We start from the raw sequence: 41,300 nt of genomic DNA, 5'->3' as shown, positions 1-41,300 counted from the left end.
CTTCTCTGGCATCCCGTTCGGGCACTAGTTTGGTTAACTAGTTAACCCTTTCTTGCTTTGGCATCCCGTTCGGGCACTAGTTTGGTTAACTAGTTAACCTTTTCTTTCTCTGACAGCTCGTTCGATACGAAATTCATTTTAATCGTTCGCCTTTAAAGCCTGGTCAACAAGGTCCTCTCCAATTTCTGGAACATATTTATCATAAACTGATTGAGCTGCTTCTCTGAAAACCTGTTTTTGTTCAGGTGTCAATTCATTTACTTTTGTACCCTCTTCTTTAATCTTTCCTAGAAATTCCTCATCTTGTTTATGAGCAAGCTCTCTCTGCTCTGTTCGATATTCCATGGAAGCTTCGTCTATTACCTTCTGTAAACCCGCAGGCAATTCGTTGTAAAAATCATTATTCATCACTAAAATGGTCGCCGCATATACATGTCCGCTTAGCGTTAAATAATCTTGGACTTCATAAAATTTATTTGTGTAAAATAACGAGATTGGGTTTTCCATCGCGTCATATGTTTTTTGCTGAAGAGCTGTATACAGTTCTCCAAAGGCAAACGGTGAAGCATTTGCGCCAAACGCCTTAAATGTATCTGTGTGAACTGGATTTTCCAACGTACGGAACTTTATTCCTTTTAAATCCTCTGGTGCTTCTACAGGTCCATCATTGTTGGAAATATTCCTGAAGCCATTCTCCGCAAACACTAATCCTTTTAAATCATTGTTCGCTAAATCATCTAATAATGATTGACCCAATTCGCCATCGAGCGCTTTGTATGCTGCTTCGTCTGTGTTAAAAAGGTATGGAAGATCAAATACCATGAATTTTTTATTGAATGAAGCAAGCGGTGCTACTGCCGGTATGGTCATTTCAATGTTTCCTAGCTGTACAGCTTCAATAGCTTCCCGGTCTGAAGCATATAATGACCCGTTCGGATACAGTTGAACTTCAATTTGACCATCAGAATCCTCTTCTACTTTTTTCTTAAAGTTTAATGCTGCAATATGAGTTGACTGTTCTTCCGGTACTAGATATGCAATGCGGAGTGTATATTTTTCCGATTCTCCCTCACTGGTTGTCCCGTCACCGCCTGATGGTCTGCCACATGCACTGATTAGTAGGATAGCTACTAGCAATAAAATTCCTGCTGCTCTTTGTTTCATATTCATCAACTCTCCCCTATTTAATTAAATACGCTTGCCAACATTTTTTAAGTGATTCTCCATTCTGACTTTAGCCGTTTGAATATCTTTATTTTTTAATGCATTGACAATGGATGTATGTTCCTCGATTGCTCCTTGTACACTAAACGGTAAAGTTTTTGATAAAATGATAAATGCTCTGCTTACTTGGCTGTTTAACTGTACTATCAGGTTAGCCAGCGTCTTATTTCTGCTTTTATCAGCAAGAAGCAGGTGAAATTCATGATCTAAATCATTAAATGCTTGATAGTCCTGATTTTCCATCGTTGCTTCTTGAAGTCTTATATGATTTTCAAGCTGATTGATCCATTCTGCATCAATGTTCGAAGCCAGCATATCCAAATTACTTGTTTCTAAAATACTCCGTACCTCCAGCAGCTCCAATGCCTCTTCATAGGTAAATGATGCCACTATTGCCGGCTTTCCTTTTTCTAAAATCACAAGCCCTTCGGTAGAGAGAAGCTGAAGTGCTTCACGCAGCGGAGTGCGGCTAATTCCTAAATTAGTTGCAACCTTCTCCTCGTGTAGCCAGTCACCAGGACTGAGATCTCCAGAAATAATTGCCTGCTTGATAATGGAGTACGCTTGTACGCCTAATGATTCCCCTCTCGCAATCTTTTTCACTTCTCATCTCCTCCCAGTCATCTGTATACTGTATACAAATTATAATAATGTTTGATAATATAGAAGTAAATGAATTTTTAAATAATTTATAAAAATATTCCGAGGTGTATATTTATGTATAAACAACTTATCCAATTATTAGGTGAGGACAAGGTAAGCAAAAGTGAGACACAGCTCTTTCATCATAGTAAGGATGAATCCTATCATCCAGCTGTAGAGCCAGATGTTGTCGTTTTTCCTTCATGTAAAGAAGATGTAGTTGCAATCGTTCAGTTTGCTAACCAACAAACAATCCCGATTATTCCTTTCGGTGCAGGGTCGGGACTGGAAGGTCAAGCTATCCCTGTGAAGAAAGGAATAAGCATCAGCTTTCAAAATATGAACCAAATTGTATCCTTTCAGCCTGACGACATGCTTGTGACCGTTCAGCCTGGCGTAACACGTCTACAACTGAATGAAGCCGTTAATCGTAAAGGGCTGTTTTTCCCTGTTGACCCAGGTGCAGATGCAACAATTGGCGGAATGGCAGCGACGAACGCAAGTGGTACAGCTGCGGTACGCTATGGTACGATGCGGGATCAAGTCTTACAGTTAGAAGTTGTCCTGCCAAATGGGAAAATCATTCAAGCTGGCAGTCTCGCCAAAAAGTCTTCATCAGGCTATCATTTGAATGGCTTATTCATCGGATCAGAAGGAACGCTCGGTGTTTTCACAGAAATCACTTTAAAGCTGCAAGGAATTCCTGAAGCCGTTTTAGCAGCTCGATGCTCTTTCTCAAATATAGAAGCCTCTGTAAAAGCTGCTCAAGCCGTTCTACATGCAGGGATTCCTGTTGGGAGAATGGAGTTAGTCGATGATGTCAGTATAAGAAAAGTCAATGAATATAGCGGTACTTCATACCCTGAACAACCTTCCTTATTTTTCGAATTCCACGGTAACGAAAGTGGCATTAAAGAAGACGCCGCATTAGCGGAGATGATTGCTAGAGAAGCTGGCAGTATAGATTGGCTAGCAGAAACAGATTCAAAAGCACGCGCGACCCTTTGGAAAGCCAGGCATGAACTGGCTTACGCTTTCCGCCATCAAAATCCAAAATTAAAAGCTGGGGGCACGGATGTGTGTGTGCCGATTTCCAAGCTGGGTGAAGTTGTCTCTTACGCGCGAAATATCATTGATCAATATGGGATTGAGGGCGGTGTCCTAGGCCATATTGGCGATGGGAACTTCCACACGATTTATATGTATGACCCTGACAATCCTGATGAAATTCGCACGATGAACGAAATCGATGGTCATATCGTGAAGCTCGCATTGTCGTATGGAGGAACTTGCACAGGGGAGCATGGCGTCGGTCTCGGAAAAATAAAATATCAGCAAGCAGAGCATGGAGCGTCATTAGAGCTCATGCAGGATATCAAGCAATTGATTGATCCGAAACAGATTATGAATCCAGGAAAGGTCCTGCCTAGAGTCACGCACAACACTTTATAATGATTGCTTTTCAAAAAAAGATGTCCTATTGCCAAAATAGGACATCTTTAATCTTTATACAGTCATAGCGGGTATAGAAGCAAAAAACTCATTATAGAGTGCTTTCACCGCTCGTTTTTCGTCTACTTCTTTTACAGCGAACATCATGCTCACTTCTGAAGAACCTTGATTAATCATTTCAATATTTACTTCAGCCTGTGCGAGCGCATTGGCTGCCCTGGCCATCGTTCCAACATTATGGCGCATGCCTTCACCTACAACCATAATTAAAGCCAGGCTATGCTGAATGTTTACTTCATCCGCTTGCAGCTCTGATTCTATTTGTTTAACCATTTCTTCTTCATTTTGATTTTCCATTTGCTGCTCTCTTAATATGACAGTTACATCATCGATGCCTGATGGTGTATGCTCATAGCTGATGCCATTTTGTTCTAAAATAGAAAAGAGTTTGCGGCCAAAGCCGATTTCTCTATTCAGCAAATATTTGCTGACATATATGCTGCAAAATCCGCCAGCACTGGCAATTCCTACGACAGGGCCGTTTGTGTTATCCCGCGCATTCACGATTCTCGTACCTTTTGCTTCAGGATTATTTGTATTCTTTATTTGCACTGGGATTCCAGCTTTAATTGCAGGAATGAGCGCTTCCTCATGCAATACGGTAAAACCTGCATAGGATAATTCACGCATCTCGCGATAAGTAAGCTCCTTAATTTCTTTTGGGTGTTCAACAAAGCTCGGATTGACGGAAAAGACAGCATCCACATCTGTATAATTTTCATACAAATCTGCTTTTACCGCATGAGCCAAAATCGCCCCAGTTACATCTGAACCGCTTCTTGAAAAAGTGAAGACTTCTCCCTCCTGACTGTAACCAAAGAAGCCTGGAAAAATGACAATTCCCTCAAACTCGGCCAATAATGCCAACCTCATATAAGCTTCAGGCAGCACTTGGGCATTCCCATGCTCATGGCTAACAATTAATCCAGCATCTTTTGGATTTACATAGTTTGCTGCCAAGCCTCTCATTTGAAAATAACACGCGACCAATTTCGCATTATTATCTTCTCCGCTCGCTTTTAATACATCTAAATATTGTTCAGGATCACTATGATCCCCTTCTACTCTTGCCATTAAGTCTTGCTTAATCGTCTCAATAATGGTTGGCGGCATATTAAGATCTTTTGCAATATCACGATACCGTTTTAACACTTGATTAATAAACGGCAATGGATCTTCTCCATTGATTGCATGAAGTCCACTTGCAATTAATAAATCTGTTACCTTTTCATCCTCCTGGTCACGTTTCCCTGGTGCGGAAACAACCACGATTTTTCGGTCCATATCAGATGTAACAATGTCAAAAACCTTTTCTAGTTGTGCTCCTGTAGCCAGTGAAGAACCGCCAAACTTTACGACTTTCATCAAGACATCTCCCAATCTCATTACTATTTTATAGATTAAGTTTACTACTGTTCAGAAAATAATCAAGGATTTCTTCTCCCTGGTAAGCACAAATGTTTTTCTAGGAAGAACAACGAAATGGTGAATGAGGTGCTGGGACTTAGGTGACATTCATTAAATCTTAGGTATTTATTCGTTGGGATACGCCAACTTTGAGGGTATTTTGCTGGGATAACTTGTCTGCCTTGTTGTTGAATGAGGATTTTGCACGATTGCCTTTCGTTTGGATTGGGACTAAAGTTCTTTTTCTATTTGAAGGGCTTTTATTTGGCTTTCACTTTTACGGAACGAAGGGTATTTATTCTTCATTTTTTCGCCCTCCCACGTCCTTTTTCCCAACTCGAAGGGCTGAATATCTCTTTCCATAAAAAGCATAAAAAAAGAAGGCTATAAAGCCTCCCTCTTCCTTTAACTATATTGTTTCACCCGATCATCAATATTCGTCATCCACTCGTATTGTTTCAGCTTCAATTCGAACATTGTTAATGGGTCTTTATAAACCTCTGGATTCTTTTTCATATCATCAAGTGATAGATTGTTATCAGCGATGATTGTATAGGATTCTTCCACAGTTGCGTTTAACGCTGCAAATGGGTACTGGAAGAACATTTTAATATCGCGGTCTAATGCTTTTTCAAACAGTTCAAATTGCTGTATGAAACTTTCGGTGATTTTGTTGGCAATTTCACTGTAATCTTCGTTTTCCACAAACTGCTTGTATTTATTGTGAAGCATCGTTTTATTTTGCGGTATGAGACCAAATATTTTCCCGGCACTCTTAAGCAATATTTGAGTTGGGGTATACCTTAATAAAATATTGGCTTTCTCCAATTGAATACTTCCGTGTGTAAGACGATCAGCATCTCTTTTCCAATCATCGAGCACTCGGAAATCACTGCTTAAGGTCAGCTTATTATAGCCAAACAATTCGTTAAAGCCATCGCCCATTTCATGCAGATATGCTTGACTTTCCTGGAATTCCTGCTCGCTTACTGAGATCCAATCTTGAATGGACATACGGAAGGCTGGAAGCACCTGCTGTTCAATATGCTTATAAATCCGTCGGTTCATCTCGTCATTCAACTGAATATGAAGTTTGCTGAAGTCACTGTCCTCTTTAATAAGCTCAGCACTATTTCGCAATATATCCGGGATAGAGTCAGAAAGGGTTCTCTCCATCTCTTTTTTAATGTCACTATAACTGCGTTTTATCGTTTTGATCTTATCTTCTTCTATATCCTCAAGCTGGTGAATCGCTCCATTCAGCTTCGTCACCATTTCCTCATTCCAGTTGATATCATCGATTAAGCCATTTTCCTTCTCGACTCGTTTATCGAGTAAAAATTTAATAGATTTTCGAATATAATGAAGCATTTTGCCTGTACGCTCTTCTTCCATATTCCGTCCTTCCATGATGGATTGAAGGAAGATAGAGAAATCACTCAGCTGTTCACGATGATCGTATTGTGATGAAAAGGCAAATATCTTCGCTTTCGGGAAATAGGTGGAAACACGAGAGATTGTTGCATCCATTAATTCAACAGCTTCCTGTTCGTTGCTAATGGTATCCAAGTGATTTAACAGGAAATGGACGGGTAACGCTGAAGCTTGTTCACGCACCTTCACAATAATATCCAATTCTCTATCTGTTAGTGGATGATCTGCATTCAAGACAAAAATTAAGCTATCAGCAAAATGCAAGTATTGGAATACATCATTTTTATATTTATTACTGCTGGATAATCCAGGCGTGTCCATAAGCGCAAGTCCATTTTTCTCTAAATAAGCAAAAGGCATTTTGCAATCGATAAAAACTTGTTCACGGCGTTCTGTACCCACTTTCACTTCAGAAAAATCATTGATTGGACGGATAGCTTCATCAGTTACTTCAGTAATTTTGATTTCATCATTATTCTTATACATTACAACTCCAGGAGATTCCTCACCAGATGCACCATCCCCTAGAACCGATTGAATGAAATCTGATTTCCCGCTGCCAGCCATTCCAGCAACTAATACATGCTGGGCATTCAAATCCAATAATTCATTTACAAGCCACTCAAACCGCTCTCCCATTAACACATTATTATCTTCTGCCCATTTCATGATGGAATCGAAAAGCGTAAAGCATTCTTCCAATCCGTTATCCAAGGTACCAGATTGGCTGATGACTCTTTCTGCTTCACTAATTGCATCCGCTTCAATATTGGATGGAAAAACCTCACTCCACGCAAGAACGGATGCAGAAGCCACTAGCGCGTAAGAAGGAGATGTGATTCTAACCCAATTCTTCAAATGAATCGGTATCAGATGTGAAAGATCCCGTATCAAGCGCTTGCCATTAATCAAGTCTAAATACGTTTCATAATATAGCTGGGACAGCTCATCCCAAGTATGAGAACGTTCAGCGCCATTAGTAAGCATTAGATGATTGAATTCCTTCAGCCATGCAAAATACAACTCTTTATCTTGATAGCTCTTCCACAGAGCTGACGAAAGGCCTTCGAATTGGCGTAAATCAATTTTATATAGGACCAACAAAGCCTCACTAAAGTAATTAGGCTCAATTTTTGCCGTTTTCCCTTTCTTGACGTATGACTTTAGTACATCAAACCATGCAAGTGATTCTGTCCGTATCGATTCGTTGACAGCAAGCTCGACAGCGTTTTGCCAATCTTGGTGATCCTCAAAGAATACACGTGCAATATTCGTGACATCCGGATAGTCAGGGTCCAAATAAACGGCATTCTTAATTGAGTCAACTGCACGTTCAAGCTTCCCTTTTTGTATGTATAAGGAAAAGAGCTGTAAGAGCACTTCTATCTTTAACACATCCGAATCAGTCTGAATTCCTTTATAAATATCTTCAGCAGTTGAAAGCAGTTCTAGCTCAAGGTATGCATCTGCGACATTTTTCTTCGCCCATGGCTCAAACTCATTATCAATATTTTCCCATTTAAAAATGGCAGCTTCATAATCCTTATGATGAAAATAGATTTCACCTTGGGCAAATCGAATCATCGTTAAATCAGATGTTTCTTTGTTGTTCTCAGCCAAATAAGCTTCACCCAATACTCTAACTGGATGAACATTTTCTCTTTCCAGCATATATGTTTCATAAAAATTTTTATTAATTAATTGTTTTTCTAATGTCATAATCGTTCCCCCGCTTTGCATGTTAGTATGCAAGCCCATTCTTGCTACTGTTTCTTCCTTGTTATTCTATCAGATTTTTTTCTGCAAACAATTTCATTTACCTATCATTTTTGATACATAAATGTTGAAGTCTGTAATATTTTTAATAGGAAAAAATTCGGTGCTATTCATACTATTCGATCCTTCCTCGTTTTTTTTGCTGGTAGTTTAGTATAAAATGAGCTATGAATATATTTATGAAACTTTTTCCACCGTTATACGTCTATACTCTTAGTGGATATAAAAACTTAAGGAGACCATTCATATGAAAAAAACATTTAGGATATGGTGTGCTGCGTTTGCTGCGATTGCGCTTGTGTTTAGCATCCAAACTTTCGTGCAAGCATCTTCTGGTGATAAAAATAATGAGGATAGCATCGATGAAAAATATGGTTTGCCCATTGTTGTTTTTGGTGAAGCTTTAACGTCAGCTCAAAAAGAAGAAACACGAAAAATACTTGGCGTGAAAGATACAAAGATGGTTGAAGAAATCACAGTGACTGCTGATGACATCGTTTATTATATTAAAGGTGATCCCCGCTCCAACATGTATTCCTCTGCAAAAATTACGAGGAAGGATACTGGCCAAGGTGTCATCATCAATCAATTAACTCCAGAGAATATTACGGAAGTAACAGATGAAATGTATGCCAACGCTTTATTGACTGCTGGGATTGAAGAAGCCGTCATCGATATCGCTTCACCGGTAAAAGTAAGCGGGCATTCAGCTCTCGTCGGTATTTACAAAGCATATGACCAAGGCGAAGGCACTGAACTGGACAAAGATCGTACTGAAGTAGCCAATGACGAACTGAGCTTGGCAACGAATTTAGCAAAAAAAGAAGGACTTGACCAAGATAAAGTAACTGAGCTTCTAACTGAAATTAAGAAAGAAATCGCAGATCAAAACCCTGCAACTAAAGAAGACATTGAACAAATCATCGACGAAAAGCTGAAAACGCTTGAACTCAAATTAAGTGACGAGGATAGACAACTCCTCATTAACCTTTTCGAAAGAATGCGAGAGCTTAACATTAACTTCGATAATGTGAAATCTCAGCTGAATGATCTGGCTAAAGATGTACAAAATAAAATTTCTGAAGCAGTTGGTGACGAAGGCTTTCTGCAAGCTGTCTCTAATTTCTTTAAAAATCTGATTGATTCTATTAAAGGAATCTTTTCATAATTCCTTTGCACTTGAGCCATTTATATAGCTTAATACAATTACCCGCTTCAAAGCCTTTTTAACCGCGCTATTTTTGTATATAATAGATAAAATCGAATGACACTTTATTTATCTTAGAAATATCTTTAAAATAGGGATAATACTTATATACAGAAAGGCTGATATCGGATTGGAACAATCAAATTTTATTCGGACAATAATTAAAGAGGATTTAGAAACGGGCAAGCGTGATAAAGTCATCACTCGCTTTCCTCCAGAACCGAACGGCTACCTTCATATCGGTCATGCAAAATCAATTATCATTAATTTCGGCGTAGCAGATGATTTTAATGGACAAACTCACCTGCGCTTCGATGATACAAATCCACTTAAAGAGGATCAAGAATACGTCGATGCCATTAAGGAAGATGTAAAGTGGTTAGGCTATGACTGGGAAGAGCTTCGTTACGCATCTGATTACTTTGAAGAGATGTATAACCGCGCCGTTCTTTTAATCAAAAAAGGAAAGGCGTACGTAGACGATCTCAATCAAGAGGAGATTCGCGCCTATCGAGGAACATTAACTGAACCAGGAAAGGATAGTCCTTACCGTGATCGTTCGGTTGAAGAGAATCTTAATTTATTTGATCGCATGCGTAAAGGCGAATTTGAAAACGGCAGCAAGGTGCTTCGTGCCAAAATCGATATGTCTTCACCTAATTTAAATTTTCGCGACCCTGTTATTTACCGCATCTCCCATTCTACTCACCACAACACTGGTGACAGTTGGTGCATTTATCCGATGTATGCCTTTGCACATCCGCTAGAAGATGCAATTGAAAATGTTACACATTCACTTTGTACGACTGAGTTTGAGGATCAACGACCACTATACAATTGGATCGTGCAAGAATGTGAAATGGAGAGCCAACCACAGCAAATCGAGTTTGGCCGATTAAATATTACTAACACCGTAATGAGTAAACGCAAGCTTAAGCAGCTAGTGGAGGAAGGCATTGTCGATGGCTGGGATGATCCCAGAATACCTACTTTATCCGGATTAAGAAGAAAAGGCTATACACCGGGGGCCATCCGTGAGTTTGTCCAAGAAACAGGTGTTTCTAAAGGAAACGGAGCAGTAGACGAGGCGATGCTGGAGCATTATGTACGTGAGGATTTAAAATTAACCGCTCCTCGTACAATGGGCATCCTGCGTCCATTAAAGATTGTCATTACAAACTATCCTGAAGACCAATCAGAACTGCTTGAAGCGGAAAATAATCCAGAGAACGAGGAAATGGGCACACGTAAGATTCCATTTTCAAGAGAGATTTACGTCGAGCAAGATGACTTCATGGAAGATCCGCCAAAGAAATATTTCCGTCTCTTCCCTGGAAACGAAGTTCGTCTAAAACACGCATACTTCATTAAATGTAATGAGGTCATTAAGGATGACGAAGGCAATGTTGTAGAGCTTCATTGCACCTACGATCCTGAAACAAAGAGCGGTTCAGGCTTTACTGGCCGAAAGGTGAAAGGAACATTGCACTGGGTTGATGCTAAAAGCGCCATCCCAGCAGAATTCCGTCTCTATGAACCACTTGTTCTTGATGAACAAATGGCGAGTGATGAATCTGAGGATAAAAACTTCCTTGATCATATTAATCCGAATTCACTTGAAATCGTTCAAGGCTTTATTGAACCCAATATGAAGGATGCAAAACCACAGGATAAGTTCCAATTTTTCCGCCACGGGTATTTCAATGTCGATACGAAATACTCAACAGCTGAGAAGCCAGTATATAACCGAATCGTTTCATTGAAAAGCTCTTTTAAAATAAACAAATAAAGAAATGAGAGGGGAATCCATATTGGGTTCTCCTTTTTTCAAATAAGGAGAAATGAATATGGCTCACCAGATCTTTTTAATCAATGCTTTTACGAGAGAAAAATTTAAGGGAAATCCCGCAGCCGTCATTTTAATGAGCAATAAACGATCTGATGACTGGATGCAATCATTAGCAAATGAAATCAACCAGCCAATAACTGCCTTTGTTACGCAAACAGAACAAAATAGATACAATCTTAGATGGTTTACACCTATAGAAGAGATTGATTTATGTGGCCACGGTACGTTAGGTGCCGCTCATATTTTATGGAGTGAGGGCTTAACAGCAACAACGTCTCCTATTATTTTTGAAACTCAATCGGGAACGCTTCAAACAGAACGATCTGCTGAACAAATTATCCTCAGATTCCCAATCAAGCAAACCAAAAACATTGAAGTGACTGATTATTTAGAGGCTGTAGTTGACTCCCCCATCGTAAATGCGGCCTGGGCGGAGGATCGCTATATTTTAGAATTAGAAGACGCAAAAACCATCCATAATGTAACCCCTTGCTTGGAAGCAATAAGGAAACTGGATGGTCCAGGGGTCATCCTCACTAGCCGCGGATCCAATCAATACGACTTTGTATCGCGATATTTCGCTCCCAAAATCGGGATTAACGAAGATTTCGTCACTGGCTCAGCACATTGTGCCTTGGCTTCCTATTGGGGGAAGGTTTTGGCTAAAAAGCAATTTACGGCCTTCCAAGATTCAGCACGCGGCGGGGAAATCCATTTAAAAATAGCCGGAGAGAACGTTGAATTGATTGGAGATTGCCTTACTTTAATTAGTGGACAAATGATTAATTGACACGAATTTTCTATCCTGTAAATACCTATCATTCCATCATATTTTCATGTATAGTAACAATCATCGTAGAAGGAGTGTGATGAAGTTGTTTTATAAATTTTCAAAAGAGCAACAGCAAATCATGATTGACCAAATTCAAATTTTCTTCTCACAAGAAAGAGATGAAGAACTTTCTGAATTTGCAGCAGAAAGAGTATTGGATTTTGTGAAGGAATCGCTTGCCCCACATTTTTATAATGCGGGAGTTAACGATGTAAAGTCGATGATGGAAGAGCAATTCTCAGCAATAGAGGAAGAAATTCTGACATTGGAAAGACCGATTAAGCGCTAGTTACGTCTAGAAAAAGATTGGAATTGAAATCCCGGTTTTAGAACATGATTTTGCTGATTATCGCCTGGGTTTTGTTCTAATCGTGGGATATTGGGACACGGTTTTATTGATTAGCGCCTGGGTTTTGTTCTAATCTCGATTTCAGAACATGATTTTGCTGTTTTGCGCCTGGGTTTTGTTCTAATCGTGGGATTAGAACACGATTTTATTGATTAGCGCCTGGGTTTTGTTCTAATCTCGGTTTTAGAACATGATTTTGCTGTTTTGCGCTAATCATGGGATTAGAACAAAATTTTATTAATAAGCATAAGCCGATGTTGTAATCGCTTGATTGGAACCGCATCTCATTCTTAGGGTCATCAAGAACGCTCCTTGACGACCCTTCATCATTCCTCTACTTTTCCAAAGGTAAATCCGGATAATCTGTCATAATGACCTCTGCTCCTGCTTCAAACAGCACCTTAAATTTACTCGCTTCATTTACTGTATAAATCCTTAATGGAAATCCGGCGCTAATGGCTTCCTTACCATACTGCGACAGGGCAAATGCTTCTTCACAGTGGATGGCGTTGGCACCGATGTTTTCAGCTATTTTTACCGCATTTTTATGAATGCCTAATATTAAATAGCCTATTTTCATATTGGCATCGAGTTCACGCAGTCTTTTCACACTTTCGGGATTGAAAGAAGAGAGAATCACGCGATCTTGGAGACGATATCTATATAGCAGCGATAATACCTTTTCCTCCAGCCCCTCATAACGGATTACATCATTCTTCAATTCCACATTGATTATGAGCTGATTGCCATCCTTTGTTGCCCACTTAAAAACCTCTTCCAAAGTAGGAATATACTGATTTGCAAACACTGGGTTAAACCAACTGCCTGCATCAAACTGCCTAAGTTCCGCGTAAGAAAAATCCTTTACATAGCCTGTGCCATCAGTCGTTCGATTAATTTTTTCATCATGTATGATGACCATTTGACCATCCTTCGATAATTGTACATCCAGTTCGATTCCTTGTGCCCCAGCTTCTAGTGCTGCTTGAAAGGCGTCCATCGTATTCTCTGGATAGCGGCCACTCAAACCGCGGTGTGCGTAAATTGAAATAGATTGATGCATTTCAATCTCCCCTTTCACTGGTATATACCCTTTATTTTACATGAACGTTTAATTTACTGTATGAAAAAAAGATTAATTTTTGTTAAAGAATGTCTTTCATAATAAATGTTGAGTCCGATTAAACAAAGGATTTGCGGGTATACTCAAATAAACAGTCTTTCTCTTTTTAAGCCAATTATTTGATTTTTATTATAGAAAGGGAGTATTCATTATGAAAGAGAACCATTCGTCCAATCACTATATGCCGATGACCTCCACAACTAGCGGAATGGTCGTTAATTCAGCCCAAGGAATTCACTACTTAACCATCCAAATTGTCAATGTATGCTTTGTTTCTGTATCTGAGAATGAATGGGTGCTAGTAGATGCTGGTATGCCAAAATCAGCAGATAAAATCATTGATACCGCAGAAGAATTATACGGCAAAGGCACCAGGCCCTCAGCCATCATACTCACTCATGGTCACTTCGATCATATCGGAGCCATTTTTGAATTAGTGGAGAATTGGCAAGTACCTGTTTATACCCATCCACTGGAGCTTCCATATTTAACAGGGAAAATGGATTATCCTGAGCCAGATTCGACTGTTGAAGGCGGTCTGATTGCTAAATTTTCTTCCATGTTCCCTAATGAGGGCATCAACTTAGCCGAGCATGTTCATCCGCTTCTTAGCGATGGAAGTATTTTAGAAATGCCAGGCTGGAAATGGATCCACACTCCGGGACATACACCAGGACATATTTCTCTTTTTCGGGAAAGCGATGCGACATTAATTGCTGGCGATGCCTTTGTAACTGTTAAACAAGAATCTCTTTATAAAGTATTAACGCAAGAACAGGAAATTAGCGGACCCCCTCGTTATCTCACAACTGATTGGGAAGCAGCTCGCAGCTCAGTACGTACACTAGAAGCCTTAAAACCAGCACTAGCTATTACTGGTCATGGCATTCCGATGGCAGCCGATACGCTCGAACAAAGCTTAATGACACTTGTTCGTGACTTCGACGACATCGCTATTCCAGAATACGGGAAATATGTGGATGGTGAAAAATAATCTAAAAATACTAATGTCTCATCCATACAACTTCTTCATTCATTTGCTATGATAAGATTATCAATAGGATAAAGATATGGAGGATTAGCAAATGACAAAGAGAAAAATCGTGATTACCTTGGACCTTGAACAGCGACTTATTGATCAAGTGAAAAACGCAGCACCGGATTGGGAACTGATTGTCGGCAAGGACCCCTCAATATGGGAGGATGAAGCAAAGGATGCGGAGATTATTCTTTCTTGGAAGCGTCTATTAAATGACTCCTTTGCAGACAATCCGAACCTCCGTTGGATACAAGCATGGAGCGCGGGCATCAATTATTTGCCGCTTGAAAAATTCGAAGAAAAGGATATCATTCTCACCTGTGCAAAAGGTGTTCATGCCTACCCTATTTCAGAAACAATCTTCGCTTTCATGCTGGCATTCACACGTAAAATTGATACATATGTAAAAAACCAAAAGGATAAGAAGTGGAATCCTAGCGATATAAAACATGAGATTCATGGAAAAACAGTGGGTATTGTTGGGGTTGGTACAATCGGACAAGAGACGGCACGAATTGCGAAAGCATTTGGCATGCATGTCATTGGGGTTCGCCACTCTGGAAACCCGCTGGAGTATGTGGATAAAATGGTGACATCACTTGAACTTGACTCGATATTGCCAAAATGTGATTTTATCGTCGTTACCTTACCACTAACAAAAGACACTCATCATCTATTCAGCAAGAAGCAATTTGAACTGATGAAGTCCTCAGCCTATTTTATAAATATTGGCCGTGGTGAAATTACTGATGAACAAGCATTATATACAGCCTTAAAGGATGGACAAATCGCTGGTGCAGGACTTGATGTATTCGAGACAGAGCCGCTTCCGACTGAAAGCCCACTTTGGGATCTGGAGAATGTCATCATCACCCCGCATACTTCTGGATCCACTGAGCATTATGAAGAACGGGTCATCGAGCAAATTTTCTTGCCAAACTTTAAGCAATACCTTGAAGGAAACACCCCTGATATCAATCTGATAGATTATAAAAAAGGCTATTAGACCTTTACTAAACAATAATACGAAAAGGAGTCTTTCAATTGAAAGACTCCTTTTTTTGATTCAATTAACCGATTTATCCCAAACGAAGGTCAAAACAGCAAGAGATGGTAGAAAAAACACCATAATCACCCCAAACGAAGGTCAAAACGGTAAGAGAAGGTAGAAAAAACACCATTATCACCCCAAACGAAGGTCAAAACGGTAAGAGATGGTAGAAAAAACACCATTATCACCCCAAAGTAAGGTCAAAACAGCAAGAGATGGTAGAAAAACACCATAATTATCCCAAACGAAGGTCAAAACGGCAAGAGATGGTAGAAAAAACACCATAATCATCCCAAACGAAGGTCAAAACGGCAAGAGATGGTAAAAAAAACACCATTATCACCCCAAAGTAAGGTTAAAACGGTAAGAGATGGTAGAAAAAACACCATTATCACCCCAAACGAAGGTCAAAACAGCAAGAGATGGTAGAAAAAACACCATTATCACCCCAAACGAAGGTCGAAACGGCAAGAGATGGTAGAAAAAACACCATTAATTGACTTTCCTTCGCCGTCTTCTCAGCATCTCTTCAACTGCTCCTGACCCAAACAATACACCTGGGATAATGAGCAACAAACCAATTAGATGAAACACAGTAATGGTTTCATTTAACAATAACGCCGATCCTACAAGGGCGAAAAACGTATTTAAGTTAAGAAAAACCGAAGCTTCTGCCGGTCCAATCTTACTGATGGCATAATTGTAGCCCATTTGGCCAATTGCGGTGGCTAATACTGCCGATGCTAAGAATATCCACCATGTATAGGCAGGTGCCGATGAAAGCTGTCCAATGCCGCCTGGCTCGGTCCATAAGCTTATCAGGAATAAAATCGCTCCGCCCGATAGCAGCATATAGCCTGTCAATAATCGTGAATCAATGGTTCGCGCTGCCTTGCTGATTAAGATAAAGCTAAAAGCTTGCGACAAGATTGATAAAAACACATACAGATCGCCAAGAGATAAACCGGATATCCCCTCGTTACCGACGAGAACGATAAAGATGACACCTGCGATCCCAAGTAAAAATCCAATCATTTGTATCAATGACGGCATCGTCTTAAGTACTGCAGCTGACAAAATCGCTGTTAAAATCGGTCCGGTTCCTAATATAAGCCCACCATTGGCAGCCGTTGTTTCTATTAATCCGTTAGATAAGAAATAATGATGGCCGACAATGCTAAACATCCCTCCAAAAAAGATGTACAAAGCCTCTTTTGAAGTCGGTTTTCTCACTTTCCGCATAAAGCCCAAAATAATAAATACTACCACGCCCGCAGTTAAAATTCTTAAACCCGTAATGGTAATCGGGGGAAATTCAGTGACTAGTATTTTAATCGTTGGTACATTAAATCCCCAAATTGCCATTAAGATCGTCATAAACAACAGGGTCCAAAGATTTTTCATGCGTATGTCCTTCTTTCAGCTAGTTAATGAAATTGATTTTATCATAATTTAGGGTTCCGAAGGAGTTTTTTCAAAAAAAACAGTCTTCACCATTTATATGGTAAGGACTGTTCTCTTATCCTCTTACTTTATATTTTGTTCTTGGAACAGCTGTGGTTCAACTTCTTGAGGTTTCATCTTAGGCTTCAAGAATTTACGATCAATTTGCGCTTGTTGATACACGGCGCTTCCAACAATCTTCGCAACGTCTTTCAGCTTATCCTTGCTGATTTTATCAATCGTATCATCAGGTGTGTGATACCAAGGCTCAGACGGACTATGAATAAATAATGCAGCAGATATACCAGCTTCAGCGAAAGGAACATGGTCGCTTCTGCCACCTTGCGCGATTGGAGTAGCTTGTCCATTCAATCTTGTACTGGAAGCCTGAGCTAGATCTGTGACTAGATTAGGTTGACCATCCAAAGTAGTCAGCACTAAATCGCCAGCATCCTTGCTACCAACCATATCCAAATTAAAGTTCGCTACCATTCTGCTTTTCTCATCATCTGACAAACTGTTCACATAATGAGTGGACCCTAATAATCCAAGCTCTTCCGCTCCAAATGTAACAAAGCGAATTTCTGTATCAGTTGGTAAAAGCTTAAAAATCCGAGCCAATTCTAAAGTCATTGCTGTTCCTGAGGCATCATCATTTGCTCCTGGTGCACCTGCAACTGAGTCATGATGTGCACCAATCACAATAATTTCTTTTGTATCTCTTAATTTAGTCGTTGGCTTCTTCGTAGCAACAACGTTATGGGAGACGCTCTCACCGGTTCTAGCACCTTCCACTTTCAGTGAAGCCGTTAAAGTACCCTTCTCTTCTAATGAACCTAACAGTGCTTCACCTTCAGCTTTTGTAAGAGCAACAGCTGGTACATAATCATCGCTTGCTTCTCCAAGTGTTCCATTCATTGCACCGGAAGCATTGTTATATATAATGACTCCCGCCGCACCGGCAGCAGCCGCATTTAATACCTTTTCACCGAAGCTTAATTCGCCTCGTTTAATTAGAACAATTTTGCCTGTCAGATCAAGCGCAGCTAATTCCTCTGGTTTGCCTAAACCGCCATACACAAGGTCGCCTGACACATTACCGCTAACGGAATAAGTAAATGAAGCAGGTTTTAGTGCACCTTCATAACCATCTACATTCAGCTCAATTGTATGTGGAGCCGTATAACCGTAGAAAGTAAATGGCTGAACTTCGGCTTTATAGCCGTATTTTTTAAATTGCTGCTTAATAAATTCTACCGCTTGATCTTCCGCCTCAGTTCCAGCTACCCGCGGATTTTGAGCAAGATGGTCAATATTGCGATACATATAATTGGCATTAATCGCTTTCGTGACGATTTGATCGAAGAAAAAGTTTTGTTGAAACTGCGAAGCTTCCACTGGCTTCGCCATTACTGCTTGTGTGCCCAATGCACCAAATGAGAGAGAGGCAGCCAATGTTAGTTTGATTAATGGTTTTTTCATAGAATTCCTCCTAGTAAAATATAACTTTTTAAAAGTTTAAGATATTTAATTAATTAGGATAAGAGTACTGTTCACTATATTTAATAGGAAGAAGTTTCTATTTTTATATCATTCTTACAATTTAGGTACTTTGTAAACTGGTCTAAAGCATTAAAAAAACAGATAAACCCCATCGGATTTATCTGTTTTTATTTCTCTTATGCTTTTAACATATCGTGATCAACGTAGCGTTCGCCATTGATTTCACTAAGGACATTCACTGCAACACGTGCTCCATCACCAGCTGTAATAATCGTATGTACGCTTACTCCTGCTGTAGTGCCCGCAGCCCAGATACCTTCAACATTTGATTTACCGAACGCATCAACATCGACAATTGTTTTCACACGAGGCTCTGTTCCTGGCTTTGTTTTTACGCCAGCTTTTTCAGCTAAGTCGGCCATGAATCCAGTTGCAAGAATAATATGCTTAGCTTCGTATGATTGTCCATCAGCCTGGATGCTTAGACCTGCATCTGTTTTTTCGATTGCTTCCACAGTCGCATTCACAATTTCAGCACCGAACTTAACCGCTTGTTTCTTGCCTGTCTCAACTAAGTCAGGTCCAGCAACTTCCATTACACCATAATGATTTTCTACCCATGCTCTTTTAGTTACACCTTTGTCATTATCTAAAACTAGCACTTTCTTACCTGCTTTTGCAGAAAATAAAGCAGCGCTTGCCCCTGAAGGACCTGCACCTACTATAATAATATCGTACATTCTAACTCCTCCTCATTGGTTACTCATTATTAGAATAGCCAAAATTATTTTAATTGTAAAATAAATAGATTTCAATCTTCATCCTTTATATCTCTGTCTTCCGGCAGCGGTTCATTTAAAATTTCCTCTACAAGGGCTTTATAATTTTCCACTTGCTTCATATGCGTATTAAATTGTTCCTTATTAATTAAATATTGTTCTCCATCAAAAACCGCTCGAATCCGTCTCTGTTGAATTAATTTTTTCACTGCATGCTCTGAGCTAGAGAGCAATTCTGCTGTTTCCTTTATTGTCATGTACATTCTCATCATCCTTATTATAAATTAATAAAAAGTAAATCCATTATGGAAGTATTCCAAAGAATCCTTTAATATTGAATAATAGTTGTAGTATCAGCCACCAATGATGTCTATATTATACAACATCATTGGTTGATCAATAGAATAGGGGTCCTTTTGATGACGAAAAAGAAATTTTTAATCTTATATTTTCTTGGAAGTATTGTGTGGATATTTAGTACGAACTACCTTTTAGAGCAATATGCACCTTCTTCTTATCTTCATCTGCTGACAAGGATGAAGGAAGTCATGTACATCGGGATAACTGCTTTTTTATTCTATTACTTTATTAATAAAATAGAAGAATTGAATACTTCAAAAGAGGATAAGGAACGATTATTAACGTTAATCAATTCCATGGTGGACTTTATTAATTTCAAAGATGGTAAAGGGAGATGGATTGAAGCAAATGAAGTGGCTTTGGAACTCTTTGGCCTCGATAAAAATAGTTTTCGTGGAAAGACAGATATGGAATTGTCTGAAACAGAAGACTTCTATAAGAATTCCTTTTTATATTGCATCACCTCTGATGAAGAAACGTGGAAAAAGGGAGAAATTAGCCGGATTGAAGAATATATCCCGTTGAAGAATGGTTCCTTTAAGACATTTGATACGATCAAAGTTCCATTATTTCATGAGAATGGCAGCCGTAAAGGGATGGTTATCATTGGAAGAGACATAACAGAGAAAAAAGAAATCGATCGTTTATTGAAGGAAAGCCAGCAGCAATATAAATCATTATTTCTATACAGTCAAGATATCATCTTCATGATGGATTTAGAGGGCGGGATTACAAATGTTAATCCACAATTTAATACGGTCACAGGTTTCGATGCGGAAGAAATCATAGAGAGGAATATTACCGAGATCTTTCCTGAACGGTTTAAAGAAAGCATCATTCATGACATGGCTGAAATCCGCCATAAACAAACCCATAAGCATTGTGAGATGGAAGTTTTCCACAAAAAAGGCCATACACTTACGCTAGAATGCACAGCGGTACCAATGATTATCAATGATCAAACAGCCGGAATCATTTGTTACGGTAAGGATGTTACCAAACTAAGGCTTGCTGAAGAAAAGCTTAGAAGAACCGAGAAATTATCGGTTGTCGGTGAGCTGTCTGCAAGTATCGCTCATGAGATTAGAAATCCGCTTACTTCGTTAAAGGGATTTGTCCAAGTACTAGAGACAGACGATCCGAAGCATCAATTTTACTATCGAATTATGGAGGAAGAATTAGATCGCATTAACCATATTGTGAGTGAACTCTTATTATTGGCCAAACCGCAGGAAGTAAAATTTATCGAGGCTAATATGGAGAAGCTTCTATATAATGTGATTTCTCTTTTGAAAACGGAAGCGTCCTTGCATAACATAGCGATTGACTTTACTTCAACAACTAACAAGGTAGCAATTCTTTGTGAACCGAACCAATTGAAACAATTATTTATTAATATTATCAAAAATGCGATTGAAGCCTCCGCCGACGGAGATGGCATCATTTCTGTGGACCTTCAACATGAAAATCATTTTGCCGTTATAGTCGTTAAGGATAATGGAATAGGTATATCCAATAAGCTCCTTGAACGGCTCGGTGAACCCTTCTATTCATCAAAGGAAAAAGGGACTGGACTTGGCTTAACGGTTAGCTTTAAAATCGTACAATCACATGGCGGGACCATACATTTCGCTAGTGAGCAAAATAAAGGAACAGTGGTAACAATTAAGCTTCCGATTAAAAGAAGCTAGCTTGGCAGCAAAGATGATTGCCCCTAATAAAAGAGGCGCTCAAATGAAATTGAGCGCCTCTTTCCTATGACATTATTTATCCTTGATTTCTAATAGCTTCATTCTTAAGTCATTTTCCATATTAGCCAAGTCGGATTCAGCCTGTCTCCGTTTACTGCGTCCTTCTTCTTGGATACGAAGGGTTTCTTCAAGTGTAGAAATTAAGTTCTCTTGCGTTTTCTTTAATGTCTCTATATCCACGAGACCGCGTTCATTTTCTCTAGCGGTTTCAATTGTGTTCATTTTTAACATTTCTGCATTTTTTAAAAGCAAGTCATTCGTTGTTTTAGATACTTGCTTTTGCGCTTCTACTGCATGGCGCTGTCTGATTAATGTAAGTGCAATGGCCACTTGATTTTTCCAAAGTGGTATCGCAGTCATAATGGATGATTGAATTTTTTCCACTAACGCTTGATTTGTATTCTGGATAAGACGGATTTGCGGCGCACTCTGTATCGTAATTTCACGGCTAAGCTTCAAATCATACAGCCTTTTATCCAGACGGTCAGCAAATTGAATCATATCATTCACTTCTTGGAACTTCATTTGATCATTAGAAGTTTTGGCTGCTGTTTTCAGTTCAGGAATGGTTTGTTCGTGCATTTGCTCAAGCTTCAGCTCACCAGCTGCAATATATACATTTAATGCGTGGAAGTATTCTTTATTGCTTTCATAAAGCTTATCCAGCATGACGATATCTGTCAGTAATAGGTTTTTGCTGCGCTCAAGCTTCACACTAATTCGATCGATTTGTGCACCTGTTTTTTGGTACTGTGACATCACTTCTTGAATGGAACTGGATAGCTTGCCAAACATCCGGGAAAAGAAGCCAGGTTTTTCAGCCTTCAAATCATCAGGGTTTACATCATTAAATTTCTGCATAAGCTCGCCGATGATGGACCCTATTTCTCCAACATCTTTCTTCTGCACATGCTCAAGCATCGTATGGGAGAAAGATAATAACTTTGATTGGGCAGGTGTACCATATGAAATCATCGCCTGATGATTTTTCGGATCGATTTGGTCTGCCAGCTGATAGGCCTTTGCCCGGTTCTCTTCAGGAATGACATCAATGAGTTTAACCGGCTTATCTGTCGGGATATGCTCTTCCTTTTGCAGTGTTTGCGGATCTCCGAATGGATCGGCAAGTAAGTCATCTAGTAAGTTTGCTTCAGTCGGTTGTTTGGACAAGGAAGGGTTGTTTTCCGTCACTTTAATCGCCTGCTTTCGTCATTCATTCTAGAATCTTTTATTTTTTTAATCGAATGCTTTGCCACATCAATTTCAAAGTGAAGCTGATCAATATCATTCGCGATGACGTCATGTAAGTCTTTTTCTACATTGACTGTCAGCTCTTTTAATGTCTTACGTGTTTCATTCAGAGAATTTTCCAAATCCCTTGTTTTGCTTGGCTGTGAAGATAGAAATACATATCTTTCTGCCAATTCTACCGCTGAATCAAGATGGGAGAAGTAGAATTGTTCGGCCTGATAAAAACGCCTTGGCTCTTTTTTTGTAAGCCTGTAAATTCTTCTCGTTACCTTGATGAATTCCATTCTTTGCCTAAGTGATGGCAGATGACGAATGGAGATGAGCGCCTTATGCAAACGATCCAGCTTCCGCTTCGCTTCATCAAGGTTTTTCTCTATATAAAGGTATTCCTTTCGCTTCATTCCATGACTTTTTATAAAGCGATGCTTCATCACAACACCTGACATCCAATAAGTAACTAAACCTGCTCCTACGCCGATTGCACCAGAAAGAATGAAAGTTTGATCAAACGCAAAATAGCTAAACAGCCACACAGTCACCGAGACCGGCACAGAGATGAGCATGCGTAAAAAGAACAATAAAAACGGATTCAAATTAATCGACTCCTGACATAAACGCCTTAATTTCTATACGTTAGAAACAGCAGTAAAGTTTCATTTATCATGAAGGAAATATAACTTCCCTCACTCAAACCCTCACAACTATTCCCTTCCCTTTATAGAATACACCAAACCCCCACCCCATTTCCATGGACCACAACCGTAAAAACCCCTCCGACCTCCGACCGATACGAGGATGAAAGTTAGGTGCCTGTCACCTACAAATTTCGACAATAATAAAAATGCATCTGTTGGGGTAACAGGTGCATTTTCTTTATGTAACATCCATGTTAGAGGTTGCAGGTGCTGTTAACATGAATACCCTAGTTCAATGGTGATGGTTGTGCCGATTCCGTACTTGCTGTCGATTTTCATTGAGCCGTTATGTTCCTGGATGATTTTATTGCTAACGGTTAAGCCTAAGCCGATACCCTTATCTTTTGTAGTGTAAAATGGCGTTCCTAAGTAATGAAGAACATCCGAACTTATGCCTATTCCTTCATCTTTGAACTGAATGGTCACTCTTTTATTCTCCAAGGTTTCCACAAGGATATGAACCTCCCCGCCATCAGGCATGGCTTCAATTGCGTTTTTCAAGAAATTCACAAATACCTGTTTCAGTTGATTCGAATTACATAATAGCTCTATCGTATCTCTCGGAATATTTAAATAAATTTGCACATTGTTCATGACCGCTTGCGGATGAAGAAAATTGATTGTGCTTTCTAAAATAGTCTTCAGATTATATTGGTCATAATCCACAGCTTGCGGCTTCGCCAACGACATAAACTCATTCACGATCCCATCAATTCGTTCTAATTCATGGGAAATGATCGATAAATACTCAGTCTGCTTGTCCTTCTCATCGATATGCTGAAGAAGCTTTGAAAAGCCTTTCAACGACGTCAGCGGATTTCTAATTTCATGAGCCACACTAGCTGCTAATTGCCCAATGATGGATAACCGATCCAAATTTCTTAAGGCATCATCATTTTTTATACGGTCGGTCACATTTCTTCCTACTGAAACGTAAAATTCAATTCGGTTTGACTCATTATATATTGGGGAGATATTGGATTCGATATATATCGTCTCTCCTTCCGCATCTTTCATCTTCGATTGAATAATCTGCGGTTCTCCCGTATCCTGAATTCGTTGGAAAATAATTTCAAAATAATCTCGTTCCTCTTGATTTAAAGTGTCAAAAATATGCTGTCCTATCATTCCATCAATCGCTTGACCTGATATCACCTCATGAGAAGGAGAAGCATATATAATCCGCTTATCTCTTCCATAAACCAATATCATATCAGAGGTATTTTCTGTGATTAACTGATATAACCCACGGGTCTTCTTCAATTCCCTTTCCATTTCCTTCCTTCCGGTAATATCCCGAAAAATGACGATGACTCCAATCACTTCTTTATTGGCATTTCGAAAAGGTGAATAAGAGACATCAATATCAAGTATCTTTCCATCTTTATGATAGCCTTGACTAGCCCTATTGGATATTTCCTTGCCTAATTTCGTTTCGCCCACATATTCTGCCATTCTGTCACACTCAAGAAATTCAGTAAAACGCTTTCCGATCATCTCTGACTCACTATAGCCAAAAATCCGTGTATACTTTTCACTTACTCTAATAAAACAATCGTCCATACCAATAATAACAAAGCCGCCTGTGGCAGTCTTATAAAATAGATCAATCAACTCGTCTGGGTATGATAAAGCCGGACCTTCGTGGTTATGAAAAATCGGAAAATTCTTTGACATAGAAACCTCCAAGCATTCAGCTAACCCCTTATTTTTTTTACATATATCCCTTAAATGATGTCTACTTAGACAAACTGATATTCCATCAATTTAATTTTTTGATACAGTTCATTATTTATTGGCGGAACGGAAAGGCCATGCTTTCTGTATAATTCTAACACCGTCCCAGAAAATAATTCCACTTCGCTTTGTCTTCCGGCGTCCATATCCTGAACCATCGATGGCTTACCTTCTGAGTTAAGACCATCTAATACACCCAACCAATAGCTTAGATCATCCTCACTCAAATCCAATCTTTCATATTTAGATAGATGAATCACTTCACGCATCGCAGCAATCATCGTTTCTCTGGCTTCACCTTCAACTTGAATACCACCATAGTTTGTTTTATAAACAGCTGCCGTTTGATTTACTCCGACATTCAGCATGAATTTTCCCCATTGCTGCTTAATCATGCTCGTATTTACCTCGTAAGGCAATTCAATATTTCCAAAAAAGTCAACCAAGGCCTTTACCCTGGATGAGACGTATCCTGGTGCACTATCTCCGACACTTAGCATCCCCATATGATGGTAAGACATTTGGTTCCCGACCTTCACTGCATCCATCCCTTGCGCTACACAATAAACGACCTTCTCCATCCCAAGGACTTTTCCTATCCTTGCTTCACTTGTAATTCCGTTTAACACGGAAAGTATGATTGTATCAACACCCACTAGATGTTTAACTGCTTGAATGGCTTCTGGCAAACTATTATATTTAACAGCAATAAGGATTAAATCAGCTGGATGACTTAATTGATCTGGTGTAGCATAGTCGAAATCACACAGCTCTCCATTGCAATATACTCCTTCCCTCTTATATTTTTTAATACGATCCTCATCTGCAATTATTTTCAATGTCCCATTAGGCATTTTCTTAGACAGATGATATCCGAACAAGACTCCTAATGCGCCAAGCCCAATTATTGAAACTGTTTGAATCTTCATTTCGTGAAGTTCCTTTCTTACTTGTTATGAAGATTTTATCACAAAATTCCGAAAAAATTTAGAGGCTAAGGTGCTTAATAAATATAGATTTTTTCATAGTGGTCATAGATTTAATATTTTTTGAGACAGAAAGTTACTCTTATTCAAATTTTCCCCTTTTTAAATAAAAAGGGAGAATAAAGCATTTGAGGTGCCTTATCTACTTGAGGGTGTGCGGCTATTATTCAAAAAACACTTCCTATAATGAGTAAAATTTTCAATGAGGTAATTATTTAAATGAGTAAAATATTTAGCGAGTAAGTATCTTTACGCAATGCCCCTACCTTCCTTTTGTAAAAAAAGTGTTTATAAAAAAAGGCTCTTTTCTAAAAGATTGTTGTTTTTTCATAGGTTTTGATAAGACAAACCAATGATAACAAAGTTGTTTGGAGCGGATGTGCGTGAATCCTGCGGGAGCAGCGGGATAGGTGAGACCCCGCAGGAGTGAAGTGACCCAACTGTAGACTGAGACCGGTATTGTACTGGACTCAGTCCTTTTAGTTTTATTTTAATCCGTTATGCTCTTCACTTTCAAATTCTCTTAAGTAGCGAATTTCCGATTTTAGTATCCCAAAGAAATTCTCCATGACGGCATTGTCATAACAGTTCCCTTTGCGTGACATGCTTTGTATAATGCCTCGTTCCTTTAACCTATCGCGATAGTGTTTCATTTGATAATGCCATCCTTAATCTGAATGCATCATAAGCGTAGGATGACCTTTTGGTAAACGCTCAAAGGCTTTCTCTAACATTTCAGATACCAATGAATAGGTAGGTCTAGAGGCAAGGGTGTAGGTGATGATTTCACCATTAAATAAATCGAGTACAGGTGATAAATACAGCTTTTCTCCTAATAGGTTACACTGAGTGATATCCGTCACCCATTTTTCATTTGGGTGACTCGCTATAAATTGACGATTTAACATATGAGGCGCTATTTTCCCAACTCCCCCTTTAAAAGACTTATATTTCTTTATACGGACTATGCTTTTTAAACCTCTCTTGCATGATACGTTGTACTTTATTGTGATTAACTTTTATTCCTCGATTCCGTAATTCACCTTGACTACAGCGATAACCATAACGGCCCTGATGCTCGTTATCTATTGCTTTTATTTCCGCCTTTAAGCTCGCATCTGGATCCGGACGATTCATTTGCTTCAATATGTAATAATAAGTACTATGTGCAATCCCAGCTAATTTTAGTAATGAAGTCACCGGAAATTCATGCCTTAATTCATAGACTACTGGTGCTTTGTCCCTTTTGGTGATTTTTCCTTGTTTTGAACTAAGGCATTCACCTTTTTTAAATACGCATTTTCCATACGTAAACGTTCTAATTCTGCTTGTAGTTCTCCTAATTTTTCTTCTTCTGTTTTCGCTTTTTTAGTCATAGTGGTTTGTCCTTCCTTTTGGGAAACAAAGGCTTCTCCACCTGTTTTTTTAAACTGCTCATCCCAATCACCGATTTCCTGTCTATCCCTATAAATGCGGCAACCTCATGATAAGAAAACTTTCCCAATAAATAGAGTTGAACCGCTAACTTTTTTGTCTTGTTCATCAAAGCACCCTAATTATTTGAGTGTCCAATGATTGGGGTGCAGTTCACCCGCCCCGCGGAAAGCAAGCCCTTGGAGAGGAAATCAACGATTATTGTGAATAGCAACAAAGTATACCAAAACATCCTAAAGAAAATAACTCATGTAACTTAGTTCTAAACTCCTGGATAAATCATATAGCACTTAAAAAATTAAATCAATATAAGATATTTACTTATTTTAACAATCATTATATACAAAAAAGCCTATCTCACCAAAAAGATAGACTTACATTCTATTAGAAGCGAAAAAGTGTTACTTCACTCGTTCGCCATAAATAATATATCTCTCTGGCGCATCTCCAATAAAGCTGAACGGATAGCAGGTTGTCAGGATTAATTCTTCTTCAGAATCTTGCAGTGTGATAATGCTTGTATCGTTTTTATCGACTATTTTTGTATGTGTGATGCGATATTGATACTTTCCATATGGCACATGAACATCAAGTGTATCGCCAATTTCAAGCTCCCCCACTCCTCGGAATACGGTATCGCGATGACCAGAGAGCACAATTTGCCCATTCTCATCAGGATAAAAGCTCCCGCGATAATGGCCCACACCTTTCTCTAGTTCATCCGGATCAGCACCCTCAATAATAGGCAGCTCTGCATTTAGTTTCGGGATAGCAAGTACACCGACGGCCTCACCTATTTCAGGCTTAAAATGCCCCTCTTTCCCCTGCTCAACTCCTACAATCGCCTTAGCAGTTTGTAAGGATTTCGTCTCTTTCATATTACTGCTAATAATTTCCCATGCCCCAAAGCCAATTACGATTAACCCTGCAACCATGATTAGTAACGCAAGCTTTTTCATCATCTCACTCTCTCTTCGGACAACTTTATATAATATAATTTACCATAATTAGGTGTTGTCTGCCTATTATTTCTTAAAGAGATTCAATGAGAATAAACCCATACCATTTGGATGGTCTTTTTAAAGCAAAAAAAGCAAGAGGATACCCTCTTGCTTTTCGTTCATATTTATTTCGTGTTTTGCAATGCTTGTTCTAGTGTAGCATATACTTTCACACCGCTGAAGTTGATGCCTAATTGTACCGCCGTTTGCGCAATTTCAGGACGGATGCCAGTCAGACTGGCTACTGTTCCAATTAGCTTTAGGCCATCGATAACTTGGAAGATCTGGGCTGCGACCATCGTATCAATAATCACTACACCAGATAAATCAATGACTAATTCTTCTATTTGAAATTCGTTACAATGTGATAAGGTTTTATCAAAGATGACCTGGGCGCGATGAGTATCGATATCTCCAACTAAAGGCAAAATCGCCACATCTTGTTTAATCTTGATAACTGGCGAGCTCAACTCAACAATCATCTCTTGCTGCGCTTGTAATAGTTTCTCAGATTCATCGATATTTCTTTTGCTAAACTCACGAATTAATTTACTAAATGAAGCAGTGATTAAGTTATTCCATTGATATACCTCATCATGTGTAGATGTATAATCTAACGAGATAACATAATCCTGAACCAGCCTATAATATTGCTCCTGCACGGTTAAAAACTCACCAATAATCTGGTCGAGTGGAGTATTCAGATGCCCTTGGTCCCTGGCTACAGCATCCAGCCAGTTATCAAATCTCTCCTCCGTTTCCGAGCTATCCGCATTGAATAGTTCACAGAAGATAACATGAAACTCGTGATTCTGGTTCTTTAAACTCTGAATTTGTACATAGTCAGTCGTTCCGTATACACCGTCTTTTGACTTGTCCAGGTCTGCATACCATTGTTCTGTGATGCTCCAAGTTCTCTCTTTAATAAACTCATAAAGATTCTTCATCCCATATTCTCCTAATCGATAATAGTCTACTATTATAATTGATTAAATAGACGAATTTTGCAAGTTCATAAGTAAAAAATTATAAGAATAAGTTTGTTATTCCAACAATCTCTATTACCCAATACTGTTAAACTATAAACCTATTCTTATAAGAAAAGCGCGGGGAGCCTTGCTCACCCCCGACAAGCATAAGCCGAGGGGGTAGGCACTGGAGCTAGACATTTTTCTAACTTGAAAAAATTTATTCTTTCTTATCTTTTAAAAACTGTCCTCTATTTTTCAACGATAGAAAACAGCCTTTTTATCATTGTACAGGACGTGCTTGCAAGGCATTTTTTAGCCAATTCTTCCCTTCAACCATACGGCTCACCATCATCGCAGAAACCGTATTTCCAGTAGAATTCAGCAATGTTGCAGGGGCATCAATGATTGTACTGATGACAGCAATAATCGGCAACACCTCTGGTGGAAAGCCAAATACACTTAGAATCAGCATTTCGCCAATCAATCCACCGCTCGGAATTGCTCCCATAACGGCTCCTACTAGGAAAGAAACGGCAATGATGCTTAAAATGCTCTTCATGCTTGTCATATCATATCCAAACAAACTAAATAAGAAGACAATTTTAATCACGCCGCCAAAGACTGAACCATCCTTATGCGTATTGGCTCCAAGAGGAATCACTGTTTCAGCAATATCCTTTGGCACACCCATCTTTCTTGTAGCATCAAGGTTCACAGGAATACTTGCTGCACTTGAACAAGTGGCAATCGCTGTAACTGAAGGAGGAACGGCATTTTTCCAAAATACCTTTATGCCTTGTTTTCCGCCTGCAACATAGGCATATAAAGTGAAAAATCCAAAATAATAAACTAGCGTAATAGCAAGATATAATACAAATACACGTACATATCCACCTAAAATCTGTGGACCCAACTCACCAATAATCGTGGCAAAATAACAGCCAAGTCCAATAGGTGCATAATACATAACGATCTTCACAATTTTCATCATGATTTCTGTGCCTGATAAAAGCAGGTTAGCCATCGGTTTTCCTTTTTCACCAACAAGGGCAGTCGCTAAACCAAACAAAATGGCAAAAACGATAAGCTGCAGCATATTGCTCTTAGAAAAGAGCAGAGAAAAGTCTGTAACCGTTACCGTTTCAACAAGCTTAGCTAATAGAGAAACCTCTGCAGCCTCTGTCTCCACTTCCGCATTTGACATCATATTTGTAATCGCTGTCGTATCTGTGTTTTTCAAAGGATCAAAGGCAGTTGTTCCAGCAAATCCAAGTAACGCAGAAACGGCTGCCGTTATAAAGAAGACGAGGAACGTACTTCCCATGATTTTCCCTAATCGTTTCATCCCACTAATATTGGCAATTGCTGATGCAATGCTAAAAAAGACGAGTGGAACGATAATCATAAACATTAAATTTATAAACAAATCGCCAAAAGGCTTCACAACTGCTGTTTTCGGCCCAAAAACAACACCGGCTATCCCGCCAATAATGATCGCGCCCAGCAAGAATATTGTTGATTTATAATTTGAGAATATCTTTCTCACTTTCGTTTCTCCTCCACATTCTTATTTCCACATAATAAAACGGCCAAGAATCATCTAGGCCGCTTAGTGTATTGTATCGTAATTTACAACTTGATTCCACATATTAATTAATGGCAATAAGCCGTCACTCATTCTCTAAAATATGCTCCATTGAAACCAAAGCTTCATCAGTGATTTGTTGATCTTCAATATCCATTCCATAAAAAACCAAATAAGACATCACATACAATGCCCTAAATCTCGCAAGATAAAGCGTATCTTCATCGACTGCACCATAATTCTCAAAAAAAATCTTTCTTCCTTCCAGCGGGAAAAAGCTAAACGCTATCGCAAGATCAACAGCTGGATTGCCAATATGTAAATCTCCCCAATCAATGATGCCAGCTAAACCTCCATGCTCTCCCACTAAGAAATTCCGGAAGTATAAATCGCCATGAACAAAGGTTTGCTGTGTTTCTTGTGCAGCTCTAGCTTCATCAATCATTTGCAAGTAGGGGGCAGCATCCTTTATCATTCCGTTTTTCTCAAGCATCGTTAATTCTTTTTCTAGCTTTGGTCCTCTTGTTTGCAAGTCAAGCCTCGCAATTGTATCTTGTCCGACTCCCCAATCTTGCAGGCGACTATTAGGGATAGCATGCAGTTTTTTCAAGAAGGATGCCATTGGTTTGGCGATATCGATGCGCTGTTCTTTCGTTACATTCTGTTCAGCTGCGGTTCTACCCTCTATTGCATGATAGCCTGAGAATGGATAAGGAAACTGCTCGCTCTGCTTTCCTAAAAAGATTGGCGTAGAAATTGGTACCTCTCCTTCTAAACTCAAAGCAACTTTCGGCAGCACATGATTCTCTGTCTCGATTAACGGGACTGCCACTTTTCTCCGCGGAAAACGAAACATATACACATGATTTACACGAAAAACAGCATTATCCCAGCCCGAAGCAATATATTCCACCTTAGCTGGCGATAGTGATGGAAATTGTTCTTCAATTAGCGCTTGGGCCAGATTTGTGGAAATTTCAAATTCACTATTCCATTGATTACTCATCCTAGACGCCTCCCTCTGTAAGCATCATAAAAAATTGACTCTGAAAGAATCAGAGTCAATGACTATCCTTATTGTACCTTATCAAGCAAATCTCTGTAATGGTCCAAAACTTCTTGATATGGAACACCTTTATCATCATTATTATCAATCCATGTTTCAATGAAGTCAGTGGCAGCTTCATCCCACTGCTGCTGTTCCTCACCTGTTAATTCGATAATATCGCCGCCTTCTTTTTCAAATAACTCATTAAATCGGATTGTTTCTTCATCATAGTTTACTCCGGATTCTTCAAGAATATCCTCTACTGCTTGCTTCATCGCTTGCTGCACATCTTCAGGAAGGCGATTCCATATCCGCTCATTAACGACTAATGAATGAATCGCTGTACCGATATGAGGAAAAGTCGCATGCCCCAATAAATCCTTTGTGCCTGAAGCCTCCACACCTACACTCGAATAATTCGCCGCGTCAATGATTCCTTTCTCGAGCGCTTCATATGTTTCGGTATGGGATATCGTCACAGGCACCGCGGAGAAATGGCTGAAGTATTCATTCGTAATTCCTCCAGCTGTCCGGATTTTAATGCCTCTAAGATCACCAGGCACTCTGATTTCCTTATCTATTGCCCAAACATCATAAGTAGGTGAGACATGCCCCATCAATGGCACCATCCGATTGTTGACAAAGTCTCTTTGAATTAACTCATCATCACTTTTTAATAGCTCATTATAAGCCATTGTCCCCTGATAGGATGAAGTATTTAAGCTAGGAAAACCAGTCAATGCACTTGTTATCGGCATATATTCCGGAAAATAGTTCGCTGGAAAAAGTCCGATATCAATGACTCCATCCCTTGTGAGCTTTAGCATATCATGTGCTTTACCCAATTGTTCACCTGGAAACGTATTAAATTCCACTTTTCCATTCGTCAGCTCGACCACCCGTTCCATCCAAGGCTCTGCTACATACTTATAGACTGGTGAAGTCACCGGAACATAGGTGGCGAACCGAACTCTTACTTCATCTTCATCGATTACTGTTGAAGTTGAGCTGCATCCGCTGATCACAATCGCAAGGAGGAAGAACATACTTACTATCCCCGTACGTTTTATTCGTTTCATAAACCTCACCTCTCATTACATATTATTTGGCAGATATAAAGCCAGATCCGGGAAGACCACAATCAGTAAGACTAAGAATAGAAGCAGGAAGATAAACGGTATCGACCCGTAAAATACCTTTTCAACCGGAATTTTCGAATACTTGCTCGTAATAAATAGATTGATGCCCACGGGGGGCGTAACAAGACCAATTTCCAGCAATAAAACAACTAATACACCGAACCAAACTGGATCAAAGCCCAGGCTGAGGATTATCGGGAATACCAATGGCAAAGTTAGGATCATTGAACCGATTAAATCCATAAACAAGCCAAGAATGAGATAAAACAAGATAATCAAGAATAGAATCGTCCATTTAGAAAGACCGCTTTCTGAAATCGCAGTGATCATACTTTGACCCACACCTGATAAAGTAAAGAAATAGGCAAATATGTATCCACCAATGACGATTGTAAAAATCATCGCTGTCTGCTGCAGTGCGTCTTTAAACGCTTCAACAACTGCACTCTTATTCAATCTTTTTAAAAGCCAGCCAATGACCAAGGCACCAAGCGCACCGAATGCAGCCGCCTCTGTCGAAGTCGCAATACCGAAATAAATGATGACTAGAACAATTGCTACAAGCACAATCATTGGCCAAATAAACTTTAAAGACTGGAATCTTTCTGTCCAGGTTGCTTTCTCAATCACTGTATTTTTATTGAGTGAACTCAAGACAATAAAGGCAGTTAATAATAAAGCTAAAACAATCCCTGGAACAATTCCTGCAATTAATAGCTTACCAATAGAAGTTTCTGTTTGGACCGCATACAAGATGAGCGGCACACTCGGCGGGATCAGCACTGCCAGCGTACCAGTTGAAGACGCGACTAGCCCTGCTGAGAAAGTGGGCTTATAATTCGCCCGCACCATTTCCGGTATGCAAATCTTTGACATAATGGAGGTTGCCGCAATACTGGAACCGGATAGTGTTCCAAACCCTGCACTGGCAAAGACTGTCGATACGCCTACACCACCCGGAATATGACCAATCCATTTCAAAATACAATTATATAAATCTTTCGCTATATTACTCTTCGCAATAAAATTCGCCATTAAGATGAATAAAGGAATCGTTGTTAACGTAAAGCTATTCACACTGCGGTAAGCTGTAGATGATAGAATGCCAAGAAATGCATCGATCCCACCGACAATCACAATCCCTAAAGAGCCGACGAAAATTAAAGCAAAACCGATAGGCATACCAATAAACAGCAAGACTAGCAGCAAAATAATGATGAATGTAGCAGCCATACTATCCCTCCCTTTTCTTTCTGTTACTACATTGTTTCGCTTTCTGAAATTGAGCTTTGAATCGGTGCTTTTCTTTCAGTTACAATTACCGTCATGTTGATGAATAATCTAATAGAAAGTATGAGTGACCCTAAGGAGATGAGGAGTAAGGCAGGTGCAAGCGGATAACCTAATATCCCAACTGACTTAATATCGTATTGAAGATAAACTAGAAATTCATTAAAATTCAATACGCTTATGAATAGAAATGAGATGGTAGCAAGAAGGCTCGTGATGAAGTCTGAACGCATTTTCCATTTTTCACTGAACTTATCATATAAAAAAACAACTTTTACATGTCCATCCTGACGGAGTGTATAACTCAGTCCTAAATAAACGATTAAAACCATTAAATACTCGCCTGTTAACTCAACCGTACCTGGAATCGGCTGATTAAAAATGGTTCTAAACAAAACATCGAGAAATATCCAAATCATCATAACGCCCAGCACAACCGAGCCAATATTAAAGATGATTCTCTCAACAAACTCAAAACCGGCTTTAAACTTTTGCAAATGAACCCCTCCCATTATATTTATAAGAAAAGCGCAAACGCCTTGCTCACCCTCAGGCTTAGACCATAGAGGAGGTAGGCGCTGGAGCTAGACATTTTCCTAACTTATAAAATTTATACTTTCTTATCTTTCTAAGAAAGGACGCTTTTTAACGACTTTAGAAAGATTGAATTTAAGCGCTTTCACTTTATTGAAAATTGAAAAAATTCTGAGGGAAAAATGACAATTTCGTTGGTATTTTACTAGTATGGAGATTCTCGGAGGACTTACTTTTTAATTTTATACAGAAAAATAATTTTCGTCAATGAAATTTTCAATGTTTTTGAGGGATGAAAAGAACATTGAAAATGGTTTCGTTTAGTTAGACTGGCTTTGGAAGATATCGGAAAGTTTTTGGAGTTTTACTTCTCTATATAATTCACTTTTGAGGTAAGGTTTGGCAGTATTCGAGCTTTACTTCCCTATCTCCTCTACTTTTGATGCGAGGTTGAGTATTCAGCCTACACATCACTTGCCCATTAAAATCCCCTATCACAACAGGCATACTATTGTAGTAATCAGGCAAAAAGTTATATTAATTCATTAATAATCGTTTACGGAACGTTTCATCGAATGAGGTATCCTATATATATATCAGCAATAAACTATTTCATAGATCTTGCTCCTCTTTTGTATACAGTCCGAAAGTGCATGGTACAACTCTTTCGATCAGTGGTGTTTCCTCCATCCCAAGTTCGGTAAGAGATAATTTAATATGAAGGAATCAAGAAAATATCCATACGAGATCAATATCAAAAAACCGGTTTACCATTTCTGGTAAACCGGTTAGTAAAATCCACTATTATTAATCTACAATGTCTCCTTCACTACTTCACCCAGGATCTGAACACCCTTTTCTATCTCACGCTCATCCGCATAACTAAATGACAATCGCAGATATTCTGTGCCCTCTTCCTGATTCATGAAAAAGTACTGCCCCGGCACATAAGCCACACCCGCATTTAAAGCATATGGCAGCATGTTTGTTGTATTAACCCCAGGGATCTTAACCCAAACAAAATAGCCACCCTCAGGGACATACCAAGATGCTTGATCAGACAGATATTGTTCAAGTGCATTAATTAATCTCGTACATTTCTCGCTGTATTTATCTTTTAATTGTTTCGTCCGCTGCTCAAGGTTCACCTGCTCTAAGTAAGCAGCCATTATGGACTGCACAAATGGGTGGTCCAAATCTTTTTTGAACCATGCCAATGATGGAATGAACTGACTACTGCCTGCAATCCAGCCTATTCGCATGCCCGGAGCTACAACTTTTGATAACGATCCTACGTGCAATACGCGGTCATCCGTATCCATCGCCTTTAATGTTTGCGGAATTTCTCCAAAGGATAATTCCCCATAGGCATCATCCTCTAAAATAAGGAAATCATACGTTTTGGAAAGCGCTAATAAATGCTCTCGGCGGTCTGATGACATCGTCGTGCCTGTAGGATTTTGGAAGTTTGGTATCGTATATACAAGGCGCGGGAGTGTAAGACCGTTCTTCTTTCTCTCCGCTAATACTGTTTCTAATTGCTCAGTTTCGAGTCCCTTATCGTCTATCGGGATACTGATAATCTGACTTGTATAGTTTTGAAAAACCTCCAACGCTTCCATATAGGTTGGGGCTTCCACAGCAACCACTGCTTGTGCATCAAGGAGAATACGGGCAATTAAGTCTATCGCCTGACAAGCGCCTGCTGTAATTAACAGCTCATCACTCTCGGCATGCATCCCGCGGCTCCCAAGCCTTTCTTGAATCTGCTCTTTCAGCTTATCGATTCGCGGGCTTCCTAAATAATGCAGCGGCAGATCCTTCTCTTCATCAAGAAGGCGTGCGGAGGCTGATTTTATTTCGGCAGCAGGAACGAGCCCTGTGGCTGGATAGCCGGAATTTAAACGGATACAGCCATCTGGCACTGCTGACATCCATGCGCCTGGCGGGTTCTTTTCTAATGCCGTTTTAATGTCTTTTGGAAAAAAGGATTCAATGTTCATTTAGACCATGCACCTTCCTATCAATAGAGACTTTTATATCGATTTTAAACTTTCTTCCCTAATCAATGAAAGCAATTCTTCTTTATATTGAGCAAATTCTGGTGTACCTTTGACACTAAAATCTCTCGGACGATCCAAGGCGATCGGAACATTTCTCTTTAAACGTCCAGGTCTCGCGGTCATAACATGGACGGAATCTGCTAGAAAAATAGATTCATCGACATCATGTGTAATAAATAGAATGGTCTTTTTCGATTTTTCCCATGCCTTTAAGAGCACTTCCTGCATTATATTTCGTGTTTGCGCGTCCAATGCACCAAAGGGTTCGTCCATCAATAACACTTTCGGATCATTTGCAAGGGCGCGTGCAATGGCAACACGCTGCTTCATTCCGCCTGATAATTGAACGGGATAATGCTTCTCAAATCCCTCAAGGCCAATCAGCTGGAGGTAATACTGTGCTAAATCATCGCGCTCCTTTTGCGATGAACCTTTTAACTTTAATCCAAACGTGATATTTTCTTTTACGGTTAACCAGGGGTACAGTGTATACGATTGAAATACCATTCCGCGATCAGGACCTGGTCCATCAATCGGCTGGCCATCAAGAAGCACCTGCCCTGAAGTTGCTTCTTCAAGCCCTGCGACAATACGAAGAACAGTTGATTTCCCGCAACCAGATGGTCCTAGGATGGTGACAAACTCACCATCCTTGATCGTAAAGGAGGTCTTTTCCAAAGCAGTTGTTTCACCGCTCTTTGTTTTAAAGATTTTACCTACGTCTTTAATCTCCAGCTTTGGCGTCTCCATCTTACATCCCATCCTTTCTCATCCATGAAAATGACTTGCGGTAAATTGCTTTGAACAGCATATCTGTCATAAGTCCAAGTAAGCCGATAATCAGAATACCCACGATAATTTTATCCGGCTGCAGGAATCGAGAAGCCTGCATAATCATATAACCGATCCCGCTGGAGGCACCAACGATTTCTGCCACAACTAAATACGTCCAAGCCCATCCGAAAGTAATGCGAAGCGTATCAACAATACCCGGCATAGAAGCTGGGAGAATGACTCTCGTAAAGACTTGAACCTTCGAAGCACCTAATGTATAAGAAACATCGATTAAATCGTTCTGAACATTCTTCGTTACATCCATAATCATAAGCGTCAGCTGAAAAAACGTTCCGAGAAAAATAACGCTCATTTTCTGTGTTTCGCCAAGTCCAATCCATAAGATCAATAGCGGGATAAAAGCAGAAGCAGGCATATAACGAATAAAACCAATAATCGGCTCAAACGCTCCTTGCATGATTTTCAACGATCCCATCAAGATCCCCAGAGGCACACCAATCGCAGCGGCAATTAGGAAACCAACGAGTACCCTTGAAAAACTAATGCCAATATCCGAAAGCAGATTCCCGTTCACAAACAAATCGATCCCCGTTGACAATACTGCAGTAGGAGTCGGCAAGAATAACGCATTAACAAACCCGCCGTATGTAAGGATGGACCAAATCGCTAATACTAAAATAAATGTAATAATACCAACTGAACTATAAAGCTTTTTCGATATCTCTTTTTTTGGAGTAAATAATTTTCCCAGCATTCCACTCACCCAATTCTATCATTCTTTAAAATGCTCGCCGTCTGAAAGCGAAGTTGCCTAAAAAAAGCCTAAGCCTAACGCATGAGAAAGAAAATCTTCTCATATGTTAGGCTTTCAAGTACATCCTTCATCCCCGTTTATTTCAAAAAGCTTGAGTTGATAATGTCTTCCGCTTTTGGTTCTTTATCAATAATCTCTTGCTCTTTATAGAACTTAATTGCATTTTCGGTTGATTCATAAATCGAGCCTTTGCTGTCCTCTGTGCCAAATAGCTCTTTGTTATCCTCATTAGCAAGGAACTTCAAGCCCTCTGCTGTTGCCACGAATTCTTCCGTATCAATCTTCAAGCCCTTCGCCATGATTTCATTGGCTTCATCTTCATTCTCTTTCCAATAATCCATCGCTTCGCCCATTGCTTTAACAAATGCTTCTACATCTTCTGGACGATCTTGGATGACTTTCTCTGTAAAGCTGACTGTATCAACGATGATCCCTGGAAGATCTTTTGTTGTTAACAATACCTTGCCGTTAGCTTCTGATCCTTTTGATAACCAAGGCTCCCAAGTAACAGCCGCATCCACCTTGCCAGCTGCGAACGCTGCACCCGCATCGCCTGCAGACATCGGTACAACCTCTACATCTTCCTCAGTTAACCCGCCGTCCTGCAGTGCAGTCAAAGCAAGCATGTGACTAGTAGACCCAACTTCAAAGGCAATTGTTTTTCCCTTTAGATCTTTAATATCGTTGATGTTATCTTTCACAAGAATCCCATCGCCGCCAAACGAATCATCCAACAACCAAACCACACTAAGCGGAATGTCTGAAGCGGCCAAAGAAACCTGGACATCTAACGCTGTTGCCATACCATCGATTTTCCCGCTAGCCAACGCTTGCTTGCGTTCGCCTAAACCTTCAACAATCGAAAGCTCAACATCGATGCCATTTTCCTCAAAAAATCCTTTTTCTTTCGCTAAAAATAACGGGCCGTAGCCAGTCCAAGTTGGTAAAGTAACCTTTAGCGGTTCTTTCTTTCCATCTGAACCACCTGATGAACCTTCATTGCCTCCGCATGCAGCCAATGTTAAAACTAACGCAAATGCACAAATCATGACCATCCACTTTTTCATCGTCATTTCCCCCAATATATATTCCTATCTATTTAACTAACATTTCATTTCCTATACTGTCTGCCTTGCTCACTGCCTTTACCACCATCTCAGGTGTCACATCAAATGGCATATTTGCCATATCTTCAATCGTTACAGACACCTCGCCAAGCTCTTGCCATTGCGCTTCCGTCAGCCTGGCGATATTCATCTGCTTCAAGGTATAAGGAAGGCTGACCTCTTGGTAATAGCGAATCAGTTCCCTAATCTCCTGCTCGTCCTCACCCTCCATGCAAAGCATAGCCAAAATTCCGAAAGCGACGATTTCACCATGGTAAGTCTCATGCACCTCTGGGAAAATCGTCAATCCAGAATAAATCGCATGTGCTCCGGCAGTACGGCAATCATCGCCGCCATAACCACTTACGCTACCGCTAATAAGGATTACTGCATCGATCATATCCTCAAGCTCTGGCGTCATCTTCTCTTCTTCTATAGATGTGACCGCTTGCTTCCCTATATTCAGCATCGTTTGATAAAGCTGACCAGCAATTGCAATTGCCGTTTGGTTGCGTGCATTTGGTATAGCCTTCTTCGCAGAAGTCTTTGTCTCGAACCATTTAGCTAAAGTGTCACCGATGCCTGCGATTAAGTAGCGAACGGGCGCATGAAGAATGACATCTGAATCTACTAAAACCATTTCCGGCACCTTTGATTCTCTGCTAATCTCAAGGAATTCTCCTTCGTCGCTATAGATAATGCAGATTGGTGTAGTAGCTGCACAAGTCGCTGCGATCGTTGGTATAGCGACTAAGGGCTTATTCACGCGATGCGCTACTGCCTTTACTGTATCAATCGCTTTCCCGCCGCCAGCTGCGATGATGACATCGTAATCAAGCGTGTCGAGCTTTTCTACAAGAAGGTCGACGTTAGTAATGGAGGCTTCTCCACCGTACCAAAGTGATTGTTCGAGTGTCATTCCATGTTTTGTGAGGCTTTCTATTAGTGGGGCTTCTACTGTTTCTCTACTTATGATGCCGCCAATTAAGACCGCCTTTTTGCCGAACTTTTCTATATATAAACCAATTTCTGATAATAATCCCGATTCTCGTATGTACTGAGCTGGTCCTACTGTAACTTTCAAGAGGAGACTTCCTTTCTCTCTGTGAATATAGATGCATAAATATAAATGTTATTCTATTAATATAGATGTTTGAATATTTTATGTCAATATATCTTTTAAAATGTATTGTTAATATATTTATTTTCTATTTGATATCTATATTTATAATAGAAGAACAACGGAGAGTATCGAAGAGAAATATAGGCTTAAAACACTATTTTTCTAACTGGAGAGTGAAATGAAATAACTATAGATAAGAATGAGGGTTCTTAACTTATATTTTTTAGCTGAATGAAAAATATATACTTGTATAAAAAAAAGTTCCTATTAAATCCAGAATGTTATTTTAATAAGCATTTCAGATTTCACAGGAACTTTGTATTTCTAAATTAATGAAAACTATTATTAACCACTTAATACATTTCAGAAGTTGTCTTTGCTTGCATGTGCAGCATAATGTAGTCTGGACCGCCCGCTTTAGAGTCAGTACCTGACATGTTGAATCCG

33 protein-coding genes and 1 pseudogene are annotated in these 41,300 nt (G+C 39.6%); 8 read left to right on the top strand and 26 right to left on the bottom strand.

Going from position 1 to position 41,300, the window contains the following annotated elements:
- Positions 1–138 precede the first annotated feature (138 nt).
- Both J2S17_RS26065 and J2S17_RS26060 read right to left on the bottom strand, forming a co-directional pair.
- Positions 139–1,170: a TRAP transporter substrate-binding protein gene (locus J2S17_RS26065; protein ID WP_307479634.1), complete on the bottom strand. Its 1,032-nt coding sequence runs from the start codon at positions 1,168–1,170 to the stop codon at positions 139–141.
- A gap of 18 nt (positions 1,171–1,188) precedes the next feature.
- A complete protein-coding gene (locus tag J2S17_RS26060) occupies positions 1,189–1,827 on the bottom strand; it encodes a GntR family transcriptional regulator (RefSeq protein WP_307479632.1) in 639 nt (212 codons plus the stop codon).
- Between the two features lie 114 nt (positions 1,828–1,941).
- Between J2S17_RS26060 and J2S17_RS26055 the strand changes: the two genes are divergently transcribed.
- Positions 1,942–3,318 carry an FAD-binding oxidoreductase gene (locus tag J2S17_RS26055; RefSeq protein ID WP_307479629.1) on the top strand — a complete coding sequence of 459 codons (1,377 nt, stop codon included), beginning with the start codon at positions 1,942–1,944 and terminating at the stop codon, positions 3,316–3,318.
- A 54-nt stretch (positions 3,319–3,372) separates the two neighbouring features.
- Here J2S17_RS26055 and J2S17_RS26050 read toward each other — a convergent pair whose 3' ends face one another.
- Together J2S17_RS26050 and J2S17_RS26045 are read right to left on the bottom strand one after the other, a co-directional pair.
- The gene (locus J2S17_RS26050) at positions 3,373–4,743 is read right to left on the bottom strand and encodes an aspartate kinase (RefSeq protein WP_307479626.1); all 1,371 of its coding nucleotides are present in this window, start codon (positions 4,741–4,743) and stop codon (positions 3,373–3,375) included.
- Between the two features lie 447 nt (positions 4,744–5,190).
- Positions 5,191–7,938, bottom strand: coding sequence for a dynamin family protein (locus tag J2S17_RS26045; protein WP_307479623.1), 2,748 nt, complete (start codon positions 7,936–7,938; stop codon positions 5,191–5,193).
- 304 nt (positions 7,939–8,242) lie between these two features.
- Between J2S17_RS26045 and J2S17_RS26040 the strand changes: the two genes are divergently transcribed.
- From J2S17_RS26040 to J2S17_RS26025, 4 genes are all read left to right on the top strand, one after another.
- Positions 8,243–9,163: a DUF1002 domain-containing protein gene (locus J2S17_RS26040; RefSeq protein WP_307479621.1), complete on the top strand. Its 921-nt coding sequence runs from the start codon at positions 8,243–8,245 to the stop codon at positions 9,161–9,163.
- A 169-nt stretch (positions 9,164–9,332) separates the two neighbouring features.
- Positions 9,333–10,991 (top strand): glutamine--tRNA ligase/YqeY domain fusion protein, encoded by a 1,659-nt coding sequence (locus J2S17_RS26035; RefSeq protein ID WP_307479618.1) that lies wholly within the window; start codon positions 9,333–9,335, stop codon positions 10,989–10,991.
- Positions 10,992–11,049: 58 nt separating this feature from the next.
- Positions 11,050–11,841, top strand: a complete 792-nt coding sequence (locus J2S17_RS26030) for a PhzF family phenazine biosynthesis protein (RefSeq protein ID WP_307479615.1) — start codon at positions 11,050–11,052, stop codon at positions 11,839–11,841.
- 85 nt (positions 11,842–11,926) lie between these two features.
- Positions 11,927–12,172 carry a DUF2164 domain-containing protein gene (locus tag J2S17_RS26025; protein WP_307479613.1) on the top strand — a complete coding sequence of 82 codons (246 nt, stop codon included), beginning with the start codon at positions 11,927–11,929 and terminating at the stop codon, positions 12,170–12,172.
- A gap of 394 nt (positions 12,173–12,566) precedes the next feature.
- Here J2S17_RS26025 and J2S17_RS26020 read toward each other — a convergent pair whose 3' ends face one another.
- Positions 12,567–13,295, bottom strand: coding sequence for a glycerophosphodiester phosphodiesterase (locus J2S17_RS26020; RefSeq protein ID WP_307479611.1), 729 nt, complete (start codon positions 13,293–13,295; stop codon positions 12,567–12,569).
- 211 nt (positions 13,296–13,506) lie between these two features.
- On the opposite strand from J2S17_RS26020, the gene J2S17_RS26015 reads away from it, so the two are divergent.
- Entirely contained in the window at positions 13,507–14,349 is an 843-nt protein-coding gene (locus J2S17_RS26015; RefSeq protein WP_307479608.1) for an MBL fold metallo-hydrolase, read from the top strand.
- A gap of 91 nt (positions 14,350–14,440) precedes the next feature.
- A complete protein-coding gene (locus tag J2S17_RS26010) occupies positions 14,441–15,400 on the top strand; it encodes a D-2-hydroxyacid dehydrogenase (protein WP_307479606.1) in 960 nt (319 codons plus the stop codon).
- A 537-nt stretch (positions 15,401–15,937) separates the two neighbouring features.
- Here J2S17_RS26010 and J2S17_RS26005 read toward each other — a convergent pair.
- The 4 genes from J2S17_RS26005 to J2S17_RS25990 form a co-directional block, all read right to left on the bottom strand.
- Positions 15,938–16,849, bottom strand: coding sequence for a DMT family transporter (locus J2S17_RS26005; RefSeq protein ID WP_307479603.1), 912 nt, complete (start codon positions 16,847–16,849; stop codon positions 15,938–15,940).
- A gap of 123 nt (positions 16,850–16,972) precedes the next feature.
- Entirely contained in the window at positions 16,973–18,370 is a 1,398-nt protein-coding gene (locus J2S17_RS26000; protein WP_307479601.1) for a M28 family peptidase, read from the bottom strand.
- A 197-nt stretch (positions 18,371–18,567) separates the two neighbouring features.
- Positions 18,568–19,131 carry an NAD(P)/FAD-dependent oxidoreductase gene (locus J2S17_RS25995; protein ID WP_307479598.1) on the bottom strand — a complete coding sequence of 188 codons (564 nt, stop codon included), beginning with the start codon at positions 19,129–19,131 and terminating at the stop codon, positions 18,568–18,570.
- A gap of 71 nt (positions 19,132–19,202) precedes the next feature.
- A complete protein-coding gene (locus J2S17_RS25990; RefSeq protein WP_307479595.1) occupies positions 19,203–19,433 on the bottom strand; it encodes an excisionase family DNA-binding protein in 231 nt (76 codons plus the stop codon).
- A gap of 156 nt (positions 19,434–19,589) precedes the next feature.
- Between J2S17_RS25990 and J2S17_RS25985 the strand changes: the two genes are divergently transcribed.
- Positions 19,590–21,221 carry a PAS domain-containing sensor histidine kinase gene (locus J2S17_RS25985; protein ID WP_307479592.1) on the top strand — a complete coding sequence of 544 codons (1,632 nt, stop codon included), beginning with the start codon at positions 19,590–19,592 and terminating at the stop codon, positions 21,219–21,221.
- A 72-nt stretch (positions 21,222–21,293) separates the two neighbouring features.
- On the opposite strand, the gene J2S17_RS25980 is transcribed toward J2S17_RS25985, so the two are convergent.
- The 17 genes and pseudogenes from J2S17_RS25980 to J2S17_RS25900 all read right to left on the bottom strand — a co-directional run bounded on the left by J2S17_RS25980 (position 21,294) and on the right by J2S17_RS25900 (position 40,814).
- Positions 21,294–22,472 (bottom strand): toxic anion resistance protein, encoded by a 1,179-nt coding sequence (locus tag J2S17_RS25980; RefSeq protein WP_307479590.1) that lies wholly within the window; start codon positions 22,470–22,472, stop codon positions 21,294–21,296.
- A complete protein-coding gene (locus J2S17_RS25975; protein WP_307479587.1) occupies positions 22,469–23,125 on the bottom strand; it encodes a 5-bromo-4-chloroindolyl phosphate hydrolysis family protein in 657 nt (218 codons plus the stop codon). Before J2S17_RS25975 ends, J2S17_RS25980 begins: the two co-directional genes overlap by 4 nt.
- A 315-nt stretch (positions 23,126–23,440) precedes the next feature.
- Positions 23,441–24,904 (bottom strand): PAS domain-containing sensor histidine kinase, encoded by a 1,464-nt coding sequence (locus tag J2S17_RS25970; protein WP_307479583.1) that lies wholly within the window; start codon positions 24,902–24,904, stop codon positions 23,441–23,443.
- Positions 24,905–24,969: 65 nt separating this feature from the next.
- On the bottom strand, positions 24,970–25,893 hold the full coding sequence (locus tag J2S17_RS25965; protein WP_307479581.1) for a ketopantoate reductase family protein: 924 nt from the start codon (positions 25,891–25,893) through the stop codon (positions 24,970–24,972).
- Positions 25,894–26,400: 507 nt separating this feature from the next.
- A pseudogene (locus J2S17_RS25960) lies at positions 26,401–27,392 on the bottom strand (IS3 family transposase); the annotation flags it as partial.
- Positions 27,393–27,785: 393 nt separating this feature from the next.
- Positions 27,786–28,346 (bottom strand): class D sortase, LPxTATN-specific, encoded by a 561-nt coding sequence (gene srtD / locus J2S17_RS25955; protein ID WP_307479578.1) that lies wholly within the window; start codon positions 28,344–28,346, stop codon positions 27,786–27,788.
- 164 nt (positions 28,347–28,510) lie between these two features.
- Positions 28,511–29,332, bottom strand: coding sequence for an STAS domain-containing protein (locus J2S17_RS25950; protein ID WP_307479577.1), 822 nt, complete (start codon positions 29,330–29,332; stop codon positions 28,511–28,513).
- A 304-nt stretch (positions 29,333–29,636) separates the two neighbouring features.
- Positions 29,637–30,902: a dicarboxylate/amino acid:cation symporter gene (locus J2S17_RS25945; RefSeq protein WP_307479575.1), complete on the bottom strand. Its 1,266-nt coding sequence runs from the start codon at positions 30,900–30,902 to the stop codon at positions 29,637–29,639.
- 124 nt (positions 30,903–31,026) lie between these two features.
- The gene (locus tag J2S17_RS25940) at positions 31,027–31,947 is read right to left on the bottom strand and encodes a phosphotransferase (RefSeq protein ID WP_307479573.1); all 921 of its coding nucleotides are present in this window, start codon (positions 31,945–31,947) and stop codon (positions 31,027–31,029) included.
- A gap of 68 nt (positions 31,948–32,015) precedes the next feature.
- Positions 32,016–33,068, bottom strand: a complete 1,053-nt coding sequence (gene dctP / locus J2S17_RS25935; protein ID WP_307479571.1) for a TRAP transporter substrate-binding protein DctP — start codon at positions 33,066–33,068, stop codon at positions 32,016–32,018.
- Between the two features lie 15 nt (positions 33,069–33,083).
- The gene (locus J2S17_RS25930; RefSeq protein ID WP_307479570.1) at positions 33,084–34,361 is read right to left on the bottom strand and encodes a TRAP transporter large permease; all 1,278 of its coding nucleotides are present in this window, start codon (positions 34,359–34,361) and stop codon (positions 33,084–33,086) included.
- 26 nt (positions 34,362–34,387) lie between these two features.
- Complete coding sequence (locus J2S17_RS25925; RefSeq protein WP_307479568.1) at positions 34,388–34,915, bottom strand: TRAP transporter small permease subunit; 528 nt, start codon at positions 34,913–34,915, stop codon at positions 34,388–34,390.
- An 849-nt stretch (positions 34,916–35,764) separates the two neighbouring features.
- Entirely contained in the window at positions 35,765–36,955 is a 1,191-nt protein-coding gene (locus J2S17_RS25920; RefSeq protein ID WP_307479565.1) for an aminotransferase-like domain-containing protein, read from the bottom strand.
- A gap of 33 nt (positions 36,956–36,988) precedes the next feature.
- On the bottom strand, positions 36,989–37,765 hold the full coding sequence (locus J2S17_RS25915) for an ABC transporter ATP-binding protein (protein WP_307479564.1): 777 nt from the start codon (positions 37,763–37,765) through the stop codon (positions 36,989–36,991).
- Position 37,766: 1 nt separating this feature from the next.
- A complete protein-coding gene (locus J2S17_RS25910) occupies positions 37,767–38,564 on the bottom strand; it encodes an ABC transporter permease (RefSeq protein ID WP_307479563.1) in 798 nt (265 codons plus the stop codon).
- 137 nt (positions 38,565–38,701) lie between these two features.
- Complete coding sequence (locus J2S17_RS25905; protein WP_307479560.1) at positions 38,702–39,691, bottom strand: ABC transporter substrate-binding protein; 990 nt, start codon at positions 39,689–39,691, stop codon at positions 38,702–38,704.
- Positions 39,692–39,719: 28 nt separating this feature from the next.
- Positions 39,720–40,814: an iron-containing alcohol dehydrogenase family protein gene (locus J2S17_RS25900; protein WP_307479557.1), complete on the bottom strand. Its 1,095-nt coding sequence runs from the start codon at positions 40,812–40,814 to the stop codon at positions 39,720–39,722.
- Positions 40,815–41,300: the final 486 nt, after the last annotated feature.

It is taken from the genome of Cytobacillus purgationiresistens (assembly GCF_030813235.1).
GTDB classification, from domain to species: Bacteria; Bacillota; Bacilli; order Bacillales; family Cytobacillaceae; genus Cytobacillus; species Cytobacillus purgationiresistens.
This window is presented reverse-complemented; position numbering and strand designations above follow the sequence as displayed.

Excerpts from the sequence above, each read along its gene's own strand:
- J2S17_RS25950 (WP_307479577.1), bottom strand. The coding sequence starts at position 29,332 with ATGAAGAATCTTTATGAGTTTATTAAAGAGAGAACTTGGAGCATCACA.
- J2S17_RS25910 (WP_307479563.1), bottom strand. The coding sequence starts at position 38,564 with ATGCTGGGAAAATTATTTACTCCAAAAAAAGAGATATCGAAAAAGCTT.
- J2S17_RS25970 (WP_307479583.1), bottom strand. The coding sequence starts at position 24,904 with ATGTCAAAGAATTTTCCGATTTTTCATAACCACGAAGGTCCGGCTTTA.
- J2S17_RS25990 (WP_307479595.1), bottom strand. The coding sequence starts at position 19,433 with ATGTACATGACAATAAAGGAAACAGCAGAATTGCTCTCTAGCTCAGAG.
- J2S17_RS25995 (WP_307479598.1), bottom strand. The coding sequence starts at position 19,131 with ATGTACGATATTATTATAGTAGGTGCAGGTCCTTCAGGGGCAAGCGCT.
- J2S17_RS26050 (WP_307479626.1), bottom strand. The coding sequence starts at position 4,743 with ATGAAAGTCGTAAAGTTTGGCGGTTCTTCACTGGCTACAGGAGCACAA.
- J2S17_RS26015 (WP_307479608.1), top strand. The coding sequence starts at position 13,507 with ATGAAAGAGAACCATTCGTCCAATCACTATATGCCGATGACCTCCACA.
- srtD (WP_307479578.1), bottom strand. The coding sequence starts at position 28,346 with ATGATGAAAAAGCTTGCGTTACTAATCATGGTTGCAGGGTTAATCGTA.
- J2S17_RS25940 (WP_307479573.1), bottom strand. The coding sequence starts at position 31,947 with ATGAGTAATCAATGGAATAGTGAATTTGAAATTTCCACAAATCTGGCC.
- J2S17_RS25920 (WP_307479565.1), bottom strand. The coding sequence starts at position 36,955 with ATGAACATTGAATCCTTTTTTCCAAAAGACATTAAAACGGCATTAGAA.
- J2S17_RS26010 (WP_307479606.1), top strand. The coding sequence starts at position 14,441 with ATGACAAAGAGAAAAATCGTGATTACCTTGGACCTTGAACAGCGACTT.
- J2S17_RS26005 (WP_307479603.1), bottom strand. The coding sequence starts at position 16,849 with ATGAAAAATCTTTGGACCCTGTTGTTTATGACGATCTTAATGGCAATT.
- J2S17_RS25965 (WP_307479581.1), bottom strand. The coding sequence starts at position 25,893 with ATGAAGATTCAAACAGTTTCAATAATTGGGCTTGGCGCATTAGGAGTC.
- J2S17_RS25930 (WP_307479570.1), bottom strand. The coding sequence starts at position 34,361 with ATGGCTGCTACATTCATCATTATTTTGCTGCTAGTCTTGCTGTTTATT.
- J2S17_RS25915 (WP_307479564.1), bottom strand. The coding sequence starts at position 37,765 with ATGGAGACGCCAAAGCTGGAGATTAAAGACGTAGGTAAAATCTTTAAA.
- J2S17_RS26045 (WP_307479623.1), bottom strand. The coding sequence starts at position 7,938 with ATGACATTAGAAAAACAATTAATTAATAAAAATTTTTATGAAACATAT.
- J2S17_RS26020 (WP_307479611.1), bottom strand. The coding sequence starts at position 13,295 with ATGCATCAATCTATTTCAATTTACGCACACCGCGGTTTGAGTGGCCGC.
- J2S17_RS26055 (WP_307479629.1), top strand. The coding sequence starts at position 1,942 with ATGTATAAACAACTTATCCAATTATTAGGTGAGGACAAGGTAAGCAAA.
- J2S17_RS26065 (WP_307479634.1), bottom strand. The coding sequence starts at position 1,170 with ATGAATATGAAACAAAGAGCAGCAGGAATTTTATTGCTAGTAGCTATC.
- J2S17_RS25905 (WP_307479560.1), bottom strand. The coding sequence starts at position 39,691 with ATGAAAAAGTGGATGGTCATGATTTGTGCATTTGCGTTAGTTTTAACA.
- J2S17_RS26040 (WP_307479621.1), top strand. The coding sequence starts at position 8,243 with ATGAAAAAAACATTTAGGATATGGTGTGCTGCGTTTGCTGCGATTGCG.
- J2S17_RS25985 (WP_307479592.1), top strand. The coding sequence starts at position 19,590 with ATGACGAAAAAGAAATTTTTAATCTTATATTTTCTTGGAAGTATTGTG.
- dctP (WP_307479571.1), bottom strand. The coding sequence starts at position 33,068 with ATGAAACGAATAAAACGTACGGGGATAGTAAGTATGTTCTTCCTCCTT.
- J2S17_RS26000 (WP_307479601.1), bottom strand. The coding sequence starts at position 18,370 with ATGAAAAAACCATTAATCAAACTAACATTGGCTGCCTCTCTCTCATTT.
- J2S17_RS26030 (WP_307479615.1), top strand. The coding sequence starts at position 11,050 with ATGGCTCACCAGATCTTTTTAATCAATGCTTTTACGAGAGAAAAATTT.